The following is a 57671-nucleotide window of genomic DNA, read 5'->3' as shown; positions in this document are numbered from 1 at the left end:
ACCACGGTCTCCTCACCGGTCTCCCGATCCACGCGGACGATCCGCAGATCGTCGGAGTCCTGGTAGGAACCGACCAGCAGGCCCTTCCCGTCCGGGGTCACCATCTGCAGGGGCAGCCCCATCGGGTGCTCCGGTCCCCCCTGCCGCAGCACGAGGCGCTTCTCCCCGCTCTCGGGGTCGACCGTGTGGAACTCGTGGGTGCCGTCGTCGGTGAGCTCCGAGTAGAAGGCCGCCTCGCCCTCACCGTCGACCAGGACGGTGGTGGTCAGGTCGGGCTGCTCCAGGTGCACCGTCGTCCCACCCGTGGCGACGTCGATCAGGACCAGGTCGATGAACAGGGGGCGCTGGTTCATCCAGACCCGCACGCTCCCGGGGACCGACGCGAGGGGTTCGACGGCGAACACGCGGGAGCCGGGTTCCAGGGGCGTCAGGTCGACCGCGGGCTCGTCCGGCGCGTCGAGGTCGACGCGGAAGAGGTGCCAGTCCTCGTTGCCGTCGGTGTCCTGGAGGTACAGCAGCCAGCGGGGGTCGTCGGTCCAGTGGTAGGTCTTGATGCCGCGCCGGAAGTCGTGCGTGACGCACACCGCGTCCCCGTGCTCCTCCTCGATCCCGCGCACCCACACGTTCGTCCGCCCGTGCTTCGGCGCCAGGTAGGCGATCCGCGTCCCGTCCGGCGAGATCGACGCACCGGAGAACTCCGGGTCAGAGAAGAACTCCTCGACGTCGATCAGCCTCGGAAGGGACTCTCGTGTCTCGGCCATCCAGTGCTCCAGTCAGGGTTCTGCGGCGTGTGTCCGAACGGTGCGCCCGGCGTCGGGCGCACGGAGGACGGCCTCCGTCCCGCGGACGGGCCGTCGCGCGAACCCGACGAAACACCATGCCGTAGGGACACAGTCAAGCCCGGTCCGCGGCGACGGCGGCGCACGCCGGCGGGCACAGGGGACGGCGGGCCCGGTCGGCGGCAGCAGAGCAAGAGCCCTGCTCTCCGAGGTGGAGAACAGGGCTCTCAACCGCACCGGCGGTGTGGGCGTACCAGGACTGGAACCCGGCACCCACCCCCCTCAGGTCACGCCGGGGCTCAGGCCGGGTGGTCCGGCGGCCCCAGCGCGGTGAGCGCCGCCAGCGTCATCGCCCGCACGCCCGTGGACAGGGTCGGTTCGACCGCGGGGGCGAAGTACGGCGAGTGGTTGCCCGCACTGTCGCTCTCCGGGGCCGGCGCCGTGCCCGGCACCAGCGAGCCCAGGCCCCAGAACACCGACGGGGCCCCGGCGTCGGTCCCGAAGTGCCCCATGTCCTCGCTGCCGATCATGCGGTCCATCGGCACCACCCGGTCCGCCCCCAGCACCTCGCCGAAGGCGTCCCCGAGGCGGGCCGTGGCCGCCGGGTCGTTCACCGTGGTCGGGAAGGCCCCGAGCCCTCGGTACCGCGGCGGGACCGGCGCACCCGAGGCGGCGGCCTCCCCGTCCAGGATGCGGCGCGCCGCCGCCACCACGCGGCGGAGCACGTCGGTGTCGAAGGCGCGCGCGTTGAGGGTCAGCACCGCCTCGTCGGGGATGACGTTCTCGGCGTGCCCGGCCCGCAGCCGGGCGACGGTCAGCACGGCCTGTTCCTCGGGGTCGACCTCGCGCGCCACCACGCCCTGGAGCCGCATGACCGAGGCGGCGGCCATGACGACCGGGTCGACGGTGCGGTGCGGCTGGGATCCGTGGCCGCCCCGGCCGGTGAGCGTCACCTCCACGCTCTCGGTCGCGCCGAGGACCAGGCCGGGGCGCAGGGCCAGGACACCTGCGGGGAGGGGGAACACGTGCTGGGCGAACACGGCGTCGGGTGTGCCGAAGCGCGCGTACAGGCCGTCGTCGAGCATCGCCCGCGCACCGGCCCCGTTCTCCTCCGAGGGTTGCAGGACCGCCAGGACGGTGCCGCTCCAGTGCGCGGCCGCGTCGGCCAGGACCGAGGCCGCGCCGATCAGGCAGGACACGTGCATGTCGTGCCCGCAGGCGTGCATGAGCGGCGGCCGGTCGTCTCCGGGGCCGCCCGACCGCGAGGCGTAGGGCAGCCCGGTCAGTTCGCGGACGGGCAGGGCGTCCATGTCGGCGCGCAGCAGCACCGCGGGGCCGGGCCCCGACCGGAGCACGCCCACCACGCCGGTACCGCCCACGCCCGTGGTGACCTGGTAGCCCGCCTCCGACAGGGCGGCGGTGCCGACGGCGGCGGTCCGCTCCTCGCCGAAACCCGGTTCCGGGTGTGCGTGCAGGTCCCGGTAGAGGTCGGCCAGCGCGTCCGGGTCGGTGCCGGGAGCTCCGGCGCCGTAGTGGGAGAGCACCGCCCGTGCGCGTCCGATCGCCGGGCCCCCGCCGCTCACTCCGTCTCCTCCGCTGCCTCGGCCTCCAGCGCCGCGACCGCGGCCCCCAACGCGCGCACCGCCCGGTCCAGGTCGGCCTCCTCGGCCGCGACCGAGGGGAAACCGTCCGGCAGCAGGTCCAGGGCGTCGCCGAGGACCTTCACCCGGCGGCTGTGCCTGGTCGGCGCGGGCAGCCGGAACAGGGCCGCGACCAGCCGGTCCGCGGTCGCCTCGTCGTAGAGGCTCTCCCAGCGGTCCCGCTCGGGGCCCAGCCCGTGGGCTCCGGCGGCGCCGGAGCCGCGGACGCGCAGCGCGGCCGTGCCCTCGGCGTCGACGGCGGCTCGCGCGCCCTCGCCGACCACCACGACACCGTAGTCGCGGGCCGCGGCGGCGGGTGTGACGACCCCGCGCACCACGTCGCGCAGGACCTCGGCCCCGGGCCGCTCGAACGGGTCGCCGTAGCCTCCGGCGCCCGAGGTCCGCAGGGTGACCGTGTCCCCGCGCCGCAGGGCCAGGACGTCGATCTTGCCCACCCTGCGCTCGTCGCCGCCGTCGGCGGAGGAGACGATGAGCTCGGCGGGCGCCCCGGCCCGGCCGCCCTCTCGGCCCCAGGGTCGGAAGCGCAGCCGTTCCAGGCCGCGGGCCAGCAGGCGCGAGTCGTCGCGGGTGACGCGGAAGGACAGCTCCAGTCCGCTGCCGCCCCGCCAGCGCCCGGCGCCCCCGGAGTCCGGGCGCAGGGCGTAGCGGAGGATCTCCACGCCGATCTCGGTCTCGACGGTCTCCACCGGGTTGTTGGAGAGGTTGGAGATGCCGCTGTCGCGGCCGTCCACGCCGTCGGCGCCCGCGCGGGCGCCGGTGCCGCCCACCATGGGCTCGAGCACCTGGACGTTCTGCCCGCCCGCGTGCCGTTCGGCGACCACGACCGGGACGACGAGGCCGCTGCTGGCCGCGGGCATGATGTCGGGCGCCGCCAGGCCGAGGGCCCCGCCGAGTGCGTCGTTGACGCGGGACGCGGTGGCGTGCCGGATACCGACCGCGGCCGGGTGGCGGGCGTTGACCACCGACCCCTCGGGGGCGGTGACCTCCACCGGGGCGATGAGCCCGGCGTTGAGCGGGGCCTCGGGGTCCAGCGTGCAGATGAGGGCCAGCACCCGGGTGGTGATCCACGCGTGGGCGGTGCCGTGGCTGGCGATGTTGAAGGCCGCCTCGACCTGGGGGTCGGATCCGGTGAAGTCCAGGTGCAGCCGGTCCGCCCCGACGGTCACCGCGACGCTGACGCGCACCGGGACCGGGGTGACCGCGTCGTCGTCGAGGTAGTCGGTGAACCGGTACGTGCCCTCGCGCAGCCGGGACAGAGCGGCGCGCGCCCGCAGGGCGGTGTACTCGACGAGGTCGCCGTGGGCGGCGAGGACGTCGGCGGCGCCGTGCGCGGCCACCGCCGACGCCAGGCGCTCGCCCCCGGTGCGCAGCGCGGCGAGCATGGCCTGGAGGTCGCCCTCGTTGGCCTCCGGGGAGCGGCTGTTGGCGGCGATGAGCGCGGTCACGTCACGGGCGCGCTCTCCGGCCCTCACGAGCTTGACCGGGGGGATCTGCAACCCCTCCTGGTAGATCTCGTGGTTGGTGGGCGACAGGCTGCTGGGCACGCGGCCGCCGATGTCGGAGCAGTGGATGAACGCCCATCCGTAGCCGATGATCGCGCCGTCGTGGAAGTAGGGGCGGATGAGCTGGATGTCGGTGAGGTGCGTGGCCAGGCCGCCGGACCGGTAGGGGTCGTTGGTGACGATGACGTCGCCGTCCTCCAGCGGGCCGGCCGCCTCGATCGCGGCGGTCAGGTCCAGTCCGACGAACCCCGAGACCCCGATGCCGCGCGGGTAGGCGGAGAAGCGGCCGTCGGGTCCTGCCAGTGCGCAGCAGAAGTCGGCGGTCTCCTTGACGTACAGGGAGCGGCTGGTGCGCTGGAGGGTCAGGCACATCTCCTCGGCGAGAGCCGTGAGCTTGTTGCCGATGATCTCCAGGGTGATCGGCGGCAGTTTCATGAACGGCTCCTCAGGCGCAGGCGCAGGTGGCCGGACGGGTCGACCTCGGCCGACCAACCGGGTGGGACGAGGACGGTGCTGTCGTCCTGGACGATGACGGCCGGTCCGGGCACGCGGTGGCCGACCCCGAGCGCGGCACGGTCGTGGACGGCGGCCCGGACGTCACGGCCGTGCACGGTGACGGTGCGGTGGGCGCGGGGCGCGGTCTCGCCGGCGGCGGGGGCGGCGCCGGGGCCGCCGGGGTCGGGGCGGGGGGCGACGACGGCGAGGCGGACGGTGCCCACGCGGATCGCGGCGTCGGTGTCGCGGAACCCGTAGAGGCGCTCGTGCTCGGTGTGCAGCGCCTCGGCCAGGGCGGCGGTGTCCAGACCGGAGCGGGCGTCCCCCTCCCCCAGGTCCACACGCAGCTCATGGGCCTGTCCCAGGTAGCTGAGGTCGGCGGAGGCCTCCAGCCGGACCGTGTCGGCCTCGTGGCGCCCCTGGTCGGAGAGCCAGGAGCGTGCCTGCTCCGCGAGGTCGTCGAGCACGGCGCGCACCGCGGTCGCGGACTCCTCGTCGAGGGGGCGGCGCAGGCTGCGCGCGAAGTCGCGGCGCAGGTCGGCGCCGACCGCGCCGAGGGCGCACAGGGTGGCCGCCGAGGCGGGCACGAGGATGTCGGCGATGCCGACCTCCTCCGCCAGGAGGGCGGCGTGGGTGGGTCCGGCACCGCCGTAGGGGACGAGGGTGAAGTCCGCGGGGTCCAGCCCCCGGCGGGCCAGGGTCTTGTGCAGTTCGACGGCCATGCCGGCGGTGGCGATCCGCAGCGCGCCGTCGGCGGCCGTGCGGGCCGCGCCCTCCCCCTCGCTCCCGTCGAGTGCGCGGGCCAGGTCGGCCAGGGCCTCGTCGGCGGCCTTCCTGTCCAGTTCCATGCGTCCGCCGAGGAACTCCTCGGGGTCGATGATGCCCGTGACCAGGTAGCAGTCGGTGATGGTGGGCCGGACTCCGCCCCGTCCGTAGGCGATGGGGCCCGGGTCGGCCCCGGCGCTCTCCGGGCCGGCCTTGAGCAGGCCGTAGTCGTCCACGCGCACCACCGAGCCGCCGCCGGCGCCGATCGCGCCGACCGCCACCACGGGCAGGATGAGGGGGAGGCCGCCGATGGTGGTGTTGACGGCGAACTCGGGAGTGCCGCCGACGGTGACGGCGATGTCGCTGCTGGTTCCGCCCATGTCGAAGGTCACGACGTCGTCGGTCCCGGCCGCCGCGGCCAGGCGGGCCGCCGCTGTCACCCCTGCGGCGGGCCCCGACAGCACCGTCTCGATGGGCCGGGCCCGCGCCGAGGCCAGGCTCAGCGACCCGCCGTTGGACGCGGTGATGTAGACCGGGGCCCGCACGCCCAGGTCGGCCAGGAGCTCCTCCAGCCGGTCGAAGTAGCCGCTCATCAAGGGCTGGATGTAGGCGTTCATGCAGGCAACGAGGGTGCGCTCGTACTCGCGGACCTCGGGCCAGACGGCCGCGGAGGACACCAGGGGCAGGTCGGGGACGAGTGCGGCCAGGCGTTCGGTGAGGTGCGCCTCGTAGTCGGGCGCGGTGTGCCCGTGCAGGACGACCACGGCGGCGGCGTCGGCTCCGGTGGCGGCCAGTTCCGCCGCCGCGCGGGCGAGGTCGGCGTCGTCGGGGTCGCGCAGTACGCCTCCCCGCGAGTCCAGGCGCGCGTTCACCTCGACGACGCGTTCGCGCGGGACGAGCGGCTCCTCCTTGGCCGCGTGCAGGTCGAAGGAGGAGGGCATGCGGCTGCGGCCGATCTCCAGGATGTCCCGGTGGCCCTCGGTGACGACGAGGGCGATGCGGGCGCCTCGCCGCTGGATGATGGCGTTGAGGCCGATGGTCGTCCCGTGCGCGATGTCCACGACGTCGGCGGGGGCCAGCCCGGCCGCCGCGGTGACCGCGGCCAGGCCGCGGGCCACCGCCAGGGCCGGGTCGGCGGGGGTGCTGGGCTCCTTGTGGTGGACGGTGCCGCCGCCGTGCAGGCTCAGCACGACGTCGGTGAAGGTCCCGCCCACGTCGATGCCCGCGCGGGGTCCCTGTGGAACCGTGGCCGGGGTCGCGGTCTCCGGGTCGTCGTTCACACTGCCTCCGAGAGTCGGGTCATCCGGTCGACGGCCACCATCACCACGACGCTCGCGAGCATGAGCAGCGTGGAGACCGCCGCGACCGAGGGGTCGAGTTCGAACTTCACCGCCGAGAACACGCGCACGGGAACGGTGGTGGTGTTGGCGCCCGAGATCAGGACCGACACCGCGACCTCGCCCAGGGACGTCACCGCCGCGAACACCGCGCCCGCGAGGATGCCGGGGCGCAGGAGCGGGAGGGTCACGGTGAGGAAGACCCGGGTCCGTCCGGCGCCCAGGGTGGCGGCGGCGCGTTCCAGGGCGGGGTCCAGCCGCGAGGCGCTGATCATGATGGTGCGGACGGTGAAGGGCAGCGCCACGAGGGAATGGGCCAGCCACAGCCCCGGCACGCTGTTGAGCAGCCCCAGGCCCTGGAAGTAGTAGAGCAGGCCCAGGGCGATGATGATCTCCGGGACCATGAGGGGTGCGAGCGCCACACCCTCCACGAGCCGTCGTCCGGGGAAGGTGCCGCGTGTCAGGCCGTAGGCGGCCAGCGTGCCCAGGACCGTGGTGGTCGCCACGACCATGACCACGAGCAGGCCGCTGAGCCGGAAGGACACCGACCAGTCAGGTGACGACAGCACCGAGGCGTACCAGCGCAGGGACACGCCCCGCGGCGGGAACTCCAGCGAGGCGGCGGGGTTGAGCGAGCTGACGGCCAGCACGACGAGCGGGGCCGCCAGGAAGAGCAGGATCAGCCCGACGGGCAGGCCGAGCGCGATCCTGCCCGCGTGGCGGGCCACCGCGGGGCGTCGGCGCGCGCGGGGCGCGGCGGTGGTCTCAGCCATGGTTCCTCCTCTCCCAGAAACGGAATCCGGCGCCCATGGCGGCGACGCACACCAGGGTCAGCACCAGCAGGGTCAGGCTCAGAGCGGCGGCGACGGGGTAGTCGTAGACGCTCGTGATCTGGCTGTACACGCGCAGTCCCGCGAGCGGCTGGTTGGCGCCGCCGACGAGGAGCGGGGTGATGTAGATGCCCATGGACAGCGGGAACACCACCATGCACGCCGCGGCCACACCCGGCAGGCTCAGGGGCAGGGTGACCCGGCCGAAGGTGCGGGCGGGCCCCGCCCCCAGGCTCTGGGAGGCGCGTCGCAGGTGGGGGTCGATACCGCCCAGGGCGGTGGTGAGCGGGATGATCGCGAAGGGCAGCAGCACGTGGGTCACCGAGACCACGACCGCCGTGTAGCTGGTGAGCAGGGGCAGCGGCTGGTCGGCGATGCCCGTGCCGACGAGGAAGCGGTTGACGACGCCGTTGGCCGACAGCAGCACCACCCAGCCGTAGCTGCGCACGACGACGCTGGTGAGCAGCGGTGAGAGGACGATGACGAACATGAGGGTGCGCAGCGCCCCGCCGGGGACCCGCGACAGCGCGTACGCCACCGGGTAGCCCAGAGCCAGGCACAGCGCGGTGACCAGCAGGGAGGTCTGGAAGCTGCTCACCAGCGCCTGCGAGAAGAAGGACTCGGTGAACACCCGCTGGTACTGCACCAGGGAGAACTCGGGGAGCGGGTTGCCCGCCCCGTCGACCGGATGCAGACTCAGCGACAGCACGCGTACCAGCGGCACCAGGAACACCAGGACCAGGAACACCGCCGCGGGCAGCACGAACCCGACGCCGAACAGGCGTCCCCGGGCGGCCCCCATCAGGCGCCGCCCGCGTCGCGGAGCGCGATGACGCTCGCCGCGTCCCAGTGCGCGGTCACCCTCGCGCCCAGGGGAGGGGGCTCGGCGTCGGTGCGGGCGCCCAGCGACAGGGACTCCCCCACGCGCACCCGCGTCTCCCAGCCGTCGCCGAGGAAGGCGCGGTGGACCACCTCGCCGTGCACGCCGCCGCGCCCGGCGGCGCCCAGGGGTTCCTCTCCCCCGGACACGCGCACGCGCTCGGGCCGCAGGGCCAGGGACACGGGGCCGGACGGCGCCTCGTCCAGGCCGGTGCGCACCAGGACGCCGTCGACGTCGACGCCGTCGGCCCCGCCGACACCCTCGATGATGTTCGCGGCGCCCACGAACTCGGCCACGAAGCGGCTCACCGGGGCGGAGTAGATCTCCTGCGGGGTGCCCTCCTGCTCGATCCGCCCGCCGTTGAGGACCACGATGCGGTCCGACAGCGACATGGCCTCCTCCTGGTCGTGGGTCACGAACACCATGGTGATGCCGAGCCTCTGCTGGAGTGCGCGCAGGTCGACCCGCATCTCGCGGCGCAACTGGGCGTCGAGGTTGGACAGGGGCTCGTCCAGGAGCAGGACCTCGGGGCGGGTGGCCAGGGCGCGCGCGACGGCGACCCGCTGCTGCTGCCCTCCGGACAGCTGCCGGGGGCGGCGCCGCGCGAACTCGGCCAGGCCCACCAGGTCCAGCGCCTCGGCCACGCGCCGGTCCCGCTCCGGGCGCGGCGTGCGGCGCGCCCGGAGGCCGTAGGCGACGTTGTCGGCGACCGACATGTGCGGGAAGAGGGCGTAGTTCTGGAAGACCATGCCCAGGCCGCGGCGGTGCGGAGGCACCGCCGTGACGTCGCGGTCGTCGATGGTGATGGAGCCGCCGTCGGGTTCGACGAACCCGGCGAGTGCGTGGAGCAGCGTGGTCTTGCCGCAGCCGCTCGGCCCCAGGATGGAGAGGAACTGGCCCCGGTGGATCGCCATCCGGTCGACGTCCAGGACCCGTGTCCCGCCGTAGGCCGTGGTGAGCGACTCGACGACGATGTGCTCGGAGGTCGGATCGGTCACTGGAAGATCTCGTTCCATCGCTGCTGCCACTCGTTGAGGTTGGGCGTGGCGGCGCCGTAGTCCACCCACGTGAAGTCCTCGTAGACGTCGGTGCCGTAGCTGATGCGCTCGTCGAACTCGGCGGAGTGGTCGATGCCGGTGTTGCCGCCGCCGTAGAACGTCCCCTCGGCGAACGGCTTCTGGTGCTCGGCGGAGGTGAGGTAGTCCAGGAACGCGTAGACGTCCTCGCGGTTCTGGGTGCCCTCTGCCACGTAGTACGACGTCAGAGCGCCCACCGCGCCGGATTCGGGGTAGGTGAAGCCGATCGGCTGCCCCTCCTGCTCCATGGCGATGGCGCGCCCGTCCCAGAACGGAACGATCCAGGCGTCGCCGTTCTGCAGGACGGTGCCGACGTTGCCCGCGTCGGAGGGGTAGGCGGAGACGCAGCCCTTGAGCTCCTCCAGTCGCTCGAAGGCGCGGTCGACGGCCTCGGGGTCGGACAGGTCCCCGCCCTCGGAGGCCACCAGCGCGGAGAAGAACTGCAGGCCGATGTTGTAGGTCAGGGGCGGCAGTGCCACGTGGCCGCAGTACTGCTCGTCGAAGATCTCCTCCCAGTCCTGCGGGGGGTCCTCGACGAGGTCGGTGCGGTAGACCAGGCCGGCGGAGCCGGTGGTGAGGGGGGCTCCGTAGGAGGAGCCGTCCACGGTGGACTGCTCGACGAGCACCGGGTCCAGTTCGGACCAGTGCGCCAGGGCGTCGGGGTCCAGGGGCTGGACGAGGTCGTTGGTGACGGCCTGGTGGAAGGTCTCGGAGGTGAGGGCGACCAGGTCGAAGGGCGGGTTCTCGCCCCCGGCGGCGCGCATCTGGGTCACCCATTCGCCGTCGGCGCCGGTGACCACGTTGACCTCGATCCCGGTCTCCTCCTCGAAGGGCTCGACGAAGGAGGAGGTGAACAGCTCTCCCCAGGGGCCGGCGAACGCGGTGACGGTGATCTCGCCGCCGGCGGACCCGCCCTCACCGGTGTCGATGCCGCCGCACGCGGTGGTGCCCGCCAGTATCAGGGCGCTGCCTGCTGCGCACAGGAGGACGCCGCGTCCTCGGTTTCGAGTGCCCAAGCGGCTTGACTCGATCACGGAAAGTCCTTTCACCAGCCCCTGAGGAGATGTGTGGCACGGTGGAGGGTCGCGCGGGGAGCTCGTTCGAGGGAACCTGCGCTTGCCACGATGCGCGCACGCAACGACAGCCGTGTCCTCACCCGGGGCACCCCACCGCGGTGGAGGGTTGCCGTCCAGCCAGCCGGGGCTTACCGCTGGAACTCCTGACGGCAGAAAACTACCACAAAATATGACTTTTCCTACCAGGTGAGTCGATTAACGTACATCTCTCACAGAACCAGTGTCCATGCAGGTCACCACCGGACCGCACCGCACCCCCGCCGTCCGTCCCCGGCGCGGACGCGGCGCGGAGGACACCGGACGGTGCGCGCAACCCCCGCCGACACCGGGAGGGAAACCCGGAAAGCCCGCCCCACGGGACTTTCCAGGCATAGGTGGCAGGTTTCGGCATTCGCCGCGTGCGGCGGACCCGGGGTACCTAGGCTCGCTCGGACCGATCCCGAGGAGTTCTGATGCCCACCCCAGCGGAGCACCGCCTCCCCCAGAACAGGTATCGCAACCTTGTCCTGATCTCCCTCCTCGCCCTCTCCGGGCGGCGTCCGGCCCACGGCCTGCTCGAACGGGCCCACCGCGTGGTCACCGGAGCCCTGCCCCCCGGTCGCCGCCAACCCCGCCCGCGCGAGTACGCGCGAGTGCGCCGACAGGTCCTGCGGCGCTCCCTGTTCCCGCGCGGATGGCACCCCAGGGGCGCCACCGGGCTGCGGGTGTCACCGCTGGAGGGTGCGGGCGGCGAGGCCGTCGCACTGGAGGGCCTGGAGGGCCTCGACGCGCGGACCCGGGCGGCCTACGCCCTGCTCCGCGTGGAGGGCATGGCCCCCGGGGACGCCCGCGCACTGCTCGCCTCGGTCGGCGTGCGCGACGCGGACGGCGCCGTGGAGCGGGCCCTCACCGTGCAGGAGGACCTCCGGTTCCCCGACCCCACGGTCGTGCGGGTCAACGGCCGGGGCGCCCTCCTCGACCGGCGCGGACTCGCCGTCGCGGCGGGCGCGGCCTGTCTGGCGGTGCTCTCCCTGTCGCTGACCGCAGCCGAACCGGGAGCCGAGACGTTCGGGTCCGCCGCGCGCACGGCCCCGGTCGCCCTCGCCGACGCGCCCGCGGAGGACACCTGGCGCGAACGCTTCCGGCTGGACCTGACCGCGTGGCACCCCCGGGGTACCGCCGTCGGCGACGAGCATCTGGTCCGCAGGGCGCTGGCCGTGTGGACCGGGCGGGCGACCACGGGGGACCCGGCGCGTGCCGGGGGCACCCCCGGCACGCCCGCCCTGACCTCCGCCGGGAGCGGCCCGGCCACTGCGGTCCCGCGCGCCCCGCGCCTGCTGTTCGCGGGCGAGGTGGCCGACCGGGAGGTGGTGCTGCTGCACGACGGGCCGTGGGTGGCCCGCTACACCGCCGCCGGCGGGGACGAGGACGTGGAGGTGTTCGCCGAGCCGGACGGCGGGGTGGCGCACTGGCCCGCGCTGAGGCTCGCCGACACCGACGCGGGCACCCACTACCTGTTGCCGCCGTGGGTGACCGAGGCCGCCACCGCTCCCCTGGGCGAGGCGGGCGCGCGCTGGTCCGACATCCCGCACGAGGACGGGGTGACCGGGGCCGTGGCCGCCGGCGGGCACTGCGGGGTGGGGCCGGTGCTGCGGCTGCGGGCCCCCGAGGTGGCGCACGGCCAGGCGTACACGGCGATCGACCTGGGCGGCCCCGGAACCGCCCACCTGGGCTACATGCCGCCGCCCCCCGCGGAGATCCGCCGCCTGGGCCCGCACGAGGTGCTGGACCCGGCGAACGGGTTCGACCTCTGGGGCCTGGTCGCCTGCGCCGGCGCCCCGCCGCACGAGCCGGTGTCCACGGCGACCGCGTGGGAGTTCGCGCGACAGGAGCTCCCGGGCGGCGGTGACGGGCGCTGGGTGTGTGTGCGCTACGGAACGCAGGACGGGGGCGGCCTGGCCCGCGCCGTGCTGGTCGCGACCACCGGCGAGGGGACCGACACGGTGGTCGCGGGCGAGCGCCGGAGCGGCTGGGACTGCAGCAACCTCAACCGCCAGGTGGTGGCGGGGACCTGGTGGCAGGACGGCGACGGCCGCTGGCACTACCTGGCGGCGGCGTCGCGCGAGGCGTCCCGGGTCGTGGTGCGCGGCGGCGCCGAGGGGACGGGGGAGAACGGTGAGCCCGTCGCCGTCGAGGGGCCCCGCAGCGGGGGTCCGCCCTCGGCGGAGGTCGAACTGTCGGCCCTGGACGCGCGGGGGGACGAGATGACCGTGCTCACCGGCTGATGCGCGCTCCCGCGGCCTCCGGACACGGGCCGGTCCCACACCTGCGCGGGGTGGCCGGTTCCGGCCAGTGCACGGCACCGCCGATGCCGTCCCGGTCCCGCCGCGCCGGTGGTATCACTGGGGTTGCTCCCCGCGCACACCGGAACGGATCCCGGAGCGTGACAGGGCTGGAGTTCCGGCCCGGGAAACAGTGGACCGCCCTGTCCCAGTGGTGCCGTTCCCGCTCGGTTGTATCCGGCCCCGGCCGTAGTGAGGGTTGACGCATGTCCATATGGTCCCGTGGTGACCGTACAGGAAGGGTCGAGGAGGCCCTGTTGATGTTGGAGGGACAGGGGATCATCGACGGTCTGGAGATCCTCCCCGCCGAGTCCAAGCCCTACAGAGTGCGTGTGCCGGCCGGCATCGTCCACATGGACGAGGACGAGGCGTCGATGTTCGCCCTGGGCGCGGTCGTGGGCGCGTTCGGCAGCGTCGCCCGCCAGCACGCCTGAGCCGTGGGCCCCGCCCGCGTGCGGGGCTCGCGGGGAGCGTCCGCTACGTGCGCCCCCATGGTGCGCGGCACGGCGTCGTCGGTCGGCCCGTCGCAGTCCGGGGGTGGCGCCACCACGGCGTCGGGGTGGTGGGGGGCTGTGGCCGCCCCGCGGCCGGGGCCGCGGGGCTGGGCGGGGCGGCCTGCGCTCACGCGCCGTCGCGGGCGGCGGGCTCGTGGATCCTGCGTGCGCGGTGGGAGGTCAGGAAGTCGCGGTACCAGTGGTAGCTGTCCTTGGGGTGGCGCTCCAGGAGCTCGTAGTCGACGCGGACCAGGCCGAAGCGCCGGTCGTAGCCGTAGGCCCACTCGAAGTTGTCCAGCAGCGACCACACGAAGTAGCCGCGCACGTCCACACCGGCCTCGATGGCGCGGCCCAGGGCCGCCAGGTGGTCGCGCAGGTAGTCGACGCGGCCGGTGTCGCGGACCCGCCCGGTCTCGTCGGGCCGGTCGTCCTCGGCCGAGCCGTTCTCGGTGATGAGCAGGGGCGGCAGGTTCGGGTAGCGGCGGTTGAGGTCGATGAGCAGGTCGGAGAAGGTCTCGGGGATCACCGGCCACCCCATGGTGGTGTGCCGCACCCCCTCGAACGCGACCTGCTCGGTCCGGATGTCCACGGCCGTGCGGACGGACGGGTCGGCCTCGGTGTGGGGGGCGTCGCGGAGCATGATCGGCCGGTAGTAGTTGACGCCGAGGAAGTCCAGGGGCTGGGCGATGATCTCCAGGTCACCGTCGGCGCGGTACGAGCCGTCGGCCATCGTCCCCCAGACCTCGTCCTCGTTGTCGGGGTAGGCGCCGGTGAAGAGGGGGTCGAACCACACGCGGTTGTGGAGCGTGCGGGCCCGCTCCACGGCTGCGCGGTCGTCGTCGGAGTCCGAGGCGGGCAGCAGGTGGTCGGGGTTGAGGGTGATGCCGACGTCCCCGGCCGCGGCGGCGCGCAGTTCCCCGGCGGCCATGCCGTGGGCGAGGAGGAGGTGGTGCGCGGCGGCGAGCGCCGGCGTGCCCTCGCGGGTGCCGGGCGCGTGGCGGCCGACGGCGTGGCCGACGAAGGCCGAGCAGAACGGCTCGTTGAGGGTGATCCAGCGGTTGACGCGGTCGCCGAGGCGGTCGGCGACGATGCGGGAGTACTCGGCGAAGCGGTGGGCGGTGTCGCGCACCCGCCAGCCGCCCTCGTCCTCCAGGGCCTGGGGCAGGTCCCAGTGGTAGAGGGTGAGGACGGGTTCGATGCCGGCGCCGAGGATGGTGTCGACGAGCCGGTCGTAGAAGGCGAGGCCCTCGGGGTTGGGGCGGCCCTTCCCGGTCGGCTGGACGCGCGGCCAGGCGACGGAGAAGCGGTAGAGGTCCACGCCCAGGTCGGCGAGCAGGGCGACGTCCTCGCCGTAGCGGTGGTAGTGGTCGCAGGCGACGTCGCCCGTCTCGCCCCGGGCGACGCGCCCGGGGGTCCGGCAGTAGGTGTCCCAGATGGACGGTCCGCGTCCTCCCTCGTGGACGCCCCCCTCGACCTGGTAGGCGGCGGTGGCGGTTCCGAACTGGAGGTGTGCGGGCAGTCTCGGGGCATCCATGGGAAGTCCTTTCTGGGAGCGCTCCCACCCTAGGCGATGTGACCCCTGACACCAACCCCTTCTCCGTCACCCCCCGAACACCCGGAGTGCACGGGGGCCGCCCCCGTCCCGACCGCCACTCCACCGCCGAAAACCCGGAACCGGAGACCCCCGCGAACCGTCACACCACGCAGCGCGCACCATGTCCCCCGCGCGCGCGACGAAAGGGACCGAGGTATGAGCAACAGTTGGACCGACTACTCCCAGAACCGGAAGATCCGGGAACTGGAGGAGAGCCTGGGCTCCACGCACGCCCGGATGGCGAGCGAGCGCAGGAGGATGCGCTCGGAGCTGTCGCACATCCGCGGAACGCTCGAACAGCGGCTCGACCGGGTCTCCGCGACCCTCGACGCCTTCATCGAGCTCAGCGACGTCCGCGCCACCCTGTCGATGTTCGACGACGCCGCCATCGCCCGCCACCGCACCCTCCAGATGCTGGACGGGGCGCCCGTCCCCCGGCTCGACCTCGCGGACGCCCCCGGGTACTGGCTCGTCCCGGCCGCCCGCGGACTGCACGCCCTGCTCGCCGACGACGTGGCGACCGCACGCGCGCGCTTCGACGAGGCCGCGCGGCGCGACGCCCCGCGCGCCCGCCACTTCGCGGCCCTGGCCACCGCCCTCACCCGCGCCGAGCACGCGCGCACCATGGGCGAGGGCATCACCGCCGACCTCCTCCCCCACCTGCCCGACCCCGGCGAGAAGGTGACCCGGGGACAGCGCGCCCTGTGGCTGCTGACCGCCGACGGGGCCTTCGGGGACGACGCGCGCGAGCACCTGCTCCTGTCCACCATCCGGCGCTGGTCGGACCGGGAGGTGACCGTGCCGCCCGTCGGCGCCCTGACCGCCGCCGCACCCCGGTCCGAGCCCTCCGTCCGGCCCGCCCGGCGCGGCGGGGGCGCGACGGGCTCCGGCCTCTCCGCCGGGGCCGACGGGATCGCCAGGCGCGAAGCGGCCCTGCGCAAGCTCACCGGTCTGAAGGAGGCCGTCGCCCGCATCACCGCGCTCGGCAGCGAGGAGACGTCCCAGGAGGCGCTCGCACCCGACCCGGTCAGCGCGGAGTTCCTCGTCGAGTCCCTGCGGACGCTGGTCGAGGAGGGCAGCACCGAGGAGGCTCCGCTGATCTCCCGCGCCAACACGCTGCGCGCGGTCATCGAGAGCAGCGGGCAGAACGGCCCCCTGCCGCTGTGGACCGACGAGGTCGGCACGGTCGCCGAACTGCTCGGTGACGACCTGACCCGCCAGGACGCCCCGCCCCACCGCCGTACCTTCGCCCTGGTCCTCCAGCGCTCCGCGGTCATGGACAGTGCGCAGACGCTGCTCCGCGAGGCGACCGAGCCGATCGAGGACTCCTCGCGGCTCCACGCGCAGGGCGGGCGGGTGACGGTCACCTCCGCGGGGCCCGACACCCGGGAACTGGAGCGCGCCAAGGCCCAGCTCCGCGCACGCCACGCGTACGAGGGCAACGCCCGCATGTACTCGTGGGGGTTCCTGGGGCTGTCCGTGCTCCTGGCGGTCCTGGGGCTGGTGTCGTCCAGCGGGTTCTGGATCCTCCTGTGCGTCGCCACCGCCATCGGGGCCGGGGCCGCCTTCGCGGTCGACCGCCGGGAGCAGGCCGCGGCGCAGGCCGCGGGCGAGGCCCAGGCCGACCGGCTGTCCAGGAGCGCGGCGGAGGCAGCCGAGCAGTGGCGGGACAGCCTGCTCGCCTCCGAGAAGGTCACCGACGAGGCACGACACGAGGCGGAGGAGATCCGCCGCCTCCTGAACCCCTGAGGAAGCACGACATGGGACTGTTCTCCAAGCGGGCGAAGCTCCGCAGCGACCCCCGGGGAATCTTCCAGGGGCCGCTGGCGCACGCCTTCGCCTCCGGGGCGCACATGCCCACGGCGGGAGGCGGGGTGTGGAACACCGTGCCCTCGTCGTGTGCCTGCTGCGACGCCGACGACGAGCGGGCCAAGCTCCGGGACTCCTGGGGCATCGTCGACACCGCCGGGTGGGACGGCGCGCTGCGCCGCCTGACCGACGACCACCGCCAGGCCTCGTCGGTGACGGTCCTGCTGGACCTGCGCAACCAGGCGATGGCCCGCGCGCCCGGGCACCCCTTCGACGCGGGCGTGTGGCCGGACCTGATCGCCCACTGGTGCAGGAGTCGCGGTGCCGGCCCCGAGGTCTACGAGGAGATGGTCGTCGAGGCCGCCCAGGTCTGGGAGTACGAGGAGCGCATGGCCGAGGACGGCGTCCTGCCCCGGGGGGTGCCGGTGCGGACCGTGCGCGCCTACGACTTCGGCCGGGCGGTCAACCTCGCCCGGTGGGGGGTCAACGCCGGGTTCGCCGACGAGCGGGCCGCGCACGGCCACATCCTCCGTGCGGGCGCGCAGTCCATGCGCTACCACGGCTCGTGGCAGGAGATGTCGGCGGGTTTCGTGCTGGGGCGGGCGATGGCCTTCGACGAGGGCTCGTTCGGTCCCTACTACAAGGACTCGGTGGCGGCGCACCAGGTGCTGGTCAGCGACCCCGCGAGTCCGTGGCTGAACCTCCCCTGGCGGATGTGACGGGGGAGGTCCCGCGCCGGCCGGCCGCCGTCGCGGTCATGACGGGGACGGGACGGGTCCGGCGACGAGGAGCCGCATCTCCAGGGGCAGGTCGAGGATCTCGCGCGTGGTGAGCCCGGCGGAGCGCAGCAGCTCCTCGTAGCCGCGCTCGGTCCGCTCCGCTCCGGTGGTCATCACCATCATGTGGGCGTCGAGCACGAGGGAGAGCCAGGGCCCGTCGCGGTCCGGCAGGACGCGTTCGGCGACGAGCACCCTGCCGTCGGGGGCCATGGACTCGCGGCACAGGCGCAGGAGTCGGCGGGCGTCGCCGTCGGACCAGTTGTGCAGCACACGGCTGAGCAGGTAGACGTCGGCCCCGCCGGGCACCTCCCGCAGGAAGTCGCCCTCGACCAGGTCGCACCGTCCGGCGTCCACGAACGCGCCGAGGCGCTCGCGCGCGGCGGCGAGCGCGGGCGGGCGCTCCACCAGCACGCCGCGGGCGCCGGGGGCGCCCGCCAGGACCGTGGCGAGGAGTTCGCCGTCCCCTCCCCCGAGGTCGACCACCGTGCGGGCTCCGCCGAAGTCGTACACGTCGGGGACGGCGGTGGAGAACCGCCCGCCCGCCGCCATGCCCGCGGTGTAGAGCGCCGCGTCGTCGGGGTGCTGCTCCAGGTACGAGAAGACGTCGGTCCCGTGGGCCTCCCCGAACGCGGTCCGCCCGGTGCGGACGGTGTCGGCCAGGTGCGCCCACGCGTCCCCGAACATGTCGGTGTCGTAGAGCAGGGCGAGGTCGGCCATCCCGGAGGGGTGCCCCCGGCGCAGGTGGGAGCCCACGTCGGTGGGCTCGTGGCGGCCGTCGCGCTCACGGACCACCCCCGCCGCCCCGAGCAGTCTCAGCAGGCGGCCCAGCCTGTCCGGGTGCAGGCCGAGCCCGTCGGCCAGGGCGGCGGTGTCGGCCGGCCCCTCGCCGAGCCGGTCCAGCACGCCCAGCTCGACGGCGGTGGCGACGGCCCTGGCCACCCACGCCCCCGTCATCAGCCGGATCACCTCGCGTTCGGCGGATTCCCCGTCGTGCACCGCGATTCCTCCTCACAGCCAGCCGTTGCGTCGGAACACAACGTAGAGGGTGAGGCTGGAGAGCGCCATCAGAAGCAGTGCCAGCGGCCAGCTGAACGTCCACTCGTAACCGGGCTGCGGGTCGATGTTCATGCCGTACGCCGAGGCGATGAGGGTGGGCACCACCAGGATGCCGCCCCAGGACGAGACCTTCTTCATCGCCTCGTTCTGGGCCTGGTCGATGAGTGCGCTGTTGACGGTCATGATGTTCTGGAGGATCTGGCGGAAGCCCTCGACGTGGTCGCGCACGGCGGTGACGTGGTCGGCGACGTCGCGCAGGAGGTTGTGCAGGACGTTCCGGTTCGCCCCGGCGGCCTGGGGAGGTCCCGGCTCGGTCCCCTCGGGGCGTTCCAGGATCGTCATGAGGTCGGTCAGGGCGACGTCGAGCGGGTCGACCGCGCGGTGCAGGACGATCACCTGGCGGGCGAGCCGGTAGGTGCGTCGCGACGCCTTCGGCGAGCTGTCGAGGACCTGGGTCTCGACCTCGTCGATGTCGTCCTGGATGTCGAAGACCACGGGCGCGTAGGCGTCCACGACCCGGTCCAGGACCGCGAGGACGACCGCCAGGGGCCCGTGGGCGAGGACGCGCGGCTCCGCCTCCAGGTGGTCGCGGACGGCCTCGACGTCCACCTGGCCCGTGTGGCGGATGGTGATGACGAAGCCGTCCCCGGCGAAGAGGTGGAGTTCGCCCACCTGGACGGTCTCCTGGCCGCGGTCGTAGCCCGCCGGGCGCAGCACGACGAACAGGACGTCGCCGTAGGTCTCGACCTTGGGGCGCTGGTGGGCGACGATGGCGTCCTCCAGGGCGAGCCGGGGCAGGGAGAAGTGCCGGGCGACGTCGGTGAGCTGCTCCTGGTCGGGTGCGGTCATACTGACCCAGGCCATGAGCCCGCTGTCGGCGGTGACCGCCCGGCGGGCCTCCTCGACGGTGTCGGTCTCGCTCTCCCGGCGCCCGTCCCTGTAGAGGACGGCGCGCACGGTCCCGGGGGCGGCCTGGGCGGGCAGCAGGGCGGCCTCGTGGCCCAGGGCCATCACGCGTTCGGGTGAGGAGTCGGGCACGGGCTTCCCTCCCGTTCGGCGGGTACTCCGCCCGATCCTGTCCGGGCGGAGGGGCGGAGGCTCGCCGACACGCCCGCTCCGGGTGAGACGGGCGCGGTCAGGCGTCCAGTCCGGAGGCGCGGACGGTGATGTTGAGCCGCCCGGTCAGGCCGAGGGCCGGCGGGGCGGTCCCCGGGCGGGTGCGCGGCACGCCGTGGTACGCCATCCGGGACGGGCCGCCGAAGACGAACAGGTCGCCGCTGCGCAGTTCGACGTCGGTGTAGGGGCGGGTGCGGGTCTCGGTGTTGCCGAAGCGGAAGACGCAGGTGTCGCCGAGGCTGAGGGACACCACGGGCTCGCGGGAGAGCTCGTCCCGGTCCTGGTGCATGCCCATCCGGGCGTCGGCGTCGTAGAAGTTGACCAGGGCCACGTCGTAGGGGGCGGTTCCGGACCCGGGCGGGGTGCCGTAGGCCGACTCGACGGCGCGGGCGGCCAGGTCGGCGAGGACGGCGGGAAAGGGCTGGACCGGCGTGCCGTCGGGGAGGGTACGGGAGTAGGAGTACGGCTGCCAGTGCCAGCCGAGTCCGAGCATGCTCACGCTCATCACGCCGCCGCGGGGCATCGCGTGCCGGCGCATTCCGGCGGGTCCGCGCGCCCAGTCGCGGCAGCGCCGGACCAGGTCGGCCTGCGCGTCCCCGTCGAGCCATCCGGGCAGGTGCACCGCACCGGGGGCCACCTCCACCGGCGGGGAGCCGAACAACGCGTCGCTCATGCCCCCATCGTCCCCGCTCGGGCGGCCGGTGCCAAGCGGGGCCGCTCCCGGAGGAGCCGTCCTGCCCGGCCCCCGCTGCCGGGGGCACAGGCACGGGGACGGGGCAGGAGCGGTCAGCGGCGCAGGAGCTCGCGGATGTTCACCACGAGCAGGAGCACCACGATGACCGCGATGGGGACGGTGATCGCGATCCGCCAGTTGACGATGAACGCGGCCACGACCCCGACGGCGAGTCCGATCACGACGGCGGCGACCGCCAGGCCGGTGACGTACTGGATGAACTTGCGGCGGGCGACGGAGTCGACGGCGGCGAAGGCCACGACGACGCCGAGCATCGCGTACAGGGTGAACTGCCCGTCCAGCAGGAACAGGGGCAGGGCCAGCGACACCAGCAGGAGCGGGGTGCTCAGCGCCACCCACAGGTGGAGGAAGCGCGTGGTGCGCTGCTGGCCCGAGGAGTACGGCAGGTGCGGCGCCTTGAGGTGCCCGGTCGGCAGAGGCACCAGGGGTGTCTCGGACTCCAGCGCCCTCAGGTGGGTGTCGCGTTCGTCCGCCAACAGCACGCGCTTCTCGTAGACCCCGGCCAGCTCCTCCTCCAGGGACTCGATCTGCTCGGTGTACTCCCGGGCGCGCGGCCGCGAGTGGGCCTCCCGGGAGAGGGCCATGCGGGCGGAGTCGAGCTGGCGCAGCCCGTGGCGGCGGCGCACGACCTCGGCGTCCATCTCGCGCAGGCGTTCGTCCAGGACGCCCACGTGGGAGCGGAGTTCGGCGCGGGCGGCAACCTCGGTCGGGGCCACCTTCTGGAGGCCGACCCAGGCCAGGGGGTCGGCCCACGAGCGGCGGATGGTTCCGTCGCGCTCGTAGCGCGGGCCGCTGGGCGCGCGTTCGCCGTCGAAGAAGTCGCGGGTGTCGCGCCCCCACAGTCCGCGGAAGCCCTTCAGCCAGGGGGTCTCGTCGTCGATCAGGACGACGTACCACTCGCGGTCGCCGCCCGGGCCGAGGCGTTCGCCGTCGCCGCGCGCGTAGTCGACGAAGGGGACGCCGATGCCGTGGCGGTTGATGGCGCTGTCCGCGCGGAAGACGCGGTGGGTGATCCACTGCCAGGCGCGGATGATGCCGCGCAGGAAGGACGGGTCGACCTGGATGAGGTAGTCGCCGGGGAGCATCTGGTGGGAGTGGGAGCCCGCCCCGACGTAGACCATCGGGTGCTCGCCGTCCCTGTGCAGGTCGGGGTCGTTCCAGCTGCGCCGCAGGTCGTCGCCGTGGTACTCGTGGGAGGAGGCGCCGACCCAGACCGGGCGGGTGGTGCCGTCCGGGTTCTCCACGGCGTAGACGGTGACGCGTTCCCAGTCGGCCTCGTGGTCGTTGACGCCGCCGTAGATGGTCCGCCAGTCGTTCATCGCGTAGAAGAACCAGTACTGGAGGATGATGTACCCGCCCTCGCGGGTCACCCGGCCGTAGTAGGTGGCGCTGCCGTTGTCGACGCGCTCCCGGTACCGGGTCACCGCCGCGAAGGTGACGCCGCCGGGGACGGCGCCCCGGATGAGCAGCGAGAGCTTCATCAGGATGTCGAGGACGCGGCCGAGGACGCCGACCGCGGCGAGGCGGCCGCTCTTGGGGATGACCGAGCGGGCGATGCCCTTGTAGCGGCGGGCCTCCTCCCGCAGGGTCTCCTCCTGGACGAAGCGGAGGTGCTTGTGGCGTTCGGGCCATTCCTCCTCGGCCTGGGAGAGGCGGTCGAGGGTGAGCTCCCCCGCGGGGACCAGGACGCGTTCGCGTCCGCCGGGCTCCTCGATCCACAGGCTGCAATTGCGTACGTAGGCGTCCACGTCGGTGGGGAAGAAGAGTTCCCCCTTCGTGCACATGAGCACGGGTTCGTGGGCGCGCAGGAGTTCGAGATCAGATTTCGCCGCCATGATCGCACCAAGCTAGTGCATTCGGACCGTCCGATTCACGGCGCGAAAGACCAGCTCAGGACCTGTTCCCCTACGCAACGTGGCGGTATGTGCTGCTCAGGTGCCCTGCGGCGGTGTGACGACCGCCGGGTTCCAGCCGAATCCGACCGCTTTCCCACCTCGGAAGTGGTGCGGATCACAGGTCGGGAGTGCGGAGAAAACCCCCGGAACCACACGCCTCCTGCGCCCACACGCCCTGCGGACACGGGGACGGGGGGTGCGCCCCCCGGAGGGACGGACACCTGCGCCACCCCCGCCCGGCAACAGCGCACGACCCCGGGACCCCGCGCATCAGGAGCTGTCAGAGCTCTCCTGTGTGGAGGTGGACACCCCGTGAAACCAGCCCAGGTACCAGTCCCCGAAGGTGAGGGGCGTCCCATCGTCGTCGGTCAGCGGCTGAAGTGCCACGCCGTCGGCCCGGCTGTCCTGCCACATGCGCCCGGCCTCGGGACCGGACACGACCAACCACTGACGGAGGGCACAACCCAGATGACACAGGCACAGCGCCCCGACGGTCCGCTCCTCTGACCACAGGATGTCGGCCATGCGCTCGTCCCAGTCCCCGTAGACCGCGTCGAACTCGTCGGCGTCCTCGAAGTCCTCCTCCCGCGGCTCCCGAGCCCACAGGACCGTCAGTGACTCCGGATCCGGCTCCGCGACCGGGAAGGGCTCACCCAACCGTTCAGGGACGACCAGCTCGGAGCCGTCACCGTTCCACCGCCAGCGGCCGTCCTCACCCCTGCCGACGGGGAAGACGCCGTAGGCGGGACCGGCACCGCCGGCTCCGACCGAGAGCAGGAACTCCCGGTACTCCTCCGGCAGCCGTACCTTCAGCTGCTCCTCCAGCTCGGCCAGTTCCTCAGGGGTCAGCGGATCCGACAGCTCGAATCCATGGGCTCCCGCGCCGAACACGCCTGCGGCTCCGGGCGCCCCCGCCAACGCCCGGACCTGTTCGCGAACGCCTGTCCACACGGCCCCACTCGTCTGCATGGCAGCATCGTAGAGGCCGTACGGAAGGGCGGCGACGGGGGCTCAGGCGGCCCGGTCGGCCTGTCGCGCCTGCGCCGGTGGCCCCGCCGGCGCCCCGGCGACGACCGGGACCGCGTGCCCGACCGGACCGACTGCGACGGGCTCCGCCGACGCCACGGGGGCGGCCTCCACCGCCCGACGCCGACGCACGACCACCGGGTCGGGCACCGCGGGCCGGTCGCGCCGGTCCCCCCGTGCCGCACCGACCCCGGCGACCACCACCAGCCCCATGCCCACGACCTGTACGGCCACGGGCGCCTGGCCGATGACGACCAGCCCCATCACCAGGCTGACCGCGGGCTCCAGGCTGGAGAAGGTGCTGTAGGCGGTCCGGCTCATCCGCTGGAGCGCGACCATCTCCAGCAGGAACGGCACCATCGGGAAGAGCAGGGCGATCATCAGCGTGAACAGGATCAGGTCCACGTCCGGGGCGGCGAACACGGCGGGCGCCCCGAAGGGAGCGCTGACCAGCGACCCCACGGTCATGGTCAGCGCCAGGCCGTGGACGGCGCCGAAACCGGCGCCGACCTTCTGGGTCAGCACGATGTAGACGACCACGCAGACCGCCCCGGCGAGGGCGAAGCCGACCCCGGCCAGGTCGAGGCCCCCCTGCCAGGGCCGGGTCAGGCACAGGACCCCGACCACGGCCGCGGCGATCCACACGAGTTCGCGACGGCGGCGCATGGCGGCCACGGCCACGACCAGGGTGCCGAGGAACTCGATGGAGGTGGCGGCGCCGAGTTCGATCCGCGCCGTCGCCTCGGAGTAGAACAGCATCATCCCCGCGCTCGCAGTGCCCAGGATCACCACGGCCCCCAGTTCGCGCCGCGTCGCGGTGCGCACGGCACGCCACAGGGAGCGACCGCCGAGGGCCAGCAGCAGGACCGCGGCCCACGTCAGCCTGAGCCAGGTGACGGTGGCGGGGCTCGCGTGGGCGAACGCGGTGACGGCCAGGGCGCTACCGGTGTGCAGGGTGAACATGCCGATGAGCAGCATGACCGGCGCCGGGACCTGGAAGCGGGCACGGCGAAGCGGGGACACGAATGAGGGGATCACCCGACCATTGGATCTGAGACGTCCGTTTCTGTCCACGGACCAGTGGTTGATGAACCGTGTAGTTTTGGTGGATGGATTTCACCCGGTTGCGCCTGCTCGTGGAACTGGAGCGCCTGGGCACCATGGCCGCCGTGTCCGAGGTCACAGGGATGAGCACCTCCGCGGTCTCCAAACACTTCGCCGTCCTGGAGAAGGAGGCCGGTGTCCCCCTCCTCGCCCCCGACGGCCGCCGCGTGCGCCTCACCCCGGCGGGACGGCGCCTCTCGGAGCACGCGGTGGACATCCTGGCGCGGGTCGAGGCGGCCCGGGCGGAGTTCGAGGGCGAGGGCGAACCCGTCGGCCGCGTTGAACTGGTGATGTACACGAGCGCGGCGCCCGTGGTGCTCCCCGCCCTGCGCCGCCTGCGGCACGACCACCCGGGCATCGAGGTCCACCTGACCGAGTACGAGTCGGAGCAGGCCCTCACCCTCCTCCAGGCCGGGGGCGCCGATCTGGGGGTGGTGTACCAGTACAGCCTTCTCCCCCGGGATTTTCCGGGAACCCTGACGGTGCGCCCGATCGGCAGCGAGGACCTGCTGCTGTCCCAGCCCTCCGAGGGCGCGGACAGCCGGACCCTGACCCGCCGGCGGCTGCGGGAGCTGTCCGGGGCCTCGTGGATCGCCAGCCCGTACCGGGGCGACGAGGAGGCGCTGGTGCAGCGGATGTGCGCCGACGCCGGTTTCACGCCGCGTATCGCGCACCGCGTCGACACCCTGGAGCTGTTCGAGGAGCTGGTCGCGGCGGGGGTGGGCATCGGCGTGGTCCCGCGCCTGGCGGCGGTGACCCGCCGCGGTGTGGCGCACGCCCCCCTCGGCGAGCTGGGCGGGGTGAGGGAGGTCTTCCTGGCCGGGCGCACCGGCGGGTGGGCGTGGCGGCCGATCCAGCTGGTGGCGCGCTACCTGCACCAGGCAGCCGGGGAGGTCCTGGACGACGTCCCGCCCCTGCCCGACTCCCCCTGAGCGGGAGGTCTCCCGCCGGCCGGCGGCACCGGCCCGGCGCGGTCAGCCCGCGATGGCGAAGGGGCCCACCGACGGCACCGGGACCTTGCTGGCGGCCTCGCGGATGGCGGTGAGCAGGGGTTCGGGGGTGGAGCCGGCCCGGGACAGGGCGACGATGTGCCTGCGCGCGGTCTCGCGCACCCCGCGCACCACGATCTGCGGCGCGTGCAGGCCCGTCCAGGCCAGGCGCGGCATCAGGGCGATGCCCAGACCGGCCTGCACCAGGGAGAACACGGCGCTGAAGTCGTCCACGGTGTGGACCACGCGCGGCTGGAAGCCCGCCTGGTTGGCTGCGCCGGACACGCACTCGTGCCAGGCGGTGCCGGGCGCGGACATGATCCAGTCCTGGTCGGAGAGGTCGTCGGCCAGGTGGAGGCTGGTGCGGGTGGACAGCGGGTGCTGGTAGGGCAGGATCGCGTCGAGCAGTTCGACCATGACCGGGTCGACCCGGAAGTCGGGGTCTCCCGCGGCCGGCAGGTGCCGGGTGGACATCGTCAGGGCCACGTCCAGTCGCCCGGAGCGCACCATCTCGGCGCTCTCCTCGGGTTCGGCCTGGACGACCTCGAACGACCAGCCCGGATGACTGGTGCGCAGGCGCGCGAGGGCGGGGGCCACGAGGTCGCTGATGCCCGTGGAGAAGGAGCCGACGCGGATGACGCCGCGGTCGCCCTCGGCGAACTCGGCGAGGTCGGCGGTGGCCCGCTCCATCTCCGCGAAGATGACGTGCGCGCGCTGCAGGAGCACCCGCGCGGCTCCGGTGAGCAGGAAGCGGCGGCCCTGGCGTTCGACGAGGGGGACCCCGGCCTCTCGGGCCAGGACGGCGAGCTGTTGGGAGACCGCCGACGGGGTGACGTTGAGCGCCTCCGCCGTCGCCGCCACCGTGCGGTGGTGTTCGAGTGCCTGGAGGAGCTGCAACCGCCGAACGTCGATCATGTGCTCCAACGTATGACAGTACGAACAGGTTTCCGTGTGGTTTCCATCCTGTTGCCCCAGCTTGGAGCGTGATTCCGTGCACACCGCCCAGACCCCCTCCGACCCCTCGACAACCCAATAAGCCCTTGAGAAAAAATCGAACTAATTCTCATCGTGCGATCTCGTGCACCTCTTTCCTCGTGTCACGTCTGTTCCGGTCGATCCCGGAACGTACAGTCGGAGTCACAGCTCAACCACGGGCACCTTGACTTGGGACCCCGGGGGACCAGCACCCAACACTGGTGGGAACGGGTGAGAAGAAAATGCAAACTTCGCTGATGACCAAACCTTTCCCGACTGACGTCGGCGTTCTCGGCTTCCGCTACCTGGGAGCACACGAGGTGGAGGAACTCGCGGACCTGTGGGGCGCCCTCCACCAGCAGCACACCCTGAGCGCATCGCACCTCTCGGACATCATCAGCGCCACGAGCCTGGACGAGTCGTGGCGGCGGCGCCGCGCCCAGTACCTCGCCTGGCTGTCGGACCCCGACACCATGGCGATCCTGGCCGAGAGCGGCGACGACCTGGCCGGGTACGCGATGGTCACCATCCGCGACAGCGCCCAGGGCAGCTGGGACCGGGGGACACGGGTCGCGGTCGTGCAGACCTTCGCCATCGATCCCGAGTACGACGCGACGGGCGTCGGCTCGAAGCTGCTGGAGGAGGTGCGCCGCCAGCTCGCCTCCACGGGCATCCGCGACATCGAGTTCTCCGCGCTGGCCACCGCCTCCGAGGACATCAGCTTCCTGGAGCGGGAGGGCTTCCGTCCGTTCGTGACCACGATGGTCTCCCGTGTGGACGGCTTCGGCGCCCACGACTGAGCCGCTCCCCCGGTGCGCTCCGCGGACGCGCCCGGGGTGCCCGCCCCACGGAGCGGACACCCCGCGGACCTGAGGACACCGGGCGTCACGCCCCGTACCGGCCCTGTCCGGTGCGGGGCGTGACGCGTTCCTGTCGGCCGACACGGTGCGCCGGCTCCTCGGCGCGGGCCGGTCCGGGATCTCGGCTCCGACCGCGTCGGCGCGCCGCCCGTGAGCGCTACCGGAGGGAGTGCGCGGGAGGCACTACGGCGCCGGGGGCGGGACGCCCCGCCCGAGCGGGAGCGCGCACCGCGGGAGCGCGACACACCCCGGCGGCGGGCGGGGACGAACCGCTACGCTCACCTCGTGGCCTCCTCCGACTCCAACACCTGCAACTTCCCCGGCTGCGACCGGCCGGTACCCCGCGCGTCCTCTCCCGGTCGCCCTCCCCAGTACTGCGGCCTGCCGGAACACACCCGGTGGCGCGCCTGGAAGGAGCGCCAGCGCCAGGCGCAGGAGTCCGAACGCCAGGAGGAGGAGTCCCGGGCCGCCCAGGAGCCCGCCCCCAGCGCCTCTCCCGCCCCCGGCGCCGAACCCGTCACCGCCGCGCGTCTGCGCGCGGACGACCTGCTCACCCGGTTCGCCGTGCAGAGCGAGCAGCTCACCGTCACCCTGCGGTCCGCGACCGAGGCCTTCTCGACCATGACCGACCCGGCCGCCGCCGAGGCGCAGGTCGAGGCCGCCCGCCTCGCGGGGGCGCGGCACGCCGCGGAGTCCGACGGGGCCCGGCTGGAGGCGGAGAACCGCCGCCGCGAGGCCGAGACCGCGCGGCGGGTGGCGGAGGACGCCGCCTCCTCCGCCGTGGCCGCCACCCAGGAGGCCGAGCGGATGGCCGAGGAGGCCCTGGCCGCCCGGGACGCGGCCGAGGAGGAGCGCGACCGCCAGGAGGCCGTGGCGCGCGCGGCCGTGGTCGAGCGCGACGCCGCCGCCGCGGAGGCCAACGCCGGGCTGGCCTCCGCCGAGCGCCGGATCGCCGACCTCACCGCCCGGGCCTCGGAGGAGCTCGACCGCGAGCGCGCCGATGCAGCGCGGCGCGTCCAGCACGCCAGGGCGGAGGCGGAGGGGCTGCGCGCGGAGACCGCGGAGCACGCCCGCCGCCGGGACGAGGCCGTCCTCGCGGCGGAGAGCGCCCTGGCCCGCGCGGACCGCGCGGAGTCGCAGGCGCACCGGTCGGCCGAGGACCTGTCCGCCGAGCGGGAGCGGTTCGGCGCCGAGCTGGCCCGTGCCCAGGAACGCCTGGAGTCCGACCGTGCGGCGGCCTCCGCCGACCGCGAGCGCCTGACAGCCGAACTCGACCGGCTGGCGGCCGACCGCGAGCGGCTCACCGCGGAGTTGGACACCCAGCGCCGCAACGCCGAGCTGACCCTCGCGGAGTCGCGGGAGGCCGCCGCGGCCCGCCTGTCGGTGGCGGAGGAGGCCCGCGCCAGGGCGGTCGAGCGTGCCGAACGGGCCGAGGCCGAGCGCGACGAGGCTGTCAACTCGGCCGCTTCTGCGGTACAACATTCATCCAAGTAGTCACCTAAGTACCGGTTCATCCCGGTCTAGGATGGAAGTCGTGCGAGATCTGGGAACCACAGGAGACACAGGGCCGATCAACCTGGGTGGTTCCCACGACTCAGGGGACGGCCCCGACACGGGCTCCCACAAGGGGCCCCGGCGGGCCGAGGTCGGTGCGCGCCCCCGCCCCCGCGTGGACCTGAAGGCCGTCTTCGGCCTGGAGGCCGGAGCCTGGGCGTGGACCACCGCCGCGCAGGCCACCATCGCGATGACCGTGTCGTTCGCCCTGGCCGCGCTCGTCTTCGGACCGCAGATCGGCACCCTCGCCGCTCTCGGGTCCATGACCGTCCTGTACGAGAAGAAGACCCCCTACGCCTACCGTTCGGCGGCCCTGGCCCTGGTGGGCCTGGGCTTCGTCGCGGCCGTCGCGGTCAACTCCATGGCGGCGTCCCTCACCCCGTGGGCGGCGGTGGTCTCCATCGGCCTGACCGCGGGCGTCGCCACCTGGGTCTGCGCGGCCTGGCGGGTCGACAAGCCGGGGCCGATGTTCTTCGTCCTGGTCGCCACCATCTCCACCATCGCCCCCGGATCGCTGGCCGACGTGCCCCTGCACGCGCTGGTCGCGGCCATGGGAGCGGCGGTCGGTTGGGCCGTGTCGATGTCGGGGGCCCCTCTGCGCGGCCGCCACCCCGAGTACAAGGCGGTGGCCGCGGCGTTCCGCGCGCTGGCCGCACTGCTGCGGTCCGTGGGGACACCGGACCTGGACCACGCCCAGCACAAGGCCTCCACGACCCTCGCGGACGCCTGGCGGATCGTCCTGCTGGGCCAGACCCGCGGCTACCGCACCACGTCCGAGGCGGCCCGGCTCCGCGCCCTGCTCCGCTGGGTGTCCGACGTCCACCTGGTCGCGACGCAGGTGTGCATGGCGCGCCCCACACCCCTGCCGGAGGAGGTCGCCGGATACGCCGACGACCTGGCACTGGCGGTGGCCGACCCCGGGCGGGCCCCGGATCCCGACGCCCTGGACGAGCTGCGGCGGGGCATGCGCCCGCGCTCGCTGGAGGCCAGGCTGTACTCGCTGCTCTCCCGGGCCTCGCAGTCGGCGCGCCGCGCCGGCCAGGACGAGGAGGAGGACGACGAGCGGACGGAGACCCTGCACGACGAGCGCTACCCCGCGCTCCTGGGTGCGCTGCGGTCCAGCCTGAGCGGGGACTCGCTGATCCGGCCGACCGCGCTGCGCATGTGGGTGACGGTGACCGCCGCGGGCGCCTTCGGCCTGGCCCTGGGGCTCGACCACTACTACTGGGTGGCGCTGACCACGACGGCCGTCCTCCAGGCCGGAAACGTCGTGCTGACGATGAACCGCTCCGTGCAGCGCTCGCTGGGAACACTGGTGGGCGTGGTGGCCGGTGTGGGGCTGCTGTTGGTCGACCTGCCCCTGGCCGTGGTCATCCTGCTCGCGGGGGTGCTGCAGGGCGCCACACAACTGGTGGTGGGGCGCAACTTCCTGTACGCGTCGGTGCTGATGACCCCGATGGCGCTGCTGCTCTCCTACACGGCCTCGCCCTACCCCATCACCGAGCTCGCCGGGTCGAGGATCATCGACACCGTGGTGGGCGCCGCGTTCGGTATGGCGGGCTCCCTGCTCCTGTGGCGCAAGGCGTCGGCGACGCGGCTCCCGCAGGCCATCGCGGGCGTGCTGGAGACCACCCGCCAGTGCATGCTGGCGGTGCTGGACCAGGAGGTCGAGATCGACTCCGGGCGCCGCTACCGGTTGCGGCGCGACATGCGGGCGGCTCTGGTGAGCCTGCGCGGCGTGTACGAGAGCGCCATCGGCGACGTCCCGCGGGCGGCGTCCACCCGGCCGCTGTGGCCCGTGGTCGTGGCCACCCAGCGCATCGGCTACCTGGCCCTGGCCGCACTGGCGCAGGACCGCAAGCCCGAACCGGTGGGCGTCATCACGCTCCAGAGGGTCGACCTGGCGTTCCGCGAGCTGACCTCGGCGATCGAGGAGCGCCGCACGCCGCGGCTGGGCGCGCTGCCCAGGCTCGCCGCCTACCCGCGGATCAACATGGAGCTGCGTGCCCTGTCCAACTCGATGACCACGGCGGTCGCCCAGGACGAGCGCTCCGCGCAGCAGGAGGTCGAGCGTCGGGCCCAGCGGGAGCGGCACCGCGCCCAGAAGGACGTGGACGCCGACCTCTGATCCCGGGCCGGGGTCGGGGATCCCCGGCGCCCGCCCCGCCCGGCGTGCGTCGCGGAGGGCACGCCGCCCGGGCCTCCCGGGCGGGCGTCCGGCAGGGGTCAGTCGGTGAGGGCGAAGGCCCGCACGGGGAAGGCCGCCATCCCGCGGACCTTGGCGGGCGCCGCGAAGAAGGTGAACCCCTCCTCGGGGAGCTGGTCGAGCAGGCACAGGTGGGAGACGACGGGGATCCCCGCGGCGAGGAGGACGGCCAGCGCGGGCCGCGCGCCCTCCGCGACGGGCGAGGTGTCGTCCACGCCGATCGAGTCGATGCCCACCAGGACGGCCCCGGCCTCCACGAGGGCCTTGGCGGCCGTCTCGGTCAGGTGCGGGTGGTCGAACCGGCCGTAGGCCTCGGTACGCCAGTGCCTGTCCCACCCCGTGCGCACGAGGACCGCGCGTCCGCGCAGGTCGAGGCCGCCGAAGGCCTCCGGTCCGATCTCGTGGGAGGACGCGGCGGTGACGACCGTCCCCGGCAGGCCGGCCACACGGGCCAGGTCGAGGTCGGCGAGGTCGGCGCCGTCCCGGTAGCGGTGGGCGGGCATCTCGACGTAGGTGCCGGTGGCTCCCACCATCGTGACGCGGCCGCTGCTGTCGCCGTGTCCGGGCGCGGCCCCGGGGACGGCGGTCCCCTCCCGGACGACCGGTTCGGGGATGCCCGGACAGGTGGTCATCCCGTCGGTGATCTGGTGGCTGACGTCGACCAGTTTCGGCATGGCAGTTCTTCCTCGCTTCACGAGCGCGTCCGGATCGGACCCCCGACCTGCGCCAGAGGTCTAGACCATCAGCCTAGCGCGTGTGACCCACACCATGGCAGTGTCCGACGGAACAGGCTCCGCGGGACCTCACCCCGACCTCGCGCTCCGGCGCCCCGCTAGGCTCGAAGGCGCGCGGACCATCGGGAACCCTCGGGACGTCCGTACACCCTACGGACCGACTACCCACCGAGAAGAGGTGACCTCATGGTGTCACTGTATGCAGCCGCCAAGGCCTTCATCGCACCGGCCTCCCGGGTGGTGTGGCCGCAGCGCGTGGAGGGACTTGCCAACGTCCCCCGCCAGGGACCGGTGATCCTGGCCTCCAACCACCTCGCGCTGATCGACCCGCTCTTCATCGGGGTGGCCTGCCCCCGACCCGTGCGCTTCATCGCCAAGCAGGAGCTCTTCGACGAGGGAACCCTGCCCCGCCGCCTCTTCACCCGCGCCCTGCGCGCCATCGGCCAGCTGTCGGTGGACCGCCGCCCCGGCGAGAGCGCACAGGAGGCCATGAACAACAGCCTGGCCGTCCTGGAGGGCGGGGAGGTCTTCGGCATCTTCCCCGAGGGCACCCGGTCCCCGGACGGACGCCTGTACAGGGGACAGACCGGGCTGGCCTGGCTGGCCCTGACCACGGAGGCACCGGTGGTGCCGGTGGCGCTGACCGGAACCGAGCGCATCCTGCCCCGGGGGCGCAAGCTGCCCTCCCTCAACCGCGTGGGGATGCGCTTCGGCGAGGCGGTGGACCTGTCCCCGTGGAAGGGCCAGGCGCACAAGGCTCGCCCCCGGCGGGAGGCGACGGACGCCATCATGGGCGCCATCGCCAAACTCTCCGGCCAGGAACAGGTGCCGCGGTTCGCCGCCTCGGTCAAGGCCGAACTCGAACAAGGGTGACTTTCCCCACAGCCGACCCGGGGCTGATTCGCCAGTGACGGGGCGTTGACCCGTGATTGAGGACCACGGAGGACATCCGCAGGGCGCCTCGGAACCCGCCCCCACCTGGGGCACCGACCTCGGGGGCCGTTCCGTTCGTCTTCCCCGCCCCTGGGGGCGGGGGCGGAATTGTCTACCATTATAGTAGGTTTTCCCGGTGCCAACACCGGATAGATTAGGCAAGCCTTACCTTTTGATGGCGTCCGACCCTGGCGCGAAGACTTGGAGCTGTGCGATGACGCGACCACTGCGAGTGGGAATCGTGGGTGCGGGGCCTGCGGGGATCTATGCCGCGGACCTGCTCACCAAGGACGAGACCCTGTCCGCGTGCGGCACGTCCGTCAGCATCGACATCCTCGACAAGCTGCCCGCCCCCTACGGCCTGGTCCGCTACGGCGTCGCACCGGACCACCCCCGGATCAAGCAGATCCAGGGAGCCCTCCACAAGATCCTCGACAAGCCGCAGGTCACCTTCTACGGCAACGTCGAGTACGGCGTGGACCTCAAGCTGGAGGACCTGCGCCGCCACTACGACGCGGTCGTCTTCTCCACCGGCAGCGACCGCGACCGGCCGCTGGACATCCCCGGCGTGGACCTGCCCGGAAGCCACGGCGCCGCCGACTTCGTCTTCTGGTACGACTCCCACCCCGACGTCGCGCCCTCCTGGCACGTCGAGGGCACCAGCGTCGCCGTGATCGGCGCGGGCAACGTCGCCGTCGACGTCGCGCGGATCCTCGCCAAGAGCGCGGACGACCTCCTCGACACCGACATCACCGACAACGTGTACGAGGGCCTGCGCGCCAAGCAGATCACCGACGTCCACGTGTTCGCCCGCCGCGGCATCGCCCAGTGCAAGGCCACGCCGATGGAGCTGCGCGAACTCGACAAGCAGCCCGGCGTCGAGGTCATCGTGTACCCCGAGGACTTCGACATGGACGAGGGCAGCCTCAAGTCCTGCGAGGAGTCCAACCAGGTCAAGACCAACGTCAAGGTCCTCCAGAACTGGGCGATCCGCGACCCGCGCGGGGCCGAGCGCCGTCTGCACCTGCACTTCCTGCACAGCCCCGTGGAGATCCTCGGCGAGGACCGGGTCACCGGTTTCCGCACCGAGCGCATGGAGCTGACCGGCGACGGCAGCGTCCGGGGCACCGGCGAGCACGTCGACCACGAGGTGCAGGCCGTCTACCGCGCCATCGGCTACCTGGGCTCGCCCCTGGCCGACCTGCCCTTCGACGAGGACCGCGGCGTCGTCCCCAACTCCGGCGGCCGCGTCCTGGACCTGGATGAGAACCACATCGACGGCGTCTACGCCACCGGCTGGATCAAGCGCGGCCCCGTGGGCCTCATCGGCCACACCAAGGGGGACGCCCTGGAGACGGTCACCAACCTGGTGGCCGACCGCGAGTCCTTCACCCCCGCCGCCGAGCCCGACCCGGCCGCCTTCCAGGCCCTCCTGGAGGAGCGCGGCGTGCAGTACACCACCTGGGAGGGCTGGCAGCGGATCGAGGCCCGCGAGGAGGAACTGGGAGCCGAGCGCGGCCGCAAGCGCCTCAAGCTGCGCTCCCGTGAGGAACAGACCAGCATCGCACGCCAGGTCCAGTCGGGCGTGTGAGCTTCCCCGGCCGGTCCCGCGCCCCTCTGCGGGACCGGCTCCTCCCCCTTCCCCCCGCGGTCCGTCTCCCGTCGTGAGATTGCGCATGCGACTCACCACCGGGTACCGGAACAACGGCGCGCGCGGATGGGTTAGAGTCACTGTTGGTCGGTGTGGTAGCAAGTGTCCCCCGGGCCTCAACTATTGCCTTCGCGGAATACCGCGTCCGGCCCCGCCCTCGGGCGGGTGACCGTACGGCCAGGAGCCCCGTTGTGCCCCGCGCCGAGAGGCGACCGCCATGCCGACCTTCATCCTCGTGCCCCGCTCCCACCGAGGTGGGAGCGGGGCATCGTGGTATCTCCAGGAAACGTAGCGAAGGACGGTCAGGCGTGGACGAACGGTCCCCCCGGCAGTCGGATTCCTCCGGGCCGCCCGAACAGTCGGACGAGACCCCGGTGCGCGATCCGCGCCCCGAGAACCCCTACCGCATTCCCCAGCGGACCCAGCCGGCACCCCCGTCCGAGACAGGGGGGCCCGGTTACGAGCACCCCCGTCCGGCGGCCCCGGTGTCCTCCGACGAGCCCGAGCGAGCAGCTCCGGCCGAGTCGTGGGATCCCCCGCCCGGCCGGTACGGACACGACGCGGACGAGGCTGGGGCGGACGCCTTCGACCGGTCCGCGTCGGCCTGGGACAACCCCTACCGGGACAGGGGGTCCGGCGACCGGGAAACCCCCGCGAACGAGGCGGCGCCCACCGGCTGGGACTCCCCCCGGCACGACGAACCCTCCACGGAGTCGTGGAACGCCCCCGACGGGGACGCACGCTCCAGAGACTCCTGGGACACCCCTTCCGACTCCTGGGACTCCCCTTCCCCCGCAACCCCCTCCGCGAACGCGTGGGACTCCCCCGCGGGCTCCGCCCGGTCCGAGTCGTGGGACACCCCCTCCGGCGTAACACCGTCCGCCGAGTCGTGGAACACCCCGGACGCGGACCCACGCTCCGGGGACTCCTGGGACGCCCCCGCGAGGCCCGAGTCCTGGGAGACCCCGTACCCCGCCGCCCAGGGACCCTCCGGCGACTGGAACGCCTCCCCCGAGTCCAGCGGCCCCCAGCCCTCACACGACTCGTGGCAGGAGCCCCACCAGGCCCAGGGGGCCGCTCACGGCCAGAACGACACCTGGGGCGGCGACCCGTACGGCAGGTCCGACGAGCCGGAGTGGGAGACCCGCTCCGCGCAGCAGGGCACCGCCGACGACGGCTGGGACGACGACGAGCCCTACCGGGGCCAGCCCGTCCACCACGGCGACACCCCCTACCCGGGGAGCGAAGCGCTCCGGGAGGACACGGAGAACCACGCTGCGGCGGCCCCCGCACCGGGGCAGCCCGGCGCGCAGGGCTTCGAGTACCTGTACAACGGCGGTTCGGGCCCCGGCGGCCCGGACGGCCCCGACGGTCCGGACGACGCCTACGACCCCGGCCCCCCGCCGCCCCGCAAGTCGCGCCGGGGCCTGCTCATCGGTGTCATCTCCGCGGTGGTGGTGCTGGCGCTCGTGGGCGGCGGCGTGTCCTGGTACGTGCTGACCATGCCCCAGCCCGAGGAGGCGACCGCCGAGTACCAGGCCTCGTGGGAGGCCCAGGACTACGAGCGCCTGGCCGCCGTCACCAGGGGCGGCGACGCCGCCGAGGTGCTCGGCGGCATCGACGCCGGCCTGGGTGTCGACTCCATCGAGGTCGAGGTCGGCACGCCCACGACCGACGGCGGCACCGGCAGCGCGCCCTACGAGGTCACCATGTCGCTGACCAACGCCGACGACTGGGGCTGGGAGGGCGAACTGCCCCTCCTCCGCGAGGACGGCGAGTGGTGGGTCGACTTCACGCCCGAGGTCGCCTACCCCGGGCTGGGCGAGGGCCAGGTCCTGGCCCGCACCGCCGTGTGGGGCGAGCGGGGCCAGATCCTCGCCGCCGACGGCACCGCCCTGAGCGGGCCCGAGGTCTCCGGTTCGCTCCAGATGATCGCGGGCTCCCTGGGTGAGGCCACCGAGGACGACGTCGAACGCCTCGGCCCGGCCTACAGCGTCGGCGACACCGTCGGCGCCGACGGCCTCCAGCGCACCTACGAGGAGCAGCTGGCCGGTGAGGCCGCGACGACCATCCTGATGGTCGACGCCGCCGAGGCCGAGGACTCCGACTCCCTGGAGGCCACCGAGGAGAACACGGTCGCCACCCTGGACGGTTCCGACGGCGTGGACATCACCACCAGCATCGACATGGGTGTCCAGAACGCGGCGTCGAGCGCCATCATCGACTCCGACGACCCCGCGGGTCTGGTGGCGGTCCGCCCCTCGACCGGCGAGGTCCTGGCCGCGGTCAACGTGCCCGGCGGGTTCAACCGCGCCTTCGAGGGCCAGTACCCGCCCGGTTCGTCGTTCAAGATCGTCACCTACAGCGCACTGCTGGACAACGGGCTGGGCGTGGACGCCTCCATGGACTGTCCCGAGGAGTACGACCTGGGCGGGTGGCCGTTCCGCAACGCCGGAGGAGCCGAGTACGGCACCCAGACGGTGACCGAGGCGTTCGCGACCTCCTGCAACACCGCCCTGGTGGAGCGGGTGGGCGCGCAGCTCAGCGGCGAGGTCCTCCAGGCCAGCGCGGAGCAGTTCGGCATGAACGCGCCCCTGGACATCGGTGTCCCCGCGTTCGAGCCGACCTTCCCGCCGGTGGACAGCAGCACCATGCTGGGCGCGCAGAGCATCGGCCAGGGCCAGATCCTCACGTCGCCGCTGCACATGGCCACGGTGCCCGCCGCCGTCGCCGACGGATCCTGGCGCCACCCGGTGCTGGTGACCGAGCCCGCCGCCACCGAGCTGCCCGAACCCCGGGCGATCGACAACGCGGAGGCGCTGCGGGGGATGATGCGCGCCGTCATCACCGACGGTACGGCCAAGAGCGTGCCCTTCGAGGGCGAGGTGTTCGGCAAGACCGGCACAGCCGAGTACGGGACCGCCGAGGACGCCGACGAGGACGACGAGCTCCCCAGCCACGCGTGGATGGTGGGCTACAAGGGCGACGTGGCGTTCGCCGTGGTGGTCGACGGCGGTGGCGGCGGGTCGGCCGTGGCCGCGCCCCTGGCCGCCGCGTTCACCAACGCCCTCTGACGGGAGCCGCGGCGGGCGGACCCCCGCCCGAGCGGTGGGAGCCGGCAGGAAACGACGGCAGGGACCGGCCCGACGCGGGCCGGTCCCTGCCGCGTCCGGCGGGTGCCGCGGGAGCGGATCCCCCATGGCTCCCGGACAGTGTTCTTCCGGAAGGCCGTCCGGTCGGCGTACGACCCGTGGCCTCGGGCAGGACGTCGCACATCCTCTGGCGAGAGATCGCCCGGACGGCCGCTCGCCGACCCGGAAGTCTCCTGAAAAACACTCCCTAGCGGCCCGGGTCGTCGTCCTCCGCACCGGAGCCGGTGCCCCCGGGGTCCCCGTCCTCGGGATCGGCGCCCCCGGGTTCGACCGCTCCGGGCCCGCTGTCCTGCGCAGTGCCCCCCACGGTGTCCGAGGTCCCGGCGGGCGCCGGGGGGTCCGGTTGCGGAGCGGTCGGCGTGAGCACGAACAACAGGACCAGCAGGCCGGCGGTGACGGCGGCGATCAGTCCGCACGCCACCCACGGCTTCCAGCCGCCCAGGCCCGGATCGGCCGCGGCGTCGGGATCGTCGGCGCCGAAGGTCTCCAGACGTTCGGCAAGGTCTGGCTCGTCCTCGCGGAGCTGCCGCTCGATCTCCTCAAGGATTCGTCGCTCATGCTCTCTCAAGGACATGGCACCCTCCTCAGCCGCTGGGGGAAGGACTGTCGTCGCCGGGTGCCTTAAGTCTCCCCCGGGGCAGCCCGGGATATCCAGGTGTACGCCGCTTTTCCGGTTCATGTTTCGGCCAGTCGGCGCCCGGACCGGAACAGAGTCCACCATGCGGGAGCGGCGTATCACCACGAGCGCCTCAACCCGCGCTGATCAGGGACGACTCCCTCAACCGGGGTAGCACTCGACCTCGGCAGCCTTGACGCCCGCCCACACCGTGTCCCCCCGTTCGAGGCCGAGTTCGGCCAGGGCCGCCGGGCTGACGTCGGCGGCCAGGGACAGCCGTCCCGCGAGGTGCACCCGCACCTGGTCGCCGAACCTCTCGATCCCGTCCACGGTCAGCCGCCACACGTTGCGGGGGCTGCCGTGGGGGTGCTCCGGGTACAGGGCCACGGCGCGCGGGGGGAAGGCCACCAGGGCCCGACCGCTGTGCGGCTCGCGCACCTCCACCCCGGCCCCGTCGTCGCCCCCGGGGCCGTCCAGGAGGACGGTGGTGCCCTCGGCCTGCCCCCGGAAGAGGTTGAGCCCCACCAGGCGGGCCACGTACGGGGTGCGGGGACGCCGCGCCACCTCGGCGGGGGCGCCCTGCTGGACGACCCGGCCGCCCTCCACCACCGCTATGCGGTCGGCCAGCACCATGGCGTCCAGCGGGTCGTGGGTGACCAGGACGGTGGCGCCCTCGAACTCCTCCAGCAGGTGGCGCAACCGTGCGCGCACGTCGATGCGGGTGCTGGCGTCCAGGGCGGCCATGGGCTCGTCGAGCAGCAGCAGGCGGGGGCGCACCGCCAGGGCGCGGGCCAGCGCCACCCTCTGGGCCTGCCCGCCGGACAGGCTCCGCGGCCGGGTCCGGGCGTGGTCGGACAGGCCCATGTGGGCGAGGAGCCCGGCGGCCCGCTCCCGGGCGTCCGCCCGGGACATCCCCTGGCAGCGGGGGCCGAACGCCACGTTGTCCAGTGCGCTCATGTGCTCGAACAGCAGGTAGTCCTGGAAGACCATGCCGATGGGACGCCGCTCCACCGGGGTGGTGGTCTCGTCCCGGCCGTCCACGCGGATGTGTCCGCCCGTCAGGGGGACCAGCCCGGCCAGGGCCCGCAGGACCGAGGACTTGCCCGCTCCGTTGGGTCCGAGCAGGGCGAGGATCTCCCCCTGGGCGGCTTCCAGGGCCACGTCCAGGGTGAACTCCCCCCGGCTCAGGCGCAGTTCGGCGTCGAGCGCGGAGGCCGCGGCTCCTGGTGGCCGGGCGCCGGTCGGCTCCATCAGGCGTTCACCCACCTCTCGCGCAGTGTGACCAGGACGGCCAGGGAGACCAGGAGCAGGACCAGGCTGAGCACGATGGCGGCCTCCGGATCGCGCTGCATGGCCATGTAGACGGCCAGCGGCATGGTCTGGGTGGTGCCGGGGAAGTTCCCCGCGAAGGTGATGGTGGCCCCGAACTCCCCCAGTGCGCGGGCCCAGCACAGGACCGCGCCCGCGCCGATGCCCGGCAGCACCTGGGGCAGGGTGACCCGGGTGAAGACGGTGACACGGCTCGCGCCGAGGGTGGCGGCGGCCTCCTCGTAGCGGCGGTCCGCGCCGCGCAGAGCGCCCTCCACGCTGATCACCAGGAACGGCATGGCGACGAACACCTGGGCGAGGACGACGGCGACCGGCGTGAAGGGGATGGTGATCCCGAACCAGGCGTCCAGGTACTGACCGAGGAGGCCGTTGCGGCCCAGGACGAGCAGCAGGGCCACGCCTCCGACGACCGGCGGGATGACCAGGGGGACGGTGACCACCGCGCGGACGAGGCGGCGGCCCGGGAACTCGGCGCGGGCGAGCAGCCAGGCCAGGGGCACCCCGAACGCGAGGGACACCAGGGTGGCGGTGGTGGCGGTCGACAGGGACAGCCACAGGGCTGCCAGCACGTCGGGTTCGGTGACCCTCGCGCCCATCGTGGACCAGGGCGCCCGGATCAGCAGCCCCGCGAAGGGGAGCACCAGGAACGCGACGCCCACGAGTGCGGGCAGGACCAGGATCCACGGCATGCGTCCGGACCGGATGCGGGGAGGGCGTCCGGGCCCGCGTCGCACAGCGGGCCAGGACCCGGGGGCGCCGGCGGTCACGTCGTGCCGAATCCGGCGGCGGCGAGGACCTGCGCACCCGTCTCGGAGCGGACCAGCTCGACCCATTCCGCGGCGAGCCCGGCGTCGGAGGTGTTGGCCAGGACCCCGATGGGGTAGTCGTTGACGGCCTCGTCGGCCTCGGGGAACTCGATGCCCGTCACCCGGTCCCCCGCGGCGATGACGTCGGTGGCGTAGACGAGTCCGGCGTCGACCTCGCCCAGTTCGACCTTGGTGAGGACGGCGCGCACGTCCTCCTCGTAGGTGACGGGGGTGATCGCGACCCCGGAGGCCTCCATGGCGGTGACGGTGGCGGCCCCGCAGGGGACCTCCTCCGCGCACAGGGCGACGGAGACGTCGTCCCCGGTCAGGTCGTCGAAGTCCTCGATACCGGCGGGGTTGTCGGGGGGCACCGCGATCCGGAGCGTGTTCGTGGCGAAGACGGCGCCGTCCTCGCCGTTCTCGGCCGCCCAGTCGGCGTCCAGCCCCTCGCCCCCGACGACCTGGTCCATGGTGGAGGTGTTGGCGGCGGCGAAGACGTCCGCCGGGGCTCCCGCGTTGATCTGGGCGGCCAGTTCGCTGCTGCCCGCGAAGTTGAAGACCACGTCGACCCCGGGGTGGTCCTCCTCGAAGTCCGCGGCGATGTCGTCGAACACGTCGGTGAGCGAGGCGGCGGCGAAGACGTGGAGCTCACCGCGCTCGTCCGCGGGCTCCGCCCCGCCGTCCGTGCCGCACGCGGTGGCGGTGAGGGCCGCTGCCGCCACGGCGCAGAGCACGCGCGTGACTCCGGAGGGGGAGCGTCGGGGGCTGCTGTCACGCATGGTGTTCTCCGGTGGTCTCGATGATGACGGCGGTGGACTTGACGACGGCGGTGGCGACGGTGCCGACGTCGAGCCCGAGCTCGTCGGCGGCCTCGCGGCTCATCAGGGAGACCACCCGGTGGGGTCCCGCCTGGATCTCCACGGCCGCCATGACCTGGTCGCGGACGACGTTGGTGACGAGTCCGCGGAAGCGGTTGCGGGCGGAGGAGACGCGGCGCCCGGGGTCCTCGTCGGCGCCCGCGCGCATGAACGCGGCGAGTTCGGCGCCGTCGAGGAGGCGCCGGGCGGAGGCGTCGCGGGTCGCCGCGAGGCGGCCGGAGTCGACCCAGCGTCGGACGGTGTCGGCGCTGACGCCGAGGAGGTCTGCGGCCTCACTGATCTGGAAGGTCGGCATGGGACGAACCTACCCCTCGCTGATGCGACGCCGTCAGGTCTTTTTGGCTAGCAGATCATAACTATTCATCCCCCGAGGTGGAGATTGCGCCAATGCACCGGGGCCGCTGGAGCGACGACGACGGGACCCCCGGCCGACGGTGTCCGTCGGCCGGGGGTCCCGTGCCGTCCTGCCCGGGTGCGGGCCGGGGTCAGCGCCGGATGTCGGCGGCCTCGCTCACCGGGCCCTCCGCCCGGTAGTCGTCCAGCGCGGTGACCACGTACCCGGAGCCGTCCTCCAGCGGGTCGGTGTCGGTCAGCGCGGTCCCCCCGGTGAGCCCCACCAGGTTCTCCGGGGCGAGGGCGGCGCAGCGAGCCTCCTCCGATCCGGCGTCGGCGCCGGCGGGCAGGCGGTACACCGCGTAGAAGCGGGCGGCGTCGGCGGCCTCCCACTCGACCTCGACCCGGTCGTCCTCGGCCTGGGCCCGGACGTCCGGGACCGGGCCGGCGAGGGGCCCCTGGTTCTCGGGCGCGTCCGCCTGCGGCGGGAGCGCGGGCTGCGCGTAGTGCGTGTCGGCGAGTTCGGCGTAGGCGTCGGCGGCCTGCTCGCGCAGGTTCTTGATGGAGAAGTAGACGTCCCCTCCGACCTCGGGAAGCTCACCCGAGTAGTCGAGCTGGGTGCTGAGCGCGTCGTCGCCGTCCCAGCCGTCCTCGCCCACCCGGTAGGCGGCCTGGCCGATGTAGAGGTCCACTCCGGTGCCCTCGACCTCCGCGGCCCACCAGTCGGTCAGGGCCTCGTAGTCGGCGGTGGAGAAGCCCCGCTCCCAGTACAGCTGCGGTGCGACGTAGTCGACGGTGCCGTCCTGGATCCAGGTGCGGGTGTCCGCGTACTGGGCGTCGTAGGACTGCAGTCCCGAGCTGGGCGAGCCGCTCGGGTCGGTGCTGTCGTTGCGCCAGATGCCGAACGGGGAGATCCCGAAGCTCACCCAGGGCTTGGTGGCCTCGATCCCCTCGTGGACGTCGGCGATGAGGTTGTTGACGTTGTCGCGCCGCCAGTCGCCCCGGTCGTCGAAGCCACCGCCGTGCTCCTCCCAGGTGGCGTCGTCGTCGAACTCCTCGCCGTCCTTGGGGTAGGGGTAGAAGAAGTCGTCGAAGTGGACGCCGTCGATGTCGTAGCGCTCGACCACGTCCATGATGACGCCCGTGACCCACTCGCGGACCTCGGGGTTGCCCGGGTCCACGTACGCCTCGGCGCCGTAGTCGACCAGCCAGTCCGGGTTCTCCTTGACGGGGTGGTCGTCGGCCATGTCCTCGATGTCGGGGTCCTGGAGGCCGACGCGGTAGGGGTTGAACCAGGCGTGCATCTCCAGGCCTCGCTCGTGCGCCTCGGCCACCGCGTACTCCAGGGGGTCGTAGCCGGGGTCGCCGCCCTGCTCGCCGGTGAGGTAGCGCGCCCACGGCTCCAGATCGGACGCGTAGACGGCGTCGGCGGTGGGCCGCGCGTGCAGGAAGACGGCGTTGAGGCCCATGTCGACGGCGTCGTCGAGGTAGGCGTCGAGCTCGTCCTTCTGCTCCTGCGCGGACAGGCCCGGTTCCGAGGGCCAGTCGATGTTGCGGACCGTGGTGAGCCACGCCCCGCGCATCTGGCGCTGACCGCCGTCGCTCTCGCACCGGAGCTGGGCGGCCGTCCCGGCCTGTTCGGTACCGGGGGCGTCGCCGTCGGATCCGTCGCCGGAGACGGCGCAGCCCGACAGCAGGACGGTGGTCGCGGCTGCCGACGCCGCCCACCGCAGTGCGGTGCGCGGCGAGGTCTCGGCCCGTGCCACTGATCCCATGAACGTTTCTCCTCTGAGGTTCGTCGCGCACAGCCGTCCCCCTGGAGTGGCGCCGCGACCAAGGGTAGAGCAGGATGTCAATTTTTGGACACGATTCAGACAATGTGTGGACAACGTCGCACCATGGGGGTTCGGGGAACATGATGACAGTGCAACGCGACACCGCCACGCGGAGGGTTTCGCCCCGTCCGCCCCCAACACCAGGTCACACCTTCGCCCCCGCGCCCGCCGATCCCCCGGGAACACATCGGGCGAAGGGCCGTCCGACCTCGACGGACCGGGACACAACGCCCCTGACGAGGTCCTAAACTCGGTGACCGTGAACGTCGCCCTGAGTCCGCCCAAACTGTTCGTCCGCACCGTTCCCCTGCGTGACCACACGGCCGGCCTGGTCAGCCGCCTGCCGGACGAGACCCCGCTGGCGTGGCTGACGGGGGACGAGGGCATCGTGGGCTGGGGCGAGGCCGCGCGGCTGGACCTGGGATCCGAACCCGAGGGAACCGCGCCGACCGACACCACCCGCTTCTCCGAGGCGGCCCGCCGGCTCAACGGGCTCAGGGAGCACGCCGAGATCGCCGACGAGGTCGGTGCGGCGGGCACCGGCCTGGTCGCCTTCGGCACGTTCGCCTTCGCCCCCACCTCACCGGGATCCGCCCTGATCGTCCCCCGTGTCCTGGTGGGACGGCGCGGCGGGCGCTCCTGGCTGACCACCGTCTCCGACGAGCCCGGAGCCCTGCCCGGCGGCCTCCCGCACACGGCGTCCGCACCGCGTCCCGTGGGACCGGTCACCTGGACGCGGGGGTCCCTGACGGGAGACGCCTGGATGGCCGCCGTGGCCGACACCGTCACACGCATCCGCGCCGGGGAGCTGGAGAAGGCCGTCCTCGCCCGCGACGCCTTCGCCGAGGCGGACTCCCCCATCGACGTGCGCACCCTCCTGGAACGCCTGCGCCTGCGCTTCCCCAGCTGTTTCACCTTCTCCGTCAACGGCATGGTCGGGGCGACCCCAGAACTCCTGCTGCGCCGTGAGGGCGACCGGCTCACCTCGCTGGTCCTGGCCGGGACCCGCCCCCGGGGCGAGGACCCCGACGGCGACCGGCGCCTCGCGGACCAGCTCCTCGCCTCCGCCAAGGACGTCGACGAGCACCGCATGGCCGTGGACTCCCTGCGCACCGCGCTCGCGCCGCTCGCGGAGGAGATGGAGGTCCCCCGGAGCCCGAGCCTGCTCCAGCTCGCCAACGTGCAGCACCTGGCGACCCGGGCGCACGCGCGCCTGTCCCCCGGGGTCTCGGCCCTGGACGCCGTCGCCGCCCTCCACCCCACCGCCGCCGTCGGCGGCACCCCCACCGACACCGCCATGCGGCTGATCGCCGGCGCCGAGGGCATGGACCGCGGCGGCTACGCCGGCCCGGTCGGGTGGCTCGACGGGGCGGGCAACTCCGAGTGGGGCATCGCCCTGCGCTGCGCCCACGTGGACGGCGCACGGGCGCGGCTGTTCGCCGGGGGCGGGATCGTGGCCCAGTCGGAGCCGGCCTCCGAACTCGCCGAGACCGAGTCCAAGTTCCGGGTCATGCGCGAGGCCCTCACCGACGGGTCCTGAGCACGGCGGCACCTCCGGGCCGCCGCGTGCGGCGTCATCCCCCGGAAACACGCGGGCGATACCTTGCCGCGCATGCGCATCGACATCGTGGACTGGGACGACCCCGACGCCGCCGCCCTGCGCGCGGGGCAGCGCGCGGAGATCGCCGCACGGTACGGCACCCCCGACTCCGAGCCCGGGGTGGCCCCCTCCGCCGACGACATCGCGGTCTTCGCCGTGGCCCGCGACGGGGCGGGCGCCGCCGTGGGGTGCGGCGGTCTCCGCGACCTCGGTGGCGGGGCGGGCGAGGTCAAGCGCATGTACGTCCTCCCCGAGCGCCGGGGGACCGGCGCCGCCCCCCGGATCCTGGCCGCGCTGGAGGACTGGGCGCGCGCACGCGGGTGGACGTGCCTGCGGCTGGAGACAGGGGACCGCCAGCCGGACGCCGTGCGCTTCTACACCCGGTCCGGGTACACGCCCGTCCCGGGCTTCGGCGCGTACGCGGACTCGGAGTCCTCCCTGTGCTTCGAGAAGGTCCTCTGACGGCCTGACCCGGAGGGGCCCAGCCGCACCCCCGGCTCCGATCCCTCCCCGGCCTCGCCTCCGACTCCGACCCCGACTCCGACTCCGACTCCGACTCCGACTCCGACTCCCCCACGATGATCTTGTACTTATAGCTGGTTTGGGCACTCGAAACCGGCTATAAGTACAAGATCATCGTGGTCAGGGCGAACTGTCGCCGGGGGACCCGGGGTCCGGCCACCGGCCACCGCCCACCGACTCCCGGCCACCGCCCACCGGCCACCGGCCACCGCCCACCGACCACCGGCCACCGACTCCCGGCGTCCCCGTGTCCCGCCCCCGGTGTCCGCAGAGGCCTGTCCGACAGGCCGCCCCGGGATCTCCGCCGCAGCGGGGATCGGGGCCGCGGGGCGCGGACGCCCCTCCCGCTCCCTCACACGTCGGCGCCCGCGTCCGCGGCCCCCTCCAGGCGCCCGTCCCGCACGCGCAGGATCCGGTCGGCGTGTGCGGCCTCCCGGTTCGAGTGCGTGGCGTGGACCACGGTCACGCCCCGTCCCCGCTCCTCGGCCAGGACCGCCATGATGCGTTCGCGGGAGTCGGCGTCCAGCCCGGTGGCGGGCTCGTCCAGCAGGAGCAGGTCCGACTCCTGCGCCAGCCCCTGGGCCAGCAGGACCCGTTGGCGCTGCCCCCCGGACAGGTCCCCCAGCCGACGCCGGGCCAGGTCGGCGACGTCGAGCCGGTCCATGCACGTCCGGACCACCGCCCGGTCCTCCCGTGTCAGGCGGCGCCACGGCCCGCGCTCGGCCCACCGGCCCATCTCGATGGTTTCGCGCACCGTGACGGGCAGCGCGTCGGAGACGGCGCTGCGCTGCACCACGAAGGCGGGACGGCGCGAGACCCCCCGGCGGACCGTGCCGGCCGTCGGGGCCAGCGTCGAGGCCATCACCGCCAGGAGGGTCGACTTGCCCGAGCCGTTGGCCCCGACCAGGGCCGTGACCGTGCCGGCGGGGATCGCCGCGGTGACGCCGTGCAGGACGGCCCGTCCGCCGTAGCCCGCGTACACGTTCTCCAGCGCCACCGCCGCCGTTGTCGCCGTATCGACCGAAGTCATGACCACTCCCGATTTGGTATTGAAAACGGTTTTCATTATAGAGTGCCCGACATGGAAGCCCTGTTCGACCCGTTCGAGGTCGTGTTCGTCCAACGCGCCCTCTGGGGAGGCGTTCTCGTCTCCCTCATCTGCGCCCTCGCGGGAACCTGGGTCGTGCTCCGCGGCATGGCCTTCCTCGGCGACGCGATGTCGCACGGGATGCTGCCCGGGGTCGCCCTGGCCTCGCTCCTGGGCGGGAACCTCTTCGTCGGGGCCGCCCTGGCCGCCGCCGCGATGGCCCTGGGCGTCACCGCCCTGAACCGGTCGCCGCGGCTGTCCCAGGACACGAGCATCGGGCTGCTCTTCGTCGGCATGCTCTCGGTGGGCGTGATCATCGTCTCCCACTCCGGGTCCTTCGCCGTCGACCTGACCGGATTCCTCTTCGGCGACGTCCTGGCGGTACGGGAGCGGGACCTGCTCCTCCTCGCGTTCGCCCTGCTGGCGGCCCTGGTGATCGCGATCGGCGGCCACCGCGCCTTCGTGGCCCTGGCCTTCGACCCGCGCAAGGCGACGACGCTGGGGCTGGCGCCCAGGGCGGCCCACGCGGCCATGCTCGGCCTCATCACCCTGGCGGTGGTGGCGTCGTTCCACGTGGTCGGCACCCTGCTGGTCTTCGGCCTGCTCATCGCCCCTCCGGCAGCCGCCGCGATCTGGGCGAGGAGCATCCCGGCGATCATGGCCGGCGCCGCCCTGCTGGGCAGCGCCTCGACCTTCGTGGGGCTGCTCGTCTCCTGGCACTGGGGCACGGCCGCCGGGGCCAGCATCTCCGCCACGGCCGTCGCCTTCTTCTTCGTCTCCGTCGCCGCGTCCCGGGTGCGCCACCTCGGCGCCGCCCTCCGCCCCCGGACCGCCGTCGCGCCCCCCGCACCGAACCCCGTGAACGAAAGGTCGAACGCGTCATGATCCGCCCCCACCGCAGGAGCGCGGCCCCGCGGGTGTCCGCCGGGCTGCTCGCCATGGCCCTGCTCGCCGGGTGCGCCCCGGCCCCGGACCCGTCGCGGGAGCCCGAGGAGGACGAGGCCACCCCCCACGGATACGTCGAGGGGGCGGAGGAGACCGCCGAACCCCAGTCCCGCCTGGTCATCGCCGACACCGAGGGGCCCGTCCAGGTCCTCGACCTGATCACCGGGGAGAGCACCCTGCTGGACCCGGTCGGGACGGTCGACGGCATCACCGGCGACGGGAGATTCGCACACCTCATTTCATCCGATGAGCGGATGACAACCGTGATCGACAGCGGCACCTGGACCGTGGACCACGGGGACCACGTCCACTACTACCGGGCCGCCATCCGCCCGGCCGGAACCGTCGAAGGGATCGCCGCGGAGAACGCGGCGACCGACACCGCCCTCACCGCGCTGACCGACGGCGAAGGCGGGGTCTCCCTGCTGGACCGCCCGTCCCTGGAGGACGGCACGGTCGACCCCGTCGACCCCTCCCCCGCCGGAACCGACGCGACGGTCGTCGCCCCCTACGGCGGCGCGGTCGTCACCGCCGCCGCGGACGGCGTCCGCGTCAACGACCGCTCCGGCGAACGGATCCGGGACCTGGGCGGGGAGTGCACCGCCCCCCGGGACCAGGCCACGACCCGGCGCGGTCTGGTCATCGGCTGCGACGAGGGCGCGTTCCTGGTCACCGAGGACGACGGGGAGTTCACGGGCGAACTGCTCCCCCACCCCGACGGCCTGCCCGCGGACGCCCGGCCCGACGGGTTCCACCACCGCCCCGGGGCCGCTGCCCTGGCCACCGTCCCCGCCCCGGACACGGTTCTCGCGCTCGACCTCGCCGAACCGCGATGGGACCACTGGGAGCTGCCCGGCGTGGTCTCGGTGGCGGCGATCGGCGAGGGCGCCTCCGTCCTGGCGCTCACCGAGGACGGCACCCTGCACTCCTTCGATCCCGAGACGGGAGAGGAGACGGCCGCCACCGCGCTCCTGGACCGGGTGGACACCGACGACCCGCCCGCCATCCGGGTGGACACCTCCCGGGCCTACGTCAACGACGTGCACGGCGGCCTGGTCCACGAGATCGACTACAACGACGACCTGCGCGTGGCGCGCACCTTCGAGACCGAGGTCGCGCCGCGGCACATGGTCGAGACCGGACGGTGAACCGATGAGAACGCCCCGACCCCTGACCCCGCGCCGCACCGGCGCCGCCCTCGCACTCGCCCTGGCCGGCCCGCTCACCCTCGTCGCCTGCGCCCCCGGCGGGGACCCCGACGGCGGCGTGGTCGTCACCACCAACATCCTCGGCGACATCACCCGCGCGGTGGTCGGCGACGAGGCGGAGGTGACCGTGCTGATGAAACCCGACGCCGACCCCCACTCCTTCGGGGTCTCCGCCCAGGAGGCCGCGACCGTCGAGGACGCCTCCCTCGTGGTCCACAACGGACTCGGCCTGGAGGAGGGGGTGCTCCGCAACGTGGAGTCCGCCGAGGAGGCGGGCGTCCCCGCCCTGGCGGTCGGCGAGCACGTCGACCCCCTCCCCTACACCTCCGACGAGAGCGAGGGGGAGCCCGACCCGCACTTCTGGACCGATCCGCGGCGGGTCGCCACCGCCGTCGACCTCATCGCCGAGAACGTGGTCGAGGAGGTGGACGGCGTCGACGCCGAAGCCGTGCGGGCCAACGCCGACGCCTACGGGGCCGAACTCGCCACGCTCCACGAGTGGATGACCGACGAGTTCGACACCATCCCGTCCGGTAACCGCAAACTCGTCACCAACCACCACGTCTTCGGCTACCTCGCCGACGGCTACGGCTTCGAGGTCGTCGGAGCGGTGATCCCCAGCGGCACGACCCTGGCCTCACCCAGCGCCTCGGACCTGAGCTCGCTCGCGGAGACGGTGGAGGCGGCCGGGGTGCGGGCGGTCTTCGCCGACTCCTCCCAGCCCGACCGCCTCGCCACGGTGATGGCCGAGGAGGCCGGGGTGGAGATCGACGTCATCCCGCTCTTCTCCGAGTCGCTGACCGCGGAGGACGGCGGCGCGGCCACCTACCTGGACATGATGCGCGCCAACACCACCGCGATCGTCACCGGCCTGACCTCCCCCTAGACCCCGCCCCGGGCCTCCGCCGCGCAGAGGGCGCCACCAGGGCGTCCCCCTCCCCGAGGGGGACGGCCCCCGACCGTGCCCGAACACCGCGAAGGACCGGGCGGAGCACACCCCCCGACACCGGCACCGCCACCCGGCGTGCCGCGCACGAGAACACGATCCCTGAGACACGAGGACCGAAGACCATGAGAACCTCGCACACCGCGACCAAGGCGGCACTGCCCGTCGTCCTGTCGGCGGGGCTGCTGCTGACAGCCTGCTCCACCGAACCGGGCGGCACCGCCGACGAGACCCCCGCGGCGGCCGACACCGGGGCCTCCGTCACCGATCCGATCGCGGTCACCTACGACGGCGGCGTCCTCGTCCTGGACGGCGACACCCTGGAGGTCGCCGGGAACATCGACCTGGAGGGCTTCAACCGGCTCAACCCCGCCGGCGACGACCGCCACCTGTTCGTCTCGACCGCAGACGGCTTCCAGGTGCTCGACGCCGCCGCGGGCGAGCTGACCGACACCGTGTTCCCCGCCGACACCCCCGGTCACGTGGTCCGCCACGCCGGGCGCACGGTGCTGTTCGCCGACGGCAGCGGCGAGGTGACCTCGTTCGACACCGACGCGCTGGGTGAGGGCACGCCCGGGGACCTGGACGTGTACACGACCGAGGAGGCCCACCACGGCGTGGCCGTCGAGCTGGAGAACGGGGAACTCCTCGTCACCCTCGGCAACGAGGAGGAGCGCGTGGGCGCCGTCGTGCTCGACGCCGACCGCGAGGAGGTCGCCCGCAGCGAGGAGTGCCCCGGCGTGCACGGGGAGACCACCGCCGAGGGGGAGACCGTCGTCATCGGCTGCGAGGACGGCGCCCTGATGTACCGGGACGGCGAGTTCACCAAGGTCGACTCCGAGCACGACTACGGGCGCATCGGCAACCAGGCCGGGACCGACTCCTCCCCGGTCGTCCTGGGCGACTACAAGACCGACCCGGACGCCGAACTGGAGCGCCCCGAGCGGGTCGCCCTGATCGACAGCACCGACGCGTCCCTGTCGCTGGTGGACCTGCCCTCCAGCTACACCTTCCGTTCCCTGGGCCGCGGCCCGCAGGGCGAGGCCCTGGTCCTGGGCACCGACGGCTCGCTGCACGTCATCGACCAGGAGGAGGGCGAGATCGTCGACTCCGTCGAGCTGATGGACGCGTGGGAGGAGCCGCTGGAGTGGCAGCAGCCCCGCCCGGCCCTGTTCGTCCGGGGGGAGACCGCCTACGTCACCGACACGGCCACGCGCCAGATCCACGCCGTGGACCTCGGGACCGGTGAGGTCACCGCCTCGACCACCCTGGAGGAGGTCCCCAACGAACTGAGCGGCGTGACCTCCTGACGCACCGGACCGGTGCGCGCCGCGGCGCGCACCGGTCCCCTGCCTGCTCCGGCCCCCGCCCCAACCCGGGCGGGGGCCGGTCGCGTCCACCTCCGCTCCGGGAGCGGTGCCCGCGGTGCGGCCGGCCCGGTCCCGGGCGGGAGATACCGGCCCCGGCAGCCCCCACGACAGAGCCGGGGCCGGTGTCCCGCGCCCTCCCGGAGGAGGGGGTCTACTTGCCGACGTCGCGTCCGGAGGTGTGCCAGACGCACAGCACGGACGGGCGCGGGAAGTCGCCGTCGGGCCAGGTGCTGGTGGGCTCCGCGAGGGTGCCGCCGTCGCCCGGGTGCTGGGGTGCGAGGAACACGGTCTTGTTGTCCTCGGTGATGAGGGGCCCGCAGGCCTCCGCACCGACCGGGACGGTGGCGAAGGTCCTCAGCTCACCCCGGAAGCGGCCCTCGACGGGGACCACGTGCAGGGCGTCGTTGATGCCCAGCGCCCCGGGCTGGCCGTCCGTGGAGATCCACAGGTTGCCGTCCTTGTCGAAGGTCAGGTTGTCGGGCGCCGAGATCGGCATGACCTTCGACTTGTCGAAGCCCGCGTAGTAGGTGTCGTCGTCCTCGGGGTCGCCGCAGACGATGGGCACGTTCCAGGCGAACTCCGTGGCCCCGGCGTCCGAGCCGGACTCGACGATCTCCAGGATGTGGCCGTGCTTGTTGGGGCCTCGCGGGTTGGGCTCGTCGGCCTGGCCGGGCTCGCGGGCGGAGTTGTTGGTCAGCGCGCAGTAGACCTTGCCGGTGACCGGGCTCGGCTCGAAGTCCTCGGGCCGGTCCATCTTGGTGGCGCCCACGGTGTCGGCGGCGAGCCGGGTGCGGATGAGCACCTCGGCGACGCTGAACCCGTCCACGAAGCTCTCGGTGTCGGTACACAGGGCGATCCACTCACCGCTGCCGTCGAACTCGCCGTCCTCGGGCAGCGCCCCTGAGCCGTCGAACTCCTCGGACGGGCTGTTGCCGGTCAGGCGGGCCACGTACAGGGTCCCGGTGTCGAGCAGGGTGAGGTTGTGGCGGCGCGAGCCCTCGACGTACTTCTTCGCGCTGACGAACTTGTACATGTAGTCGAAGCGCTCGTCGTCGCCCATGTACGCGGCCACGCGGCCGTCGTCCGTGAGGCGGATGGTGGCGCCCTCGTGCTTGATACGGCCGAGCATGGTGCGCTTGAGGGGCTCCGACGCGGGGTCGAGGGGGTCGACCTCCACGATGTACCCGAAGCGGTTGGCCTCGTTGGGGTGCCGGGCCAGGTCGAAGCGCTCGTCCACCCGGTCCCAGCGGCGGCTGGCGTTGCCGGCGCCCATGCCGTACCGGGCGTACTCGGCGCCCGCGGGGGCGTTGCCGAAGTACTGGTTGAAGTTCTCCTCGGCGGTGAGGAAGGTGCCCCAGGGGGTCATCCCTCCGGCGCAGTTGTTGAGCATGCCCTTGACCAGGGTGCCGTCCGGGTCATCCTGGGTCCTGAGCAGTTCGTGTCCGGCCGCGGGGCCGGTCAGGCGCATCGGGGTCGTGGCCGTGAGGCGCCGGTTGAAGGCGCGCTCGCCGTCGGACAGGCGCCACTCGCCGGTGCCGTTGTGGCGCTTGAGCTCCACGATGGACCCGCCGTGGGCGGCCATGGCGATCCTGATGTGCTCCTCGTCGGCCGACGCGCCGTCCGTGTACCCGGGGAACATCAGTTCCTCGTTGGTGTACTCGTGGTTGACCCACAGCAGGCCGTTGTCGTCGTCGAGCAGCTGGAAGCCCACGTAGTCGCAGTTGTAGCCGAACTGCTGCTCCTGGGCCTGCGCCGTCTGGGCGTCGAGGTCGAACTCCGGGGCGCCGGGCAGGACGGGGTCGCCCCAGCGGATGATGACGTGCTGGTCGTAGCCCCGGGGGATGGTGACCTTGTCGTCGGTGTTGGGCTGGACGCTCGTGAAGGTCGGCCGGGGCGCGGGGTGGGGGCGCCCGGGGCCGCGGTCGGCGGCGGCGGTACCGATCGCGGAGAGGCCGAGGGCGGAGGCGCCCGCGCCGACAGCACCCGCGCGCAGGGCGGTGCGGCGCGAGAGGGCCTTCTGGAAGATGTCGCCGAAGTAGGGGTTGTCACTGGTGTTGGGGGCGGGGTGGAAGCAGGCGTCGCCGCAGCGCAGGGCGCATGTCGCGCGGGAGCGACCGCCCCCTGCCTGGCCGAGCAACGGCAGCGGGCGACGGCGGGGCGCGGATTCGGGCACACCTACTCCTTGGGGATCATGGCTGTTCCCGTCTGCTCGGTCCCTTGCGGGGTCGGACCGGAGCGCGCGGGTCGTCCTCGTCCGGCGGGGTTCCGGCCGGACGCTCTCGACCTTGGCCGAGGTTCCACTCGCACAGGTGAAACCGAGGTGAACGCCCTCACAACTCCGTCGCATCCCTGGGTCGGTCACGCTCCACCGCCGCCAGGGCACCCACCGTCGACTTATGCCGCGATCCTCACACACCGGACGCCCCGTGGTCCAAGAGCCACGCCCTGTCACCTCCGCGTGCGGATTCCTCGGACAGGGACCCTCCCCCCGTCCGCGGGCGCTCACACGTCGTGCAGGTCGGGGCGGGCTCGCGCGCGTGCCCGTCAGACGGTGCTGCGGCCGACGGGGACCACCATGGGCCCTCCCGTGACGGGGTCCTCCACGACGACGGCCTCCAGGCCGAAGGCCTCCCGCAGGAGGACCGGGGTGAGGACGTCGGCGGGCGGCCCGCTCGCGACCACCCGCCCCTCCCGCATGGTGATGATCGTGTCGGCGTACCGTGCCGCCAGGTTGAGGTCGTGCAGGACCATGACGACGGTGCGCCCGCCCTGCTGGTGGAGTTCCCGCACCAGGTCCAGGACGTCCACCTGGTGGACGAGGTCCAGGAAGGTGGTGGGCTCGTCCAGCAGCAGCAGGTCGGTGCCCTGCGCCAGGACCATGGAGATCCAGGCGCGCTGGCGCTGTCCGCCCGACAGCTCGGAGAGCGGGGCGTCGGCCAGGTCGAGCAGGCCGGTCTGCTCCAGTGCCCGGGCGACCGCGTCCTGGTCGTCCCCGGACCACTGCCGGTACCAGCGCTGGGAGGGGTGCCGTCCCCTGGCGACCAGGTCGGCGACGGTCAGCCCGTCCGGTGCCGTCGGCTGTTGGGGCAGGACGCCCAGCACCTCGGCGACGGCCCGGGTGGGGACGCGGTGGATGTCGCGGCCGTCCAGCTCGACCAGGCCGGACCGGGGCTTCATGAGGCGTCCCAGGGCGCGGAGCATGGTGGATTTCCCGCACCCGTTGGGGCCGATGACGCAGGTGATGGTGCCTTCGACGATGTCGGCGTCCATGCCCTGGACGACGACGCGGTCGTCGTAGCCCAGGGTGAGGTCGCGGGCGCGCAGCCGGGCCGGTGCGGTCGGGGCGGGGTCGCGGACGACCCGTCCGAGGTGTTCGTGGGTGGTCACGCCTGGACCTTTCGGTTGCCGCGGACGAGCAGGTAGATGAGGTAGAGGGCGCCCAGGCAGCCGGTGACGATGCCGACGGGCAGCTGGACGCCGTCGAACAGGGTGCGGGCGACCAGGTCCGCGGCGCAGGTCAGGGCGGCGCCGACGAGCGCGGAGAGCAGGACGGGCGGGCGGGGGGTGCGGGCCAGGCGCAGCGCGATCTGCGGGCAGGCCAGCGACACGAACAGGATCGGCCCCGCGGCCGCGGTCCCGAAGGCGGCCAGGAGCACGGCGAGCACCAGCATGGCGGTGCGCGCCAGTTCGAGGCGCACGCCCAGTCCCCGCACGACGTCGTCGCCGTAGGACAGCACGTCCAGGGTGCGGGCGGAGGCCAGGGCGAGGGGGAGCAGCACGGCCAGGGCGAGGGCGACGGGGAGGGCGTCCGGCCAGGTCCGCATGGACAGGCTGCCCGCGATCCACACCATGGCGCGGCCGCTGTCGGTGACCTCGCCCAGGGTGAGCATCCACAGGGTGACGTTCATGAGGACGGTGGAGACGCCCACGCCCACCAGCAGCAGGCGGAACCCGTCGATGCCCCCGCGCCAGGCCAGGCCGTAGCAGAGGGCGCCGGCGGCCAGGCCCCCGGCGAGCGCGACCGCGGGGACGCCCACCTGGGCGAGGGGACCGCTGATGATGCCGTAGCTGCCGCCGAAGGCCATGATCGCGACGACGCCCGCGCTGGCGCCGTGGGTGACGCCGAGGAGGTCGGGGCTGGCCAGGGGGTTGCGCATGATGGTCTGGGTGATGGCGCCCGCAGCGGTGAGGGCGGCTCCGGCGAGCATGCCCACCACCACGCGGGGCATGCGGACCCGCCAGATCGTGAAGTAGTCGTCGTAGGTGGTGCCGATGACGTTGGCCCACACCCGGTCGGGCGGGACGAAGACGTCGCCGACGGACAGGTTGAGGGCGACCAGGACGGCGAGGACCGCGGTGGTGAGGGCGCCGGCCGCGATCAGCCGGGGCCTCAGGGGCATCGACACCGGGCCGAGCCGCACGGCGCGGCCCCGCCGGGCCGGACGCTCGCGTGCGGGGAGGGGGGTGAGGGTGGAGGTCATAGGGCGAGGAGCCTCCGGCGGCGGACGATGTGGACGAAGAAGGGCGCGCCGATCAGGGCGAGGACGACGCCGACCTGGAGTTCTCCGGGCGGTGCGAGGAAGCGGCCCAGGACGTCGGCGGTGAGGAGCAGGATCGCGCCCATGAGCGCCGAGTAGGGCAGCAGCCAGCGGTAGTCGGCGCCGACGATGCCGCGGGCCAGGTGGGGGACGATCAGTCCGACGAAGGCGATGGGGCCGCAGGCGGCGACGGTGATGCCGGTGAGCAGGGTGATGGCGACCAGGCCGGTGGCGCGGGCGGGACCGATCCGGAAGCCCAGGGCCCTGGCGGTGTCCTCCCCCAGGGCGAGCGCGTTGAGGGCGCGGGCGTTGGCCAGGGCGAGGAGCGCGCCGATCGCCACGACGGGGAGCATCGCGGGGATGATCGACGGGTCGCGGCCGACGAGGGAGCCGACCCGCCAGAACCGGAAGTTCTCCATCGTGGACTGGTCGAGCAGGACGAGCCCGGAGGTCAGGGAGTACGCGAGCCAGCTGACGGCGGTCCCGGCGAGGGCCAGGGTGACGGGGGTGGGTCCCCGCCCGGGGACCGAGCCGATGACGTAGACGAGGACGGTGGCCGCGGCGGCGCCCGCGAAGGCGAACCAGGCCTGGGCGCTCAGGGTGGTGACGCCCAGGACCAGGATGCCGAGCACCACGGCGAGGGCCGCGCCGAAGGTGACGCCGAGGATGCTGGGGTCGCCCAGGGGGTTGCGGGTGTGCCCCTGCATGAGCGCGCCGCTCAGGCCGAGGCTGACCCCGGCGAGCAGGCCGAGCACGGTGCGGGGCAGCCGGATCCCGTTGACGATGATGTCGGCCTCGCTGCCCGCCGTGCCGGTCAGCGCGAGCCACACGGTTGCGGGCCCGAGGGTGCGGGCGCCGATGAGCACGCTGGCGGCGACGGCCAGGAACAGCAGCAGGACGAGCAGGGCCAGACCGCCGAGTCGGCGCGTGCGCCGGGCCGCGACCGCCTGGCCGGCGCGGTGCGCGGTCCCCGGCGCCGCGCCCGTTGGCGGGCCGGAGGTGTCGCTCACCGGGCCTCCCCTCATGGCGAAGGGCCAGGCCGCCCGAAGTAAGGTTTGCCTAGCCACACTTGAATGTTCTAAGTTTGCCACGTCCCGGCCTGGGACGACACATCGTGATGCGCCCCCAGTGTCACGGTTTCCGTCCCCTCACCCCTTGCGGAGACCCACACCATGAACACCCCGAACCCGCTGCGACGCGCGGGCCTGCCCTTCGTGGCCGCCGCGGCCTCCCTTGCCCTGCTCACCGCCTGCGGTGCGGGCGGACCGGAGGAGGAGCCCGCCGGGGACGGAGGGGGCGGAGCCGCCGAGGGGTTCCCGATCACCGTGGAGCACGCCATGGGCGAGACCGAGATCCCGGCCGCCCCGGAGCGGGTGCTGCCGCTGGACTTCACCTACGTGGACGCCACCCTCGCCCTGGGCGGGAACGTGGTCGGTTACACCCAGGCGGCGGAGGGCCAGGACACCCTGCCGGACTACCTCTCCGAGAGCGACTGGAACGTCGGCAGCAGCGAGGGCGCGGAGTCGGTGGGCCTGCTGTGGGAGGTCAGCCCGGAGCTGGTCGCCCGGACCGAGCCCGACCTGATCCTGTCCGCCGAGGTCCGCCACGGCGACGGCTACGACCAGTTCTCCGAGGTGGCGCCCACCGTGATGTCGGAGACCACGGGCGCGACCTGGAAGGAGAACCTGCTCCTGGCCGGGGAGTCGATGGGGATGGCCGACGAGGCCGAGCGGCTCCTCGCGGAGTTCGAGGAGCGGGCCGCCGCCATCGGCGAGGAGATCGCCGCGGCCTCGGACGGCGAACCGCCCACCGTGTCGGTCGTCCGCTTCGCCGGTGACGCCGACGGCGTGCGCCTGTACACCCGCCACTCCTACGTCGGCGTGATCATGGAGGACCTCGGCCTGCCCGCGAGCGAGGGCACGGACACCGAGTCCGAGGAGATCGCGACGTACCACAGCCCCGAGCGCCTGCTCGACCTGGAGGGCGACCACATCCTGGTGGCCACCTACGAGGACGGGCTCGGGGAGGTCGACGAGGACAAGGAGCGCTTCGTCACCAACCCGCTGTGGGGCGAACTGGAGGGCGCCAAGACCGACGTGGACGACGCGTACTGGATGTCCGGCGTCGGCCTCATCTCCGCGCACGCGGTGCTGGACGACGTCGCCGAGATCTTCGAGGTCGACCCGCAGCGCTGACACCGTCCGCCCGGCCTCCCCCGGCCGCGGGCCCGGTCCGGGTCCCCCCGGTCCGTTCGG

The 57671-nt window shown here is 73.4% G+C and carries 46 protein-coding genes and 1 riboswitch (1 of these 47 running past the window's edge); of the genes, 18 read left to right on the top strand and 28 right to left on the bottom strand.

Annotated features, from left to right (window positions below):
• From Q8791_RS22215 to Q8791_RS22180, 8 genes are all read right to left on the bottom strand, one after another.
• A protein-coding gene (locus tag Q8791_RS22215) for a S9 family peptidase (RefSeq protein WP_330093697.1) crosses the window boundary here: on the bottom strand, positions 1-761 show its 5' end (the start). 1162 nt of this gene lie to the left of the window's left edge; the window shows 761 of its 1923 coding nt (coding positions 1-761); it begins with the start codon at positions 759-761; its stop codon lies off the left edge, out of view.
• A gap of 317 nt (positions 762-1078) precedes the next feature.
• On the bottom strand, positions 1079-2362 hold the full coding sequence (locus Q8791_RS22210) for an amidohydrolase (RefSeq protein WP_330093696.1): 1284 nt from the start codon (positions 2360-2362) through the stop codon (positions 1079-1081).
• Entirely contained in the window at positions 2359-4377 is a 2019-nt protein-coding gene (locus tag Q8791_RS22205; RefSeq protein ID WP_330093695.1) for a hydantoinase B/oxoprolinase family protein, read from the bottom strand. Before Q8791_RS22205 ends, Q8791_RS22210 begins: the two co-directional genes overlap by 4 nt.
• The gene (locus tag Q8791_RS22200; RefSeq protein ID WP_330093694.1) at positions 4374-6482 is read right to left on the bottom strand and encodes a hydantoinase/oxoprolinase family protein; all 2109 of its coding nucleotides are present in this window, start codon (positions 6480-6482) and stop codon (positions 4374-4376) included. The genes Q8791_RS22205 and Q8791_RS22200 overlap by 4 nt, the downstream gene beginning before the upstream one ends.
• The gene (locus tag Q8791_RS22195) at positions 6479-7312 is read right to left on the bottom strand and encodes an ABC transporter permease (protein ID WP_330093693.1); all 834 of its coding nucleotides are present in this window, start codon (positions 7310-7312) and stop codon (positions 6479-6481) included. The genes Q8791_RS22200 and Q8791_RS22195 overlap by 4 nt, the downstream gene beginning before the upstream one ends.
• Complete coding sequence (locus Q8791_RS22190) at positions 7305-8171, bottom strand: ABC transporter permease (RefSeq protein ID WP_330093692.1); 867 nt, start codon at positions 8169-8171, stop codon at positions 7305-7307. Before Q8791_RS22190 ends, Q8791_RS22195 begins: the two co-directional genes overlap by 8 nt.
• Positions 8171-9247 carry an ABC transporter ATP-binding protein gene (locus tag Q8791_RS22185; protein ID WP_330093691.1) on the bottom strand — a complete coding sequence of 359 codons (1077 nt, stop codon included), beginning with the start codon at positions 9245-9247 and terminating at the stop codon, positions 8171-8173. The genes Q8791_RS22190 and Q8791_RS22185 overlap by 1 nt, the downstream gene beginning before the upstream one ends.
• Positions 9244-10341: an ABC transporter substrate-binding protein gene (locus tag Q8791_RS22180; RefSeq protein WP_330093690.1), complete on the bottom strand. Its 1098-nt coding sequence runs from the start codon at positions 10339-10341 to the stop codon at positions 9244-9246. The genes Q8791_RS22185 and Q8791_RS22180 overlap by 4 nt, the downstream gene beginning before the upstream one ends.
• A gap of 91 nt (positions 10342-10432) precedes the next feature.
• Positions 10433-10550, bottom strand: a riboswitch (SAM riboswitch).
• Positions 10551-10853: 303 nt separating this feature from the next.
• Here Q8791_RS22180 and Q8791_RS22175 point away from each other — a divergent pair.
• Both Q8791_RS22175 and Q8791_RS22170 read left to right on the top strand, forming a co-directional pair.
• Positions 10854-12665, top strand: a complete 1812-nt coding sequence (locus Q8791_RS22175; protein WP_330093689.1) for a hypothetical protein — start codon at positions 10854-10856, stop codon at positions 12663-12665.
• A gap of 317 nt (positions 12666-12982) precedes the next feature.
• Positions 12983-13156, top strand: coding sequence for a hypothetical protein (locus Q8791_RS22170; protein WP_330093688.1), 174 nt, complete (start codon positions 12983-12985; stop codon positions 13154-13156).
• Positions 13157-13343: 187 nt separating this feature from the next.
• Here Q8791_RS22170 and Q8791_RS22165 read toward each other — a convergent pair whose 3' ends face one another.
• Positions 13344-14750, bottom strand: coding sequence for a GH1 family beta-glucosidase (locus Q8791_RS22165; protein WP_330093687.1), 1407 nt, complete (start codon positions 14748-14750; stop codon positions 13344-13346).
• A 216-nt stretch (positions 14751-14966) separates the two neighbouring features.
• Between Q8791_RS22165 and Q8791_RS22160 the strand changes: the two genes are divergently transcribed.
• Complete coding sequence (locus tag Q8791_RS22160) at positions 14967-16559, top strand: hypothetical protein (RefSeq protein ID WP_330093686.1); 1593 nt, start codon at positions 14967-14969, stop codon at positions 16557-16559.
• A gap of 11 nt (positions 16560-16570) precedes the next feature.
• Positions 16571-17338: a DUF1266 domain-containing protein gene (locus tag Q8791_RS22155; RefSeq protein WP_330093685.1), complete on the top strand. Its 768-nt coding sequence runs from the start codon at positions 16571-16573 to the stop codon at positions 17336-17338.
• Positions 17339-17374: 36 nt separating this feature from the next.
• Here Q8791_RS22155 and Q8791_RS22150 read toward each other — a convergent pair whose 3' ends face one another.
• The 6 genes from Q8791_RS22150 to Q8791_RS22125 form a co-directional block, all read right to left on the bottom strand.
• Positions 17375-18394 (bottom strand): methyltransferase, encoded by a 1020-nt coding sequence (locus tag Q8791_RS22150; protein ID WP_456238151.1) that lies wholly within the window; start codon positions 18392-18394, stop codon positions 17375-17377.
• 12 nt (positions 18395-18406) lie between these two features.
• Positions 18407-19492, bottom strand: a complete 1086-nt coding sequence (locus Q8791_RS22145; protein WP_330093684.1) for a magnesium and cobalt transport protein CorA — start codon at positions 19490-19492, stop codon at positions 18407-18409.
• Positions 19493-19589: 97 nt separating this feature from the next.
• On the bottom strand, positions 19590-20243 hold the full coding sequence (locus Q8791_RS22140; RefSeq protein WP_330093683.1) for an alpha-ketoglutarate-dependent dioxygenase AlkB family protein: 654 nt from the start codon (positions 20241-20243) through the stop codon (positions 19590-19592).
• A 113-nt stretch (positions 20244-20356) separates the two neighbouring features.
• Entirely contained in the window at positions 20357-22159 is a 1803-nt protein-coding gene (locus Q8791_RS22135; RefSeq protein WP_330093682.1) for a hypothetical protein, read from the bottom strand.
• A 330-nt stretch (positions 22160-22489) separates the two neighbouring features.
• Positions 22490-23188, bottom strand: coding sequence for an SMI1/KNR4 family protein (locus tag Q8791_RS22130; protein WP_330093681.1), 699 nt, complete (start codon positions 23186-23188; stop codon positions 22490-22492).
• A 42-nt stretch (positions 23189-23230) separates the two neighbouring features.
• A complete protein-coding gene (locus tag Q8791_RS22125; RefSeq protein ID WP_330093680.1) occupies positions 23231-24283 on the bottom strand; it encodes an EamA family transporter in 1053 nt (350 codons plus the stop codon).
• A 71-nt stretch (positions 24284-24354) separates the two neighbouring features.
• Here Q8791_RS22125 and Q8791_RS22120 point away from each other — a divergent pair, with 71 nt between their 5' ends.
• On the top strand, positions 24355-25281 hold the full coding sequence (locus tag Q8791_RS22120; protein ID WP_330093679.1) for a LysR family transcriptional regulator: 927 nt from the start codon (positions 24355-24357) through the stop codon (positions 25279-25281).
• Positions 25282-25323: 42 nt separating this feature from the next.
• Here the strand turns inward: Q8791_RS22120 and Q8791_RS22115 are convergent, their stop codons facing one another.
• Complete coding sequence (locus Q8791_RS22115) at positions 25324-26253, bottom strand: LysR family transcriptional regulator (protein ID WP_330093678.1); 930 nt, start codon at positions 26251-26253, stop codon at positions 25324-25326.
• 317 nt (positions 26254-26570) lie between these two features.
• Here Q8791_RS22115 and Q8791_RS22110 point away from each other — a divergent pair, with 317 nt between their 5' ends.
• The 3 genes from Q8791_RS22110 to Q8791_RS22100 all read left to right on the top strand — a co-directional run bounded on the left by Q8791_RS22110 (position 26571) and on the right by Q8791_RS22100 (position 30855).
• Positions 26571-27113 (top strand): GNAT family N-acetyltransferase, encoded by a 543-nt coding sequence (locus Q8791_RS22110; protein ID WP_330093677.1) that lies wholly within the window; start codon positions 26571-26573, stop codon positions 27111-27113.
• Positions 27114-27458: 345 nt separating this feature from the next.
• The gene (locus Q8791_RS22105; protein WP_330093676.1) at positions 27459-28667 is read left to right on the top strand and encodes a hypothetical protein; all 1209 of its coding nucleotides are present in this window, start codon (positions 27459-27461) and stop codon (positions 28665-28667) included.
• A gap of 31 nt (positions 28668-28698) precedes the next feature.
• The gene (locus Q8791_RS22100; protein WP_330093675.1) at positions 28699-30855 is read left to right on the top strand and encodes an FUSC family protein; all 2157 of its coding nucleotides are present in this window, start codon (positions 28699-28701) and stop codon (positions 30853-30855) included.
• 98 nt (positions 30856-30953) lie between these two features.
• On the opposite strand, the gene Q8791_RS22095 is transcribed toward Q8791_RS22100, so the two are convergent.
• Complete coding sequence (locus Q8791_RS22095) at positions 30954-31607, bottom strand: cyclase family protein (RefSeq protein ID WP_330093674.1); 654 nt, start codon at positions 31605-31607, stop codon at positions 30954-30956.
• A 249-nt stretch (positions 31608-31856) separates the two neighbouring features.
• Here Q8791_RS22095 and Q8791_RS22090 point away from each other — a divergent pair, with 249 nt between their 5' ends.
• The 3 genes from Q8791_RS22090 (at position 31857) to Q8791_RS22080 (ending at position 37325) form a co-directional block, all read left to right on the top strand.
• Complete coding sequence (locus Q8791_RS22090; RefSeq protein ID WP_330093745.1) at positions 31857-32540, top strand: lysophospholipid acyltransferase family protein; 684 nt, start codon at positions 31857-31859, stop codon at positions 32538-32540.
• 292 nt (positions 32541-32832) lie between these two features.
• Positions 32833-34191, top strand: a complete 1359-nt coding sequence (locus Q8791_RS22085; RefSeq protein WP_330093744.1) for an FAD-dependent oxidoreductase — start codon at positions 32833-32835, stop codon at positions 34189-34191.
• 368 nt (positions 34192-34559) lie between these two features.
• On the top strand, positions 34560-37325 hold the full coding sequence (locus Q8791_RS22080; protein WP_330093673.1) for a penicillin-binding transpeptidase domain-containing protein: 2766 nt from the start codon (positions 34560-34562) through the stop codon (positions 37323-37325).
• 265 nt (positions 37326-37590) lie between these two features.
• Here the strand turns inward: Q8791_RS22080 and Q8791_RS22075 are convergent, their stop codons facing one another.
• From Q8791_RS22075 to Q8791_RS22050, 6 genes are all read right to left on the bottom strand, one after another.
• Positions 37591-37977: a DUF3040 domain-containing protein gene (locus tag Q8791_RS22075; protein WP_330093672.1), complete on the bottom strand. Its 387-nt coding sequence runs from the start codon at positions 37975-37977 to the stop codon at positions 37591-37593.
• A 204-nt stretch (positions 37978-38181) separates the two neighbouring features.
• On the bottom strand, positions 38182-39270 hold the full coding sequence (locus tag Q8791_RS22070) for an ABC transporter ATP-binding protein (protein WP_330093743.1): 1089 nt from the start codon (positions 39268-39270) through the stop codon (positions 38182-38184).
• Positions 39270-40037 (bottom strand): ABC transporter permease, encoded by a 768-nt coding sequence (locus Q8791_RS22065; protein WP_330093671.1) that lies wholly within the window; start codon positions 40035-40037, stop codon positions 39270-39272. Before Q8791_RS22065 ends, Q8791_RS22070 begins: the two co-directional genes overlap by 1 nt.
• 74 nt (positions 40038-40111) lie before the next feature.
• Positions 40112-40933, bottom strand: a complete 822-nt coding sequence (modA, locus tag Q8791_RS22060; protein ID WP_330093670.1) for a molybdate ABC transporter substrate-binding protein — start codon at positions 40931-40933, stop codon at positions 40112-40114.
• Positions 40926-41327 carry a TOBE domain-containing protein gene (locus Q8791_RS22055; protein ID WP_330093669.1) on the bottom strand — a complete coding sequence of 134 codons (402 nt, stop codon included), beginning with the start codon at positions 41325-41327 and terminating at the stop codon, positions 40926-40928. Before Q8791_RS22055 ends, modA begins: the two co-directional genes overlap by 8 nt.
• A gap of 190 nt (positions 41328-41517) precedes the next feature.
• Positions 41518-43140 (bottom strand): glycoside hydrolase family 10 protein, encoded by a 1623-nt coding sequence (locus Q8791_RS22050; RefSeq protein ID WP_330093668.1) that lies wholly within the window; start codon positions 43138-43140, stop codon positions 41518-41520.
• Between the two features lie 319 nt (positions 43141-43459).
• Here Q8791_RS22050 and Q8791_RS22045 point away from each other — a divergent pair, with 319 nt between their 5' ends.
• Entirely contained in the window at positions 43460-44740 is a 1281-nt protein-coding gene (locus Q8791_RS22045; protein WP_330093667.1) for an isochorismate synthase, read from the top strand.
• A gap of 72 nt (positions 44741-44812) precedes the next feature.
• A complete protein-coding gene (locus Q8791_RS22040) occupies positions 44813-45262 on the top strand; it encodes a GNAT family N-acetyltransferase (RefSeq protein ID WP_330093666.1) in 450 nt (149 codons plus the stop codon).
• 412 nt (positions 45263-45674) lie between these two features.
• Here the strand turns inward: Q8791_RS22040 and aztA are convergent, their stop codons facing one another.
• Positions 45675-46352 carry a zinc ABC transporter ATP-binding protein AztA gene (aztA, locus tag Q8791_RS22035; protein WP_330093665.1) on the bottom strand — a complete coding sequence of 226 codons (678 nt, stop codon included), beginning with the start codon at positions 46350-46352 and terminating at the stop codon, positions 45675-45677.
• A 51-nt stretch (positions 46353-46403) separates the two neighbouring features.
• On the opposite strand from aztA, the gene aztB reads away from it, so the two are divergent.
• The 4 genes from aztB (at position 46404) to aztD (ending at position 50818) form a co-directional block, all read left to right on the top strand.
• Positions 46404-47294 carry a zinc ABC transporter permease AztB gene (gene aztB / locus Q8791_RS22030; protein ID WP_330093664.1) on the top strand — a complete coding sequence of 297 codons (891 nt, stop codon included), beginning with the start codon at positions 46404-46406 and terminating at the stop codon, positions 47292-47294.
• A complete protein-coding gene (locus Q8791_RS22025; RefSeq protein WP_330093663.1) occupies positions 47291-48502 on the top strand; it encodes an ABC transporter in 1212 nt (403 codons plus the stop codon). Before aztB ends, Q8791_RS22025 begins: the two co-directional genes overlap by 4 nt.
• 4 nt (positions 48503-48506) lie before the next feature.
• Positions 48507-49448, top strand: a complete 942-nt coding sequence (aztC, locus tag Q8791_RS22020) for a zinc ABC transporter substrate-binding protein AztC (RefSeq protein ID WP_330093662.1) — start codon at positions 48507-48509, stop codon at positions 49446-49448.
• Between the two features lie 185 nt (positions 49449-49633).
• Positions 49634-50818, top strand: a complete 1185-nt coding sequence (gene aztD, locus Q8791_RS22015) for a zinc metallochaperone AztD (protein WP_330093661.1) — start codon at positions 49634-49636, stop codon at positions 50816-50818.
• Between the two features lie 211 nt (positions 50819-51029).
• Here aztD and Q8791_RS22010 read toward each other — a convergent pair whose 3' ends face one another.
• From Q8791_RS22010 to Q8791_RS21995, 4 genes are all read right to left on the bottom strand, one after another.
• A complete protein-coding gene (locus Q8791_RS22010; protein WP_330093660.1) occupies positions 51030-53051 on the bottom strand; it encodes a PhoX family protein in 2022 nt (673 codons plus the stop codon).
• Positions 53052-53422: 371 nt separating this feature from the next.
• Positions 53423-54265 (bottom strand): ABC transporter ATP-binding protein, encoded by an 843-nt coding sequence (locus tag Q8791_RS22005; protein WP_407942039.1) that lies wholly within the window; start codon positions 54263-54265, stop codon positions 53423-53425.
• Entirely contained in the window at positions 54262-55359 is a 1098-nt protein-coding gene (locus Q8791_RS22000) for a FecCD family ABC transporter permease (RefSeq protein WP_330093659.1), read from the bottom strand. Before Q8791_RS22000 ends, Q8791_RS22005 begins: the two co-directional genes overlap by 4 nt.
• Entirely contained in the window at positions 55356-56426 is a 1071-nt protein-coding gene (locus Q8791_RS21995) for a FecCD family ABC transporter permease (protein WP_330093658.1), read from the bottom strand. Before Q8791_RS21995 ends, Q8791_RS22000 begins: the two co-directional genes overlap by 4 nt.
• Positions 56427-56588: 162 nt before the next feature.
• Here Q8791_RS21995 and Q8791_RS21990 point away from each other — a divergent pair, with 162 nt between their 5' ends.
• Positions 56589-57611 (top strand): iron-siderophore ABC transporter substrate-binding protein, encoded by a 1023-nt coding sequence (locus Q8791_RS21990; protein WP_330093657.1) that lies wholly within the window; start codon positions 56589-56591, stop codon positions 57609-57611.
• The last annotated feature ends 60 nt before the right edge of the window (positions 57612-57671 follow it).

Source organism: Nocardiopsis codii (genome assembly GCF_036327455.1).
Taxonomy (GTDB): Bacteria; Actinomycetota; Actinomycetes; order Streptosporangiales; family Streptosporangiaceae; genus Nocardiopsis; species Nocardiopsis codii.
Note: the sequence above shows the minus strand (reverse complement) of the source record. Positions and strands in the feature narration are given on the sequence as shown.

Bases quoted from the DNA above. Each gene is read 5' to 3' on its own strand.
- Q8791_RS22140 (WP_330093683.1), bottom strand. From the start codon at position 20,243: ATGAGCGACGCGTTGTTCGGCTCCCCGCCGGTGGAGGTGGCCCCCGGT.
- Q8791_RS22040 (WP_330093666.1), top strand. From the start codon at position 44,813: ATGCGCATCGACATCGTGGACTGGGACGACCCCGACGCCGCCGCCCTG.
- aztC (WP_330093662.1), top strand. From the start codon at position 48,507: ATGAGAACGCCCCGACCCCTGACCCCGCGCCGCACCGGCGCCGCCCTC.
- Q8791_RS22155 (WP_330093685.1), top strand. From the start codon at position 16,571: ATGGGACTGTTCTCCAAGCGGGCGAAGCTCCGCAGCGACCCCCGGGGA.
- Q8791_RS22025 (WP_330093663.1), top strand. From the start codon at position 47,291: ATGATCCGCCCCCACCGCAGGAGCGCGGCCCCGCGGGTGTCCGCCGGG.
- Q8791_RS22070 (WP_330093743.1), bottom strand. From the start codon at position 39,270: ATGGAGCCGACCGGCGCCCGGCCACCAGGAGCCGCGGCCTCCGCGCTC.
- Q8791_RS22110 (WP_330093677.1), top strand. From the start codon at position 26,571: ATGACCAAACCTTTCCCGACTGACGTCGGCGTTCTCGGCTTCCGCTAC.
- aztB (WP_330093664.1), top strand. From the start codon at position 46,404: ATGGAAGCCCTGTTCGACCCGTTCGAGGTCGTGTTCGTCCAACGCGCC.
- Q8791_RS22055 (WP_330093669.1), bottom strand. From the start codon at position 41,327: ATGCCGACCTTCCAGATCAGTGAGGCCGCAGACCTCCTCGGCGTCAGC.
- Q8791_RS22135 (WP_330093682.1), bottom strand. From the start codon at position 22,159: ATGGCGGCGAAATCTGATCTCGAACTCCTGCGCGCCCACGAACCCGTG.
- Q8791_RS22050 (WP_330093668.1), bottom strand. From the start codon at position 43,140: ATGGGATCAGTGGCACGGGCCGAGACCTCGCCGCGCACCGCACTGCGG.
- Q8791_RS22170 (WP_330093688.1), top strand. From the start codon at position 12,983: ATGTTGGAGGGACAGGGGATCATCGACGGTCTGGAGATCCTCCCCGCC.
- Q8791_RS22165 (WP_330093687.1), bottom strand. From the start codon at position 14,750: ATGGATGCCCCGAGACTGCCCGCACACCTCCAGTTCGGAACCGCCACC.
- Q8791_RS22065 (WP_330093671.1), bottom strand. From the start codon at position 40,037: ATGCCGTGGATCCTGGTCCTGCCCGCACTCGTGGGCGTCGCGTTCCTG.
- Q8791_RS22075 (WP_330093672.1), bottom strand. From the start codon at position 37,977: ATGTCCTTGAGAGAGCATGAGCGACGAATCCTTGAGGAGATCGAGCGG.
- aztD (WP_330093661.1), top strand. From the start codon at position 49,634: ATGAGAACCTCGCACACCGCGACCAAGGCGGCACTGCCCGTCGTCCTG.
- Q8791_RS22190 (WP_330093692.1), bottom strand. From the start codon at position 8,171: ATGGGGGCCGCCCGGGGACGCCTGTTCGGCGTCGGGTTCGTGCTGCCC.
- Q8791_RS22095 (WP_330093674.1), bottom strand. From the start codon at position 31,607: ATGCCGAAACTGGTCGACGTCAGCCACCAGATCACCGACGGGATGACC.
- Q8791_RS22100 (WP_330093675.1), top strand. From the start codon at position 28,699: ATGGAAGTCGTGCGAGATCTGGGAACCACAGGAGACACAGGGCCGATC.
- Q8791_RS22195 (WP_330093693.1), bottom strand. From the start codon at position 7,312: ATGGCTGAGACCACCGCCGCGCCCCGCGCGCGCCGACGCCCCGCGGTG.
- Q8791_RS21990 (WP_330093657.1), top strand. From the start codon at position 56,589: ATGAACACCCCGAACCCGCTGCGACGCGCGGGCCTGCCCTTCGTGGCC.
- Q8791_RS22130 (WP_330093681.1), bottom strand. From the start codon at position 23,188: ATGCAGACGAGTGGGGCCGTGTGGACAGGCGTTCGCGAACAGGTCCGG.
- Q8791_RS22000 (WP_330093659.1), bottom strand. From the start codon at position 55,359: ATGACCTCCACCCTCACCCCCCTCCCCGCACGCGAGCGTCCGGCCCGG.
- aztA (WP_330093665.1), bottom strand. From the start codon at position 46,352: ATGACTTCGGTCGATACGGCGACAACGGCGGCGGTGGCGCTGGAGAAC.
- Q8791_RS22175 (WP_330093689.1), top strand. From the start codon at position 10,854: ATGCCCACCCCAGCGGAGCACCGCCTCCCCCAGAACAGGTATCGCAAC.
- Q8791_RS22160 (WP_330093686.1), top strand. From the start codon at position 14,967: ATGAGCAACAGTTGGACCGACTACTCCCAGAACCGGAAGATCCGGGAA.
- Q8791_RS22115 (WP_330093678.1), bottom strand. From the start codon at position 26,253: ATGATCGACGTTCGGCGGTTGCAGCTCCTCCAGGCACTCGAACACCAC.
- Q8791_RS22120 (WP_330093679.1), top strand. From the start codon at position 24,355: ATGGATTTCACCCGGTTGCGCCTGCTCGTGGAACTGGAGCGCCTGGGC.
- Q8791_RS22205 (WP_330093695.1), bottom strand. From the start codon at position 4,377: ATGAAACTGCCGCCGATCACCCTGGAGATCATCGGCAACAAGCTCACG.
- modA (WP_330093670.1), bottom strand. From the start codon at position 40,933: ATGCGTGACAGCAGCCCCCGACGCTCCCCCTCCGGAGTCACGCGCGTG.